Genomic DNA, 55,364 nt, shown 5'->3' with positions numbered 1-55,364 from the left:
TGGAGCACGCCAGACAAAGGTCATGAACCTCCTGAAAGAGATCTGGGCTCGTCCCCATGCGGGCGAGCTGCTCACCGACGCCGACCTCTATGACGAAGAGGGCTTCCCGAAGTGATGGTGGTCGACGCGTCGGCGCTCGTGACCATCCTGCTGCGCGAGCCCGAATGGGACCGCTTCCTGGACGCCCTTCTCACGGCGGGCGGCGGCGTCATCTCTCCGGTTAACGCTTGGGAGACCTGTGTCCGGACCGCCCATCTTCGCGACGACGCGGGGCGTTCCGACGCTGAACGCCTGATGACCGAACTGGGCGTCGAGATCGCCCCCATCGACGCCGAGCAAACCCAGATCGCCATCGAGGCCCGACTTCGGTTCGGACGAGGAATCCTGAACCTGGGCGACTGCTTCGCCTACGCCCTGGCCAAGACCCACGGCGGCGGCGTCCTGCTCTACAAGGGCGACGACTTTACGCGCACCGACATCAGAAGCGCCGTCGCCGCCTCCGCCGCCTGACGGAACCTGCACCGCCGCCACGCCTTCTATTCGGCAAGGGACGCCTACCCGGATTGACGGCCCGTCTGGGGGCCGGACGTTGATCCGTTCGTCGGAACGGAGAGCTATCATGACCTCGAGAACCACCGTGTGGCTGATGGCCTCGGCCCTCGCCCTGAGCACGGCCGCGCCGGCGCTCGCCCAGTCGGCCGACGCGGCCTACCAACAGCGCCTCGAAAGCTACGGCGACCAGCGCGCCGTCTATGACGCCCAGAGCGCCGACTACCAGCAGCAGCAGCGCGACTACGACCGCGACCGGGCCAAGTACCTGAGGGACAAGGCCGACTATGACCGCCGCTACGGCGCGGGCGCCTACGACCGGCGCTATCCGCAGTACGCCACGCGCTTCGACGACGCCCGCTATTCCGACAGCTCGGACTATTACGCCGAGCAGACGGCCTTCGACCACGATCGCCAGATCTATGAGGACACCCGGCGCGACTACGACCGCCGCTACGGCTATGGCGCCTACGACCGCCGCTATCCCGACCAGGCCCGTCGCTTCGGCACGAGCGGCCAGGTCTATGGCGCCGACAGCAGCGACTATCTGAGCCAGCGCGCCCAGTACGACCGCGACCGGGCCGACTATGAGCGGGCCCGCGCCGACTACGACCGCCGCTACGGCTCGGGCGCCTATGACCGCCGCTATCCCGACTACGCCAACCGCTATGGCGCGCCCTATGCCGGCCGCTACGGCGACGACGTCTCGTACAACGCGCCGTGCCGGATCGACGCCAAGAAGAACGCCACGGCCGGCGGGGTGATCGGGGCCCTGGTCGGCGCGGTGGCCGGCTCCAACCTGGCGGCCCGCAACGCCAAGCCGGAAGGCACTGTGCTGGGGGCCCTGGTCGGTGCCGGCGTCGGGGCCAGCATCGGCAACGCCTCAACCAAGAACCGCTGCGACGCCGACGGCCAGTACTGGACCTATGACGAGACGGTCCCCTATCGCGAAAGCAGCCGCTATCGCGCCAGCTCCAGCACGGCCTACAGCAACTACAGCCGCCGATGCCGCCTGGCCCCGGCCGACACCGACTACAACGGCCGTGTCGAGACTCGCTACGTCCGCGTCTGTCCCGACAGCGAAGGGCGCTATCGCATCCAGGGCTAGCGTCTGGACGAGGATGAACGGCGTGGTCGGCGCCGCTTCATCCCCCGTTCAGGTCGTATTTCCGACAATGATCGAACTCAATTGAAGCTTGGGCGTTGAATGCGCTCAAGGGACTGAAACAGAAAAAGGGAGCCCGCCATGCGCGCTCAGATCAAGACTCTCGCCGTCGTCGTCGCTCTCGGCTTCACGGCCTCCACCGTCGCGGTCACCGCGGCCGACGCTCAGACCCGCACGCACAAGGTCTGGGTGTGCAAGAGCACCAAGAGCGCTCGCAACAAGGGCACCGTGGTCGGCGCCCTCGGCGGCGGCACGCTGGGCGCCGTCGTCGCCGGCCATGGCAACAAGACCGAAGGCGCCCTGCTCGGCGGCGCGCTGGGCGCGGTCGCCGGCAACCAGATCGCCAAGAAGAACTCCAAGAAGAAGAACTGCCACTACGAGTACCGCCGCTACTAAGCGGCCGCTCCAGGCAGGTCGGATGAAGGGGACGGGAAACCGTCCCCTTTTTCGCGCACCCTATCCCGGAGGAGAGGCTAGTTCACCTCGGTCTTCTTCGGCGCGGCCGGCGGCAGCGGCGCGACCTTGACGCCATCCTCGATCAGCGCCTTGACCTCCTTGGGCGAGGCCTCGCCGTAGATGCCGCGTTCCTCGGACTTGCCCTCGTGGATGTCGCGGGCCTCCTTGGCGAAGCGGTCGCCGACATAGTCGAAGTTCTCCTCGACCTTGCGGCGGACCTCGCCCATGGCGGTCATCATCATCTCGCGCATGGCGGCGGTGGGCTCGGGCGCGGCCTTCTGGGCCTTGGTGCCGGCCACGGCGGGGGCCATGATCTGCTTGCGAACCGCCTTGGAGCCGCACAGCGGGCATTCCAGCAGCCCGCGCGCGGCCTGGTCGTCATAGTCGGACGACGAGCCGAACCAGCCCTCGAAGGCATGGTCGTGATCGCAGCTGAGCGCGTACTTGATCATCTTCAGTATATGGGGTCAGGGACCCGTGAATTCACGGGCGTTCTTGAGGGCCGGGATCGCCGCGCGGACCTTGTCGACGGCCGCGAGGTCGAGATCGGCGATCAACACCCCCGGCTCGTCGTGGTCAAGTTTTCCGATCACCTCGCCCCACGGGCCGATGGCGATCGAGCGGCCCCACGTGCCGCGGCCGTCCTCGTGGAAGCCGCCCTGGGCCGCGGCGATCACGAACGAGCCGGTCTCGATGGCCCGGGCCCGCAGCAGGATGTCCCAGTGCGCCTCGCCCGTGGGCCGGGTGAAGGCGGCGGGGACGGTCAGGACCTGGGCCCCGCCCAGCGCCAGGGCCCGATGCAGGGCCGGGAAGCGCATGTCGTAGCAGATGGTCAGGCCGAAGGTCGCCAGCGGGGTCTCGACCACGGCTGCGCGGTCGCCAGGCTCGTAGGTTGCCGATTCCCGCGCTGTCTCGCCCTTCTTGCCGTCTCTTGGCGGCAGGTCGACGTCGAACATGTGCAGCTTGTCGTAGGTGGCCACGATCGCGCCCGTCGGGTCGATCACCGCCTGGCGATTGGCGGCTTTTCCGTCCTCACGCTTCACCAGGGCCGAGCCGACGTCGATCCAGACGTCCAGCTCGCGCGCCAGGTCGCGCAGGCCCTGCACCACCGGATCGTCGTCCAGCGAGACCAGGGTCGGCAGAAGCTTGGCGCGGTCTTTCTGCAGCACGTTGACGCCCTCGGGCGTCAGGACGAACCGGGCGCCCTGCGCCGCCGCCTGGCGCACCAGCGGCGCGACATGCGCCAGCGCCGCCGCGTGGGTGGCGGGCGTGCGGGTCTGGACCAGGCCGACCCGGAGAGGCGCGGACGAGCTCATGCGGCCAGCAGCGGGTCCAGCTTGCCCTCGCGCTCCAGCGCCATCATGTCGTCGCAGCCGCCGATATGCTGGTCGCCGACGAAGATCTGCGGGAAGGTGGCGCGGCCCGAGCGGTCCATCATCTCCTTGCGCAGCGCAGGGTCCATGCCCGCCTCGATCTCGGTGAAGTCGGCGCCCTTGTCGTTGAGCAGCTTCAAGGCCCGGGCGCAGTAGCCGCAGAACGGGCGGGTGTAGATGGTGACCTTGGCCATGGGGAATCCGTAACAGAGATCGTGCTCGTCCTCATATAGGACGCGCTTGCATTTCTGTAACGCGTGCGACGACGGCGAGCATCACCTCGGTTGCGCCGGCCGCCAGCAGGGCCCGGGCGCAGCCCTCGGCGGTGGCTCCGGTGGTCAGGACGTCGTCGATCAGCAGCACCTTGCGGCCGATCACCCGATGGCGGCGCGGTTCGGGCACGGCGAAGGCGGCGGCGACGTTGCGGCGCCGGCCGTCGGCCGACTTGCCGCCCTGGCTGTCGGTGTCGCGCTTGCGGACCAGGGTGTCGGGCAGGTAGGGCCGCGCGGCCGTGGCGCACAGCGGCCGGGCGATCTCGGCGGCCTGGTTGTAGCGGCGTCTCAGCAGGCGCGAGCGGTGCATCGGCACGGGGACCACCGCGTCGGCCTCCTCCAGCAGATCGGCGGCGCAGCGCGACAGCCAGCGGGCGAACAGGCCCGACAGGTCGGTGCGATCGGCGTGCTTGAGCTTGAGGATCAGGTCCCGCGAGTATTCGTCATAGAGACAGGCGGCCCGCGCCCGGGCGAAGGCGCGGGGCTTGGCCTGACACAGGGCGCAGCGGATCTCGCCGGCGTCATAGGCGAACGGCGCGCCGCAGCCGTCGCAGACCGGCCCGTCCAGGAAGGTGATCCGGCTCCAGGCCGCGGCCGACAGGCCCGAAGTCAGGGCCGCGCCGCCGTCGAAGGCGCGCGGCGGCAGGATCAGGTCCAGCAGCCCATGGGCGAAGATCGTGACGCGGGCCGGCGGCTTCGCAAAAGGTTTCCATGGCGCGCCGGAAGGCCCATCTTGTACGGACATGACCGACGCCCCCCTGCTCTTCGACCGCGCCCTGCTGCGCGTCCGCCTCGACCGCGCCGCCCCCGGCTTCGACGCCGCCGGCTTCCTGAAGGCCCGCGCCGCCGAGGACGCCGTGCTGCGCCTGGAAGCGATCCTGCGGGAGTTTCCGGTGGCCGTCGATCTCGGAAGCCGAAACGGCGCTTTCTCACAGGCCCTGAGGGACAGCGACGCCCGCGCCAAGATCGGCCTGCTGATCGAGACCGACCTGTCGGCGCGGATGCTGGCGGGCCGGGAAGGGACGCGGCTCGTCGCCGACGAGGAGCGCCTGCCGTTCGGCGACGCGACGATCGACCTGCTGGTCTCGACCCTGGCCCTGCACTGGACCAACGACCTGGTCGGGGCCCTGATCCAGATCCGCCGCGCCCTGAAGCCCGACGGCCTGTTCGTCGGCGCCCTGTTCGGCGGGGCCACCCTGACCGAGCTGCGCCAGGCCCTGCTGGCCGCCGAGGACGAGATCACCGGCGGCGCCTTCCCGCGCGTCTCGCCGTTCGCCGACACGGTCGACGCCGCGGGCCTGCTGCAGCGCGCCGGCTTCGCCCTGCCCGTCGCCGACAAGGACCGGGTCAAGGTGCGCTACCCCCACCCGATCGCCCTGCTCAGGGACCTGCGGGCCATGGGCGAGACCAGCGTGCTGCTGGACCGCTCACGCAAGCCGCTGGGCCGGGCGGTGCTGCTGCGGGCGATGGAGATCTACCAACAGCGCTTCGCCGAGCCCGACGGCCGCGTGCCCGCCACGTTCGAGATCATCACCGTCACCGGCTGGGCGCCGCACGAGCGCCAGCAGAAGCCCCTGCGCCCCGGCTCGGCCAAGATGCGCCTGGCCGACGCGCTAGGATCGGTGGAGCAGTCGGCGGGCGACAAGGCCGGCGGTTAGGGTCGGTTCACAGCAGATCGCGCAGCCAGGCGATCAGCGGCAGGTCGGCCGGCGGCATCGGATAGTCGGCCAGCTGGTCGGGCTTCACCCATTTCAGCGCCTCGTGCTCCTTGGCGGTCACCTGGCCTTCCCAGCGGCGCAGCAGGTAGAGCGGCATCAGCAGGTGAAAGGTCTCGTAGGTGTGCGAGGCGAAGACGAACGGCGCCAGGCAGGCCTGGGCGACCTTGATGTCCAGTTCCTCGTGCAGCTCGCGGATCAGGCACTGCTCGGGCGTCTCGCCGGGCTCGACCTTGCCGCCGGGAAACTCCCACAGCCCGGCCAACTGCTTGCCCTTCGGCCGCTGGCAGATCAGCATCCGGCCATCCACATCGATCAGGGCGGCGGCGGCGACGAGGACGGTGGGCTTGGGGGCGGAGGCTTCGGTCATGCTGAGGTTAGTCGGACGCGCAGCGCCGATTGGCAATCTTTAAAGCCGCTGCATCGGCTGGGGACAGGCACATGTGCCTGTCCCCAATCGTGGTCACCCCACCTTCGCCGCGTACGCCCGCTCGACATAGCCGAACCCGTCGAAGTCCGCCGGCAACCCCGTCCCTGAGGTGTCCTGGCAGGCCATGCCGACGAAGGCGCCGGTGAAGGCCGGCGCGCCGGGGGCGGTGGCCTCGTCCGACAAGATCGAGGCGTCGAACATCTCGGGCAGCCAGGTCCAGGCCTCGCCGTCCAGGCTGAAGGCGAAGCGCAGGCGCTCGTAATCGACCTCGACCCGCAGGTGGACCAGGCCGTCGTCGGGCAGCGGGATCGGGGCGGTGAAGGCGTCGGCCTGGGGGCTGTCGGGCAAGGCCGACATCACCCGCAGATGCCGTCCATGCTCGTCGTCGCGCGAGACGAACAGGTAGTGGAACTTGCTGGCCCCGTAGTAGCAGACCAGCCCCGCCGCCTGCTGGAAGTGCGCCGGCGCGAAGTCCATCACGGTGCGGGCGCTGTAGCAGAACGCCTGCTGGCGGCGTGCCACCAGGGCCTGGCGGAACGTGCTGCCGATGCTCTCGCGGCCGAACAGGCGCAGCCAGCCAGGGCGGGCCACCAGGCTGAACAGCTCGTCGGGGAACGGCGAACGCAGCCATTGGAAGTCGATCGGCAGGTCGAGGCCGTCGAAGTCCTCCCATTCGAGCCCGGCGGGCCAGGGCGCGGGCTGCAGGCCCGGCGAAGGCGGGGCCAGCTCCGGATCCCCGGAGCCGTCGCGGGTGCGCAGCCAGCCGTCCTCGCCCCACGCCATCGGCTGGATCGCGGTCTCGCGGCCCAGCACGCAACGCCCGCGGTTGGGCAAGGGCCGACCGCACAGATAGGCCATCCAGGTCCGGCCGTCGGGCGTCTCGACCAGGTCGGCGTGGCCGGCCCGTTGCAGCGCCGCGTGGGGCCGGTCGCGGGCGGTCAGCACCGGACCGTCGGGGTGCGGTTCGTAGGGGCCTTCCAGCGTCCGCGAGCGGGCCATGGTCACCGCGTGACCGAACCCCGTACCGCCCTCGGCGGTGATCAGATGGTACCAGCCGTCCCGCTTGTAGAGGTGCGGCGCCTCGGTCAGGCCCAGGGCCGTGCCGGGGAAGATGTTCCGGCGCTCGCCGACCAGCGCCTGGGCGGCGGGGTCGTACTGCTGGGCCACGATGCCGGCGAAGCGGTTGCGGCCCGGCCGATGGTCCCACAGCTGGTTCAGCAGCCACTTGCGGCCGTCGTCGTCATGGAACAGCGAGGGGTCGAAGCCGCTGCTATTGAGATGCACCGGGTCCGACCACGGTCCCTCGATGGCGTCGGCGGTGACCAGGTAGTTGTGGAAGTCGCGCAGGGACGCCCCGGACGCTCCGCCCACCGTGGTGCGGCCATAGCGCTTGACGTCGGTATAGATCAGCCAGAACCGGTCGTTGGCATGGGTCAGGCACGGGGCCCAGACCCCGCAGCCGTCCGGCGCGCCCAGCATGTTCAGCTGGCTGGGCCGGGTCAGGGGCCGGGTCAGCAGCCGCCAGTTCACCAGGTCGCGCGACTGGTGGATCTGCACGCCGGGGAACCACTCGAAGGTCGAGGTGGCGATGTAGTAGTCGTCGCCGACGCGGACGATCGACGGATCGGGATTGAAGCCCCGCAGGATCGGGTTCGGGATCGTGTCTTGCGGCATGGCTTTACGGCGTCGGAACGGTGACGGGCCTGGCGGTCGGCGGCCCAGGCGAGGTGATGGCGGGATCGCGGACCAGGGTCCAGAGCAGGACGGCGCCGGCCAGGTCCAACACGCCCAGGGCGACGAAGAACGGATCATAGCCGACGCTGGCCACCAGGCCGCCGATCAGCAGCGAGAAGGCCAGCACTCCCAGATTGGCGAAGAACCCGGCCATGCCGGCCACCGTCGCCACCTCGTTCTTGCGGAACAGGTCCGACGACAGGGTGATCACCGTCACCGACAGGGTCTGGTGGGCGAAGCCGCCCAGGCACAGCAGGGCGATGGCGACATAGGGGCTCTCGACCCGGCCGACGAACATCATGCCGGTCATCAGCGCCGCCCCCAGGGTGAAGGCCCCGCGCCGGGCGTTGACCAGGCTGACCCCGCGCCGCTGCAGGAACAGCACCACCGCCGGCCCGAACAGGCAGCCGATGTCGGCGGCCACGAACGGCAGCCAGGCGAACAGGGCGATCTGCTTCAGGTCGAAATGCCGGACCGTGGTCAGGTACAGCGGGATCCAGAACGACAGCGTGCCCCAGGTGGGGTCGGCCAGGAACCTGGGCAGGGCGATGCCCCAGAAGTTGCGCCGGGCCAGCAGGCTGAGTATCGAGGGCCGGGTCCCGGCGTCCTCCAGGTGGGCCTCCTGGCCCGCGGCGATCAGGTCGCGCTCGGCGTCGGACAGCGCCTTGTGCCTGTCGGGCGACTGATAGGCGAAGAGCCACAGCGCCACCCAGGCCAGGCCCAGCGCCCCGGCCACCACGAAGGCCGCCCGCCAGTTCCAGACCAGGATCGACCAGGCCACCAGCGGCGGGGCCAGCACCGAGCCCATCGAGGCGCCGATGTTGAAGGCCCCGCCGGCCAGGCCGCGCTCGCGGGCCGGAAACCAGGTCGCCACCGCCTTCATGCCGGCCGGCTGGGCGCAGCCCTCGGCCACGCCCAGGGCCCCGCGCAGGCCCAGCAGCGCCTGCCAGTTCCCGGCCAGGCCGTGGGCCATGGTGATCAGCGACCAGGCGGTGGCGAACAGGGCGAACCCCAGCTTCAGCCCGACGGAGTCCAACACATAGCCGCACAGCGGCTGCAGCATGACCCCCAGCTGGAAGGCGCCGGTGATCCAGGAATATTCCTTGGGCCCGATCTGCAGGTCGGCCAGCACGGTCGGGGCCGCGACGCCCAGGGTGCTGCGGGTCAGGTAGTTGAGCACCGCGCCCAGCATCACCAGGCCGATCATCCACCAGCGCAAGGCCCGGATCTTGCCGTTCATGCGTCTCTCCCCGGCTCCGCCCGCTTTTGCGGCGGCCTCACCGCGACGGTAGCGGTAACGGGCATAGATCGGCCTTTCCGCCGCCGCAAGGCGAGCGCCTGGCAAGACCGACCAAGGTCTAACCCGGGATCGATCCGCGCCGTGGCCGCGTTTGCTTGCGGACAGACCAAGGGAGACCCCGATGAGCCTCGATGATCGCCTGGAGAAGAGCGCCGCCCTGATCGGACTCAAGGTCAAGGACGCCGGCGGCCACAAGCTGGGCGTGATCCGCGAACTGTTCGTCGACCGCGACGCCGGCATCGTCCGCTACGTCGCCGTCGAGCCGGCCGGCCTGTTCGCGGCCGGCGGCAAATTCCGCCCCCTGCCCTGGCGGCTGCTGACCTGGGACGACAAGGACGAGGCCTATGTCGCCGACCTGACCAAGGGCCGCTTCAAGGACGTCCCGGCCTACGATCGCGACCAGCTGGGCAGCGCCACCTACGGCTGGGGCGCGCAGGTGGAGCGGTTTTTCGAGGCGCCCTGACTGGACGATCGGAAATCCGCTCTTCGGCGCGAATCTTTCGAAACCGCTTGCGTCAAAAGGGCTCTCGCCAGCTCCACCCTTGACTTCGCACCTGCAATAAACGACATAGGCCTCACGCCATCCGGCGTTATCGGCCGCTCCAGCCGCGTGAGGGACCTTTCCGGTCCAGCCTGTCGAGCGCCCTGAAAGCTTCTCATCAGACCGCCCGTGTCACGCGGGGCGCTCCCCACCGACCCGCCGCCAGGCGAGCCGTGCGAGGACCGCATGCGCCGCCTCGCGGCTGCACGAAAGCGTACGACTTGACTCAATTTTCCGACCTCGGCCTCGCCAAGCCCCTGCTGAAGGCGCTGGCCGACAAGGGCTACACCCAGCCCACCCCGATCCAGGCGCAAGCCATCCCGACCGTGCTGTCGGGCCGCGACCTGCTGGGCATCGCCCAGACCGGCACCGGCAAGACCGCCGCCTTCGCCCTGCCGATCCTGCACCGCCTGGCCGAGGACCGTAGGCCGGCCCCGCGCCGCGGCTTCCGCTGCCTGGTCCTCTCCCCGACCCGCGAGCTCGCGACGCAAATCGCAGACAACTTCAAGGCCTATGGCGCCCATCTGGGCCTGACCGTCGCCACCATCTTCGGCGGCGTGAAGTACGGCCCGCAGATGAAGGCCCTGGCGGCCGGCGTCGACGTGGTCGTGGCCACCCCGGGCCGCCTGATGGACCACCTGGGCGAAAAGAGCGCCCACCTGAACGGCGTCGAGATCTTCGTGCTCGACGAGGCCGACCAGATGCTGGACCTGGGCTTCGTGGTGCCGATCCGCAAGATCGCCAGCCAGCTGCCCAAGGACCGCCAGAACCTGTTCTTCTCGGCCACCATGCCCAGCGAGATCGGCAAGCTGGCTGGCGAGCTGCTGAAGAACCCGGCCCAGGTGTCGATCACCCCGCAGGCCACCACGGTCGAGCGCATCGACCAGTCGCTGATCTTCATCGAGGCCCAGCGCAAGCGTCCCCTGCTGGCCGAACTCCTGGCCGACCGCGGCGTCGAGCGCGCCATCGTCTTCACCCGCACCAAGCGCGGCGCCGACCGGGTGGCCAAGTACCTGACCGCCAGCGGCATCGAGAGCGCCTCGATCCACGGCGACAAGACCCAGGGCCAGCGCGAGCGCGCCCTGGCGGCGTTCAAGGCCGGCCAGGTCAAGGCGCTGATCGCCACCGACATCGCCGCGCGCGGCATCGACGTCAACGACGTCAGCCACGTGTTCAACTACGAGCTGCCCAACGTGCCGGAGGCCTATGTCCACCGGATCGGCCGCACCGCCCGCAAGGGCAAGGACGGCGTGGCCATCAGCTTCTGCGCCGATGACGAGCGTCCGCTGCTGAGGGACATCCAGAAGGCCACCCGCCAGACGATCCCGTCCTTCGACCGCCGCAACGACAAGGGCCTGGCGGCCGCCGCGGCCGTGGCCGACAAGCTGGCCCCGCCGGAAAAGTACGTCGATCCGCGCCGCGCCGACCCGCGCAACAACGTCCCGTCCGAACTGCGCCGCCAGCGCAACCGCCCGAACAAGGGCGGCGGCAATGGCCAGGGCCAAGGTCACGGCAAGCCGGGCGGCCAGCAGGGTCGCGGCCGCAACGGCGCCGGCCAGGGTCAGCAAGCCCAGGGCCAGGCCCGCTCGGGCGGCGGCGACTTCCGCGGCCCCAAGCGCGCGGCCGCCCCGTCGGAACGCTGGAACCCGATCGACTAAGACGGGCCGGGGACACGCCCGCCCTGGTCTCCCGGGGCGGGCGTTTCTGTAATCACCAAGCGCTCAGCCCTTAAACCAGCGCCCCGTGGCAGTGCTTGAACTTCTTGCCCGAGCCGCAGGGGCAGGCGCCGTTGCGGGCGGTGTATTCCCAGCCTTCCGGCAGGACCGACACCGGCAGGGCCTGGCGCTGTTCCGGCGACAGGCCTTCCGGCAAGGCTCCGGCCGTGGCGACGTTCTCGCCGCTCAGCGGGTCCAGGTGCACCGGGATCAGGCCTTCGGGCGTGTGCAGCGGCTCGGGCTCGGCATAGGCGATCTCGACCGTCATCAGCCAGCGGGTAGTGTTGGTCCGCAGGTCGCCCAGCAGCTTCTCGAACAGCGAGAAGGCCTCGGTCTTGTATTCGTTCAGCGGGTCGCGCTGGCCGTAGCCGCGCAGGCCGATGACGTTGCGCAGATGGTCCAGGTGCATCAGGTGCTCGCGCCACTGCAGGTCGATCATCTGCAGCAGGAAGTTCTTCTCCACCGAGCGCATCTGCTCGGGGGTGATGATCACCTCGCGCTCGGCGGCGTAGGCGTCGGCGGCCTTGGTCAGGCGCTCGCGCATCTCCTCGTCGCCGAAGCCCTCTTCGGCGGCCCAGTCCTTCAGCGGCAGGGTCAGGCCCAGCACCGCCTGGACGCGCTCGTCCAGGCCCTCGATGTCCCACTGCTCGGCATAGGCCTTGGGCGGCATGTAGCGGGCGACCAGGTCGTCGATCACGTCGTGGCGCATCTCGACGATGATTTCCGAGAGGTCGGTCGCCTCCATGAACTCCTGGCGCTGCTCGAACACGGCCTTGCGCTGGTCGTTGACGACGTCGTCGTACTTCAGGAGGTTCTTGCGGATCTCGTAGTTGCGCTGTTCGACGCGCTTCTGGGCGGTGGCGATGGCGTTGTTCAGCCACTTGTGGGTGATGGCCTCGCCTTCCTGGACGCCGAAGGTGCGCATGATCGCGTCCAGGCGCTCGCCGGCGAAGATGCGCAGCAGGTCGTCCTCGCACGACAGGAAGAACTTGCTGCGGCCCGGGTCGCCCTGGCGGCCGGTGCGGCCACGCAGCTGGTTGTCGATGCGGCGGCTTTCGTGGCGCTCGGTGCCCAGCACGAACAGGCCGCCGGCGGCCAGGGCCTTGGCCTTGGCTTCGCTGATCTCGGCTTCCAGCGCGGCCTTCTGGGCCAGCTCGTCCTCGTGGGTCGGGGTGATCCCCAGGCCCTTCTGCTGCTGCTTCCAGCTGGCCAGGCGCATGTCGAGGTTGCCGCCCAGCTGGATGTCGGTGCCGCGGCCGGCCATGTTGGTGGCGATGGTCACCGCGCCGGGCACGCCCGCGTCGGCGACGATGCCGGCTTCCTGCTCGTGGAAGCGGGCGTTCAGCACCTGGTGCGGAATGCCCTTGTGCTTCTTGCCTTCCCATTCCCAGGCATAGGTCGACAGCAGCTTGGACAGCTCTTCCGACTTCTCGATCGACACCGTGCCGACCAGGATCGGCTGGCCGCGGGCGTGGCAGTCGGCGATCTGCTTGAGGATCGACTGGTTCTTCTCGGCTTCGGTGCGATAGACCTCGTCGTCGTCGTCGATGCGCTGGACCGGACGGTTGGTCGGAATCTCGCTGACGCCCATCTTGTAGATGTCGTCGAACTCCTGGGCCTCGGTCGCCGCCGTGCCGGTCATGCCCGACAGCTTCTTGTAGAGGCGGAAGTAGTTCTGGATGGTCACCGAGGCCAGGGTCTGGTTCTCGGGCTGGATCGTGGCGCCTTCCTTGGCTTCGATGGCCTGGTGCAGGCCCTCGGACAGCCGGCGGCCGGTCATCATGCGGCCGGTGAACTCGTCGATCAGGATCACCTCGCCGTCCTTGACGATGTAGTCCTTGTCGAGCGTGTACAGCACGTTGGCGCGCAGGGCCTGGTTGACGTGGTGCACGACCGAGATGTTGGCGGCGTCGTAGAGCCCCGCGGTGTCCTCGGCCAGGTGGCCGCCCGCCATCAGGATCTCTTCCATCCGCTCCTGGCCGTCCTCGGTGAGGATGACCTGCTTCTGCTTCTCGTCGTGGTCGTAGTTGGTCTTGTCCTTGATGAGCTCCTTCACCAGGACGTCGATGGTCTTGTAGAACTCGCTGCGGTCCTCGGTCGGGCCCGAGATGATCAGCGGCGTGCGGGCCTCGTCGATCAGGATCGAGTCGACTTCGTCGACGATCACGTAGTGGTGGCCGCGCTGGACCATTTCCTCGACGCTGTAGACGAGGTTGTCGCGCAGGTAGTCGAAGCCGAACTCGTTGTTGGTGCCGTAGGTGATGTCGCTGCGATAGGCGCGCTGGCGCTCGCCCTGGCTCAGGCCGTTGACGATCACGCCGTACGACAGGCCCAGGAAGTTGTGGATCTGGCCCATCCACTCGGCGTCGCGCTTGGCCAGGTAGTCGTTCACGGTGATGACGTGGACGCCCTTGCCTTCCAGAGCATTGAGATAGGTGGGCAGGGTGGCGACCAGGGTCTTGCCCTCGCCGGTGCGCATTTCCGAGATGCCGCCGCCGTGCAGGACCATGCCGCCGACCATCTGGACGTCGAAGTGGCGCATGCCCAGCACGCGCTTGCTGGCCTCGCGCACGGTGGCGAAGGCCTCGACCAGCAGGCTGTCCAGCGTCTCGCCCTTGACCAGGCGGGCCTTGAACTCGTCGGTCTTGGCGCGCAGCGCGTCGTCGGACAGGGCGGCGTATTCCGGCTCCAGGGCGTTGATCTTCGCCACCTGGGCGGACATCGCCTTGACCTTGCGTTCGTTGGAAGAGCCGAAGAGCTTTTTGGCGAAGCCGAGCATGAAGAGAGGGTTCCGGAGCGGGTGTCTGTGAGGCCGGCGCTAGGGCTTGAAGGCCTTCACTACGGTAAATTCGAGGCGTCGAAGCGCGCGGAATTTCCACGTCTTGTACGCGCGCGGAGACTTAAGCACCGGTCCAGCGGGTGTCAACGCGAGCACTGATAGTCAAGAGCTTTGCGACGGCGGGGCGAGACCACCCGGCGCCTAAATCGTCGCCACAAAAACGGGTTCACAAGGTCATCTTCTTATTCACCGTCATTCCGGGCCTTGGGCCCGGAACCCCTTTGTCCGCCGCAGGTGCGCGTGTGTGGCGCGCCAGCGCGCCAAGGCGTCTCACCGTCGGCTGAACGAGGAGTTACGCCCTCGACGATTTCACTGAGCGCCCTGCCGGCTCGCCGGCTGATTCAGAACCCCCTCATCCTCCCACCGCTGCGCGGCGGGCCCCTCCTTCCCCCCATGGGAGAAGGTGAACACGGGCGCCTTGTCGCCGCTCCTGACGACGACCCCCAGCATCGCCGCGATCTCGGCGGCCGGCTTGGGGCGGCTGATGAAGTAGCCCTGGATCTCGCCGCAGCCCTGGCGGCGCAGCTCGTCCAGCTGTTCGGCCGACTCCACGCCCTCGGCGGTGGTGGTGATGCCCAGGCTGGCGCCCAGGTCGAGCACGGCCTTGATGATCGCCAGGGCGTCGGCGTCGTCGAGGATGTCGCGCACGAAGGTCTGGTCGATCTTGATCTTGTCGAACGGGAAGCTGCGCAGATAGCTCAGGCTGGAATAGCCGGTGCCGAAGTCGTCCATCGAGATCCGCACGCCCAGAGCCTTCAGGTCGTGCAGGATCGACATGTTGCCGGCGGTGTCCTGCAGCAGCACCGACTCGGTGATCTCCAGCTCCAGCCGCTGGGCGGCCAGGCTCGAGGCCGCCAGGGCCGAGACCACGGTGGTCACCAGGTGCCTGTCGCGGAACTGGGCCGGCGACAGGTTGACCGCCAGCCGCACGTGCGAAGGCCAGCCGGCCGCCTCGCGGCAGGCCTCGCGCAGCACCCACTCGCCCAGGGCGTTGATCAGGCCGATCTCCTCGGCCAGCGGGATGAAGTCGGCCGGCGAGACCATGCCGCGCGCGGGATGGCGCCAGCGCAGCAGGGCCTCGCAGCCCATCACCTTGTCGGCGCCCAAACTGTAGAGGGGCTGGTAGTGCAGCTCGAACTGACCCTCGGCCAGAGCCAGGCGCAGGTCCAGCTCCAGGGCCCGCCGGGCCTGCAGGGCCTCGTCCATGGCCTGCTCGAAGAAGTGGAACGCGCCCTTGCCGTCGGCCTTGGCGCGGTAGAGGGCCATGTCGGCCTTCTTCAGCAGTTCATCGCAGTCGGCCCCGTCGTTGGGTGACACCGCCACCCCGACGCTGCCGCCGATCATCACCTGCTGGCCCTGCAGCTCGAAGGTTTCGGCCAGGGCCTCGACGATACGTCCGGCCAGACGGGTGGCGCCGGAAAGGTCGGTCAGGCCGCACTGGACCACCGCGAACTCGTCGCCCCCCCAGTCGCGCGACCGTGTCGCCCTCGCGCACGCAGGTCCGCAGACGTTCGGCGGCGATCTTCAGCAGGGCGTCCCCGACCGGATGGCCCAGGGTGTCGTTGACGGTCTTGAAGCGGTCGAGGTCAATGCAATGCACCGCCACCAGGTCCTCGCGCCGCGCTGCCCGGCTGAGGGCCGCCGCCAGGTCCTTCTGGAACAGCAGGCGGTTGGGAAGGTCCGTCAGCGGGTCATAGTGGGCCAGGCGGGCGATCTGGGCCTCGGCCCGCTTGCGCTCGGCGATGTCCTCGGAGACGCCCAGCAGATATTCGGCCGCGCCGTCCGGTCCAAGGATGGCGATCTTCTTGGTGCGCAGCAGGGCCACCGAGCCGTCCTTGCGCGGCACGTGGTCCTCCTCGATCACCCGCACCTCGCCCGACGAGATCACCTCGGCGTCGCGCTCCCGGTAGATCGCCGCCTGGTCGGCCGGGTAGAAGTCGGCGTCGGTGCGGCCGATCATGTCGGCGCGGGCGTGGCCCAGGATCTTCTCGCCGGCGCGATTGAGCAGCACGTAGGCATGGTCGTCGGCCCGCTTGACGAACACCATCGACGGGATGGCCTCGACCACCGCGGTCATGAAGGTGCGGGCCCGCTCCTCGTCGGCCTTGGCCGCGGCCAGGGCCTCGACGCCGCGGCGGTTGGTCTCGTTGGCGGCCTGCAGCAGGCCCAGCACCGTGCCGACCCCGATATAGCGCCCGCCGTCGGTGACGATGAAGCCGCGCAGCAGGTCGCTGGCCCGGTACGACAGGCTGTCGCTGGTGAAGGCCGCCAGCTCGACGTCGGCCTCGACCACCAGGGGGTCATTGTCCATCAGCACCGAGATCGGCCGCAGGGCGTAGAGGGCCCGGCCGTACTCGGCGGCCATGCGCAGGAAAAAGGCGTTGCGCTCGACCAGGCCGATGGGGCGGTCGTCGCCGTCCAGCACCGGCACGATCAGGGTGTCCGGCTCCTCGCGGAACCGCTCATACAGCGTCTTGCCCAGGGTGTCGGCGCGGGCCGGAACCAGGGAGGACACGGTGTCTCGCAGGGTGAACATGGCAAGCCCCTTTACTCGGGGCTGGAGGGACCATTTCTCGCCTAACGACTGGCTAATCGGCCGGCCGAAGCGCTGCTATTTCACGAAAACTTCGTGGCGGCGTCACAGTGTTTGCCGGGGCGTTTACCGTGCGTGGAGACCCCCTCCGTCGGCTTCGCCGCCACCTCCCCCAGAGGGGGAGGATCTGATCGTGCAAGATGCTCCCCCTCTGGGGGAGCTGTCGCGAAGCGACTGAGGGGGTTCTCCGGAACCCACTCAATGCACCGACACGCCCAGCCGGTTCCACAGGTTGATCATCGCGATCACCGTGGTCAGGGCGCTGGCCTCGACGTCGGTGAAGTGCTCGCGCAACGCCGCGCGCAGCGGGCCGAGATCGGCGTGGGTGGGCAGCTGGGTCAGGGCCTCGGTCCAGGCCAGGGCGGCCTTCTCCTTGGCGGTGAAGTCCGACACGTGGCTCCAGACCACCAAGCGGTCCAGCCGCTCGTTGGTCTCGCCGTCGTCGCGGGCTTCCTTGGAATGCATCTTCACGCAGAAGGCGCAGCCATTGATCTGCGAGACGCGCAGCTTGATCAGGTGCAGCAGATGCTTGTCGACGCCCGACGCCACCACGGCGCTCTCGGCGGCGATGAAGGCCTTGTAGATCTCGGGAACGTTCAGGTCGTGGCGGAACGGGGCGGTTTCGGCGGTCATCGTCTTGGTCCTCTTGGCGGCCCCATCGCGGGGCTTCGAGGACAGGACGAGGCGGCGGGAGCCGGCGTGACACGAACTTCAAAATATTCCGCTCATCCCGACAAAAGTCGGGACCCAAGCTGAATATCAGAGAGGCCACGGCAGAACGCGCCGCCGTGACCAAGCAGCCAAGTCGGCTTGGGTCCCGGCTTCCGCCGGGATGAGCGGAGTTTTGGCGAGCTACTGCAGCCCCTCGCGCCCGATCGCGTAGAAGCGTTCGGCCCGCTGCGTCTTCAGCTCGGCGGGCGACAGCCGCATCAGCTTCCTCAGCTCGTCCTCGACCGCGTCGCCGACCGCCTGAATGGCTCCGGCCGGATCGGAATGGGCCCCGCCGGCCGGCTCGTCGACGATGCGGTCGACGATCTTCAGCTGGATCAGGTCCTGGGCGGTGATCTTCATGTTGGTGGCCGCGTCCTTGGCCCGGGCGCCGTCGCGCCACAGGATCGAGGCCGCGCCTTCCGGCGAGATCACCGAATAGATCGAGTGCTCGAGGATCAGCACCTTGTTGGCCCCGGCCAGGGCGATGGCCCCGCCGCTGCCGCCCTCGCCGACGATGGTGGCCACCATCGGCGTCTCCAGCACCAGGCCACGCTCGGTCGAGCGGGCGATGGCCTCGGCCTGGCCGCGCTCCTCGGCCCCCAGGCCCGGATAGGCGCCGGCGGTGTCGACAAAGGTGATGACCGGCAGGTTGAAGCGCTCGGCCATGTCCATCAGCCGCACGGCCTTTCGGTAGCCCTCGGGGCGGGCCATGCCGAAATTGTGCTTCAGGCGGGTGGTGGTGTCGTGGCCCTTCTCATGGCCCATGACCACCACCGGGACGCCGCGGAACCGGCCCAGGCCGCCGACGATCGCCTGGTCGTCGGCGAACTTGCGGTCGCCCCGCAGCTCGACGAACTCGTCGATCAGGCCGGCCACGTAGTCCTTCAGGTGCGGACGCTCGGGATGGCGGGCGACCATGGTCTTCTGCCAGGCGTCGAGGCCGGCGTAGGCTTCCTTGCGCAGCTGCTGGGCGCGGTCGCGCAGGGCCTGGATCTCGCTTTCGAACGCGCCGGGTCCGGCCGTCTCGGAAAGCCGGGACAGCTCTTCGATCTTGCTTTCCAGATCGGCGATGGGTCGCTCGAAGTCGAGATAGTGCGCGGCCATGAGTCTCTTAACGTCGCCGTTGCGGAAAGGTGGCGAACCTAGAGCGCGATAGCCGAAAACGAAACCGGTTTTGGCGCCCCCGGCCGCGAAATCGGCCCAGAAGGGCCCTACGCGTGGGCCGCCCCTGCGACTCGTCGTCGCAGCGACACCTTGGCCGTGTGGGAACCCCTTTTACGTCCCAGGGATTCGTCCCCAGGAGAGTCTCGTCTGAAAACCGATGGTTACTGGTTAATCGCCAGGTTGTCGCCTATATGCTTTCTGGTCGGCTTAGAACCAAAGCCGACGCCCGCGGCCCCGCCCATCGAATATGGACCCGGTCCCGCCTGATGCGAACGGATGTTCCCATGCAGGTGTTCACCTTCTTCTGTGTCGAGCCGGATGGTTCGGTGCCGCGTTTCGACGTCACGTCCTGCCCCGACGACCAGGCCGCGCGCCGCCGCGCCGAAGAGCTGGTCGGCGTCCATCGCGGCTGCGACACCGTCGAGGTGTGGCGCGGCGCCACCCAGCTGTTCGCCGTGACCTCGGCCCAGCCGGTCGCCGCCTGACCTTATGAAGGTGCAAGCGTCGCGTTTGACGCCCGCTATAGTCGCGACTCGCTTGCCGGAGTCCGCCTGATGATCGTCGCCCCCGCCCGCCCTTCCGCCATCGCCGACGACAGCGGCCACGGCGGGGTCCAGATCCTGGTCACCGCCGGCCCCAGCCGCTTCGCGGCCGACCTGGGGCCCGTGGACGGCGGGCTGGACATCGGTCCCAATCCCCACGACCTGGTCGCCGCCGGCCTGGCGGCCTGCACCACCCAGACCCTGCGGGTCTACGCCCGGCGCAAGGGGTGGCCGCTGGGCGCGGTGCATGTGGAAGTGACCTGGCGGCGCGAGCCGGCCGCCGCGCCGGCCGACCTGTTCGAGCGGACGATCACCCTCTCCGGCGACCTGGACGAGGCCCAGCGCGCCCGGCTGATGGAGATCGCCGAGGCCTGTCCGGTGCACAAGATGCTGGTGGCGGGGTCGCGGGTGGAGACGACGGTGGGGTAGGCGCGACGAACGCTTGCCCCCACCTGACCGCTTCGCGGTCTGTCCGCCCCCATAGGGGGCGGAGCTGCGCGGCGCTGATTTGAGCTCCGCCCCCTATGGGGGCGGACAGGCGACGCAGTCGCCAGGTGGGGGCAAGTGGCGAGCCGCCGGATACTCAGAACCCATACAGCCCCGCATACTCTGCGTCCTTCGCCGCGATCAGCCGGGCGCAGTCGACCATGACCTTGGCCTGTTTCCAGGTGGCGTCGTCCTGCATCTTGCCGTCCAGCATGGCCACGCCCGATCCGTCGGGCATGGCCTCCAGGATGCGCCGGGCGAAGGCCACCTCTTCGGGGGCCGGCGAGAACACGCGCTTGGCGATCTCGATCTGGCTGGGGTGCAGGCTCCAGGCCCCGGCGCAGCCCATCAGGAAGGCGTTGCGGAACTGCTGCTCGCAGGCCACCGGGTCGTCGATGGCCCCGAACGGACCGTAGAACGGCTTGATGCCGTGGGCGGCGCAGGCGTCGACCATCTTGGCGAAGGTATAGTGCCACAGGTCCTGCTGCACCGAGCCGCGCGGGCCGCCGTCCGCCTGCGGATCCTCGATCACCCGATAGCCGGGATGGCCGCCGCCCACCCGGGTGGTCTTCATGGCGCGACTGGCGGCCAGGTCGGCCGGGCCCAGGCTGATCCCCTGCATGCGCGGGCTGGCGCCGGCGATATGCTCGACGTTCATCACGCCCTCCGCGGTCTCAAGGATGGCGTGCAGCAGGATCGGGCGGGTGACGCCATGCTTGGCCTCCAGCGAGGCCAGCAGCTGGTCCATGTAGAAGATGTCCCACGGTCCCTCGACCTTGGGGACCATGATCACGTCGATCCTGTCGCCGGCCTTCTCGACCAGGGTCGCCACCTCGTCCAGGTGCCAGGGCGAGTTGATGCCGTTGATCCGCACCCACAGGCCCACGCCCAGGGCCCTGAAGTCGATCTCGCGCGACATCGCCACCGTCCCGGCCAGGGCCGCGCCCTTGGCGTCGGCCGGGATGGCGTCCTCCAGGTTGGCCAGGATCACGTCGACGGTCGGGGCGATCTCCGGGATCTTGGCCCGCACCTTGTCCAGGTGCGGCGGCACGAAGTGGATCATCCGCTCCACCCGGGCCGGCGGCTCGCGCCATGGCGTCGGCGCGCCGATCGCCAGGGGTCTGAAAAAGCCTCGGGGGGTCTTCATTGGCGGGCTCCCGGCGTCGTTTCTTATTTCGCAGTTGCGAGAAGATTGCGGCGACGCGGTAGCGGCGTCAAGTGATCAACGTTCAGGCTTCGGCGGCCCCTGGATCGGCTGGGGCGGCTCCTCGGGATCCTCGCGCGTCAGGTCCTCGGCCGCGTCGTTGCTGGATGCGGGGGCGGCGGCCTTGGCCCTGGCGCGGCGGCTGGCGCGGGGCTCCAGGCGCAGGGCGGCCCGGGCGTCGTCGCCCTCCTCGCCCAGCACGCCGCGCAGGCGCAGGTCGCGCTGCGGATAGGGGATCTCGATCCCGGCCGCGCGCAGGGCGTCGTCGATGGCCCAGGTATAGGCCGCGAAGATCGCCGCCGGCCGGCGCACCGAGTCGATGGTCGGCCAGACCACCAGCTCGAACTTCAGCGCCGAATCCCCGTAGCCGACCAGCCAGACCTGGGTCTTGCGCACGGCGTCGTCCGGCGAGGTGAACGGCACCGAGTGGGCGGCCTTCAGCACCGCGGCCCGCACCGCCTCCTTGTCGGCGCCGAAGGCGGTGACGAACGGCACGCGGATGCGACGGTTGGAGTGGTGCAGGGTCCAGTTGATCACCTGGTCGTTCACCAGCACCGAGTTGGGCACGATGATGTCGGTGCTGTCGTTGGTGCGGATGCGGGTGGCGCGCGGCCCGATCTCGTGGACCACGCCGCGGGCGCCGTTCGACAGCTCGACGAAGTCGCCCACCGCCACCAGCCGCTCGAAGACCAGCGAGATGCCGGAGGCGAAGTCCTTGATCACCCCCTGCAGGCCCAGGCCCACGCCGACGCCCAGGGCGCCGGCGAATACGGCCAGCGAGGTAAGGTCGATGCCCATGGTCGACAGGGCGGCCAGCAGGCCGATCGCCACCAGGCCGTAGGTCGCCAGCTTTTCGACGACGTACAGCGACGAGGCGTTGTCGACCGCCCGGGCCCGCAGGCGGCGCAGGCCGGCGGCGGCAAGGCGGGCCGCCAGCATGGCCGCGGCCACGATCACGATCGCCGCGCCCAGTCCCCCGAGGGTGATGGTGCTCTTGCCCATCTTGACCAGTTCGAGGGCGTCGAGGCGCTGCAGCGGATTGTCGACCATGACGGTCAGTGTGGGGGCGCCGGGGCGCAACCAGCAAGACCCCTGTTCCAGGAGGAAGGTCCGCAGCCGAGGCTGGGGACAGGCCCATGGGCCTGTCCCCAAAAACGGGAGCGCGCGATCAGCGCCCGACCATCGCCAGGCCGGCCTCGCTGTAGCGCGCGCCCTCGACCGCGGTCTCGGGGACGGCCGCGGCGATCCGGGCCAGGTCGTCGGCCGACAGGACCACGTCCACGGCCCCGAGGTTCTCCTCCAGGCGGCTGATCTTGGTGGTGCCGGGGATCGGGGCGATATGCTCGCCCTGGGCCAGGATCCAGGCCAGGGCCAGCTGGGCCGGGGTGACGCCCTTGTCGGCGGCGATCTGCGTCAGGGCCTCGACCAGCGACAGGTTCTTGGCCAGGGCCTCGCCCTGGAAGCGCGGCAGGCCCCGGCGGAAGTCGTCCTTGGCCAAGGGCGCGTCGGCCTTGATCGCCCCGGTCAGGAAGCCCCGGCCCAGCGGGCTGTACGGCACCAGGCCGATTCCGAGTTCACGGATCACCGGCAGGGTGGTCTGCTCCAGGTCGCGGAACCACAGCGAATACTCGCTCTGCAGGGCGGCGACCGGCTGCACCGCATGCGCCCTGCGGATGGTCTCGGGACCGGCTTCCGACAGACCGAAGTGCTTGACCTTGCCCTCGGCGATCAGGTCCCTGACCGTCCCGGCCACGTCCTCGATCGGCACCTTGGGATCGACGCGGTGCTGGTAGAACAGGTCGATCACCTCGACGCCCAGCCGCTTCAGCGAGGCTTCGGCCACGGCGCGGATGTGGTCGGGGCGGCTGTCGGTTCCACGCATCCGCGCATAGCCCTCGCCCGCGCTCTCCGGCGCGATGTCGAAGCCGAACTTGGTGGCGATCACCAGCTTGTCGCGGAACGGCTTGAGGCCTTCGCCGACCAGCACCTCGTTGGTGTAGGGGCCGTAGACCTCGGCGGTGTCGAAGAAGGTCACGCCCAGCTCAACCGCCCGGGCCAGCACCTTGAAGGCGTCGGCCTTGTCCAGCGCCGTGCCATAGACCTGGCCCATGCCCATGCAGCCCAGGCCGATGGCCGAGACTTCCAGCCCGTCGCCGAGTTTGCGCGTCTTCATGGTGAACTCCTGATGTTCGGATGCCGCCGGAAGGCCTGGCCTCCGACGATGGGAAGATGGGCGCCGGACCACGCGACGATAAGCGCTTGAAGTCTCAACGGACTGCTGAGAAATACTCAGCAATGGAAGCCCGCCCCCTGCCCGACCTCGCCGTCTTCGCCCTGGTGGCCCAGCATCGCAGCTTCCGCGCCGCCGCCCAGGTGCTGGGCGTTTCGGCCTCGGCCCTGAGCCACACGATGCGCAACCTGGAGGCCCGGCTGGACGTGCGGCTGCTGCACCGCACGACCCGCAGCGTCGCGCCCACCGAGGCCGGCGAGCGGCTGCTGACCCGGCTGGCCCCCGCCCTGGCCGACATCGACGCGGCCCTGTCGGAAGTGGCGGCCTTCCGCGACCGGCCCTCGGGGCGGGTGCGGATCAACATCGCCCGCTCGGCGGCCCGCTGGCTGGTCGGTCCGCGGATCGGCGGCTTCCTGAACGCCTATCCGGACGTGCGGGTCGAGCTCGTCTGCGATGACGGCCTCTCCGACATCGTGGCCGGCGGCTTCGACTGCGGGGTGCGACTGGGCGAGAGCCTGCAGGCCGACATGATCGCCGCCCCGCTCGGCCGCGAGCTGAGCCAGGCCCTGGTCTGCGCGCCGTCCTATGTCGCGGCCCACGGCGCGCCGACAAGGCCCGAGGACGTGCTGAACCACCGCTGCCTGCTGTTCCGGCGGGGCAACGGCCAGCCCTGGCCGTGGGAGTTCGAGCGTCAGGGCCGCGAGGTGGTGGTCAATCCGCCCGGCGTGCTGGTCAGCGACGAGAACGAAGTCATCCGTCGCGCCTGTCTGGACGGCGCGGGCCTGGCCTTCCTGCTGCGCGACCTAGTGGCGCCCGACATCGAGGCCGGTCGCCTGGTCTCGCTGCTGGACGACTGGTGCGAGCCGTTCCCCGGCTTCTTCCTCTATTATCCCAGCCGCCGCCAGCTCTCGCCGGCCCTGCGGGCGTTCATCGACTGGATGCGGGCCTAATCGAACGGCGCGGCCTGGAAGGCCGGCGTGGCTTCCGCCCGCGCGGTCAGGGCCGCCAGGCTGGGATAGGCGCCCGCCTCCACCGACTCCGGCAAGGTGCGGACCGCGAAGGTCCAGGCCACCGCGCTGGTCAGCCACGCCTGCGAGCCCTCCAGCCAGGCCGGCGGCGAGGCCAGTTCCGCCTCCAACAGGCTCCAGGCCGCGCCGAGCTGGGTCCGCACCCGGTCGATCCAGGGGGCGTGATGCTTCTCCTGGGGGCGCAGGTTGAACTCGTAGACCAGCGACACGGTCTTCTCGCACGCGGCCAGGGCCAGGCCGACGATCCGCTGGGCGCGGGCGTGGTCGGCCAAGGGTCCGGGGCCCAGGCGCCGCCCGGCCAGCCGCTCCAGGTGCTCGATGATCACGCTGGAGTCCATCAGCACCACGCCGTCGTCAGTCACCAGGGTCGGCGCCTTGACCACCGGATTGATCGCCGCGAAGGCGTCGTAGTGGCGAAACACCGACACCGGCTCGTGCGCGAACGGCAGGTCCAGCAGCCGCAGGGTCACCGCCACGCGCCGCACATAGGGTGAATCCAGCATTCCGATCAGTCGCATCGCGCACTCCCTTGTCGACGAGGCGGAATAGCCGACCCGCGAGCGCGAGGGCATGGCCATTCATCGGTCAAAGTGCGATAATTCCGATGAATTCAAGGCGAGAACCGTACATGCCCCTCCCCGACGGTCTCGACGCCAAGGACGTCGCCATCCTCGAAGCGCTGCAGGTCGATGGCCGGATCTCGCTGTCGGAGCTGGGCCGTCAGGTCGGCCTGTCGCAGCCGGCGATGTCGGAGCGGGTCAAGCGTCTGGAAGAACGCGGAATCATCACCGGTTACGGCGCCCGGATCGACCCGCGGGCCCTGGGCCTGTCGCTCGGCGCCGTCATCCGCCTGAAGACCACCCACGAACACATGCGCGCCTGCCTGGAGACATTCGAAAGACTGCCCTACCTGGTCGAGATCCATCGGGTGACGGGCGACGACTGCTTCGTGCTCAAGGCGCTGGTTCCCTCGGCCGGCGACCTGGCGACGATCGTCGACGCCATCGGCCGCTTCGGCCCGGTGACCACCTCGGTGGTGTTGCAGAGCCAGCCGCCGAGGCCGATCGGCAAGGCGCTGCTGGCGGCGCGGCGTTAGGGCGGATTGCGCCAGCTCTGGGGCCTGAAAACCTCGTCCTTCGACAAGCTCAGGATGAGGTTTTCTACTGATTAGGCCTATCCATGGTCCTCATCCTGAGCCTGTCGAAGGACGAGGACCACTAGGCCGCCATTCGCGCCGCGAACCACGGGGTGATCCGCCGCAGGGCTTCTTCCACCTCCGCCGTCGAGACCGCGAAGCTGAAGCGGATGAACCGGCGGCCGTCGACCGGGTCGAAGTCGACGCCGGGGGCGGTGGCCACGCCGGTGTCGCGCAGCAGGGCCTCGCAGAAGGCCAGGCTGTCGTCGGTCAGGTGGCCGATGTCGGCATAGATGTAGAAGGCTCCGTCCGGCGGGGCGATCGAGGCCAGGCCCAGGGCCGGCAGGGCGTCCAGCAGCAGGGCGCGGTTGGCGCGGTAGACGGCGACATGGCCTTCCAGCTCGTCCAGGCAGTCCATGGCGACCAGGCCGGCGTGCTGGCTCAGCGACGGCGGGGTCAGGAACAGGTTGCCCATGAAGGCCCGCGCCCGCGGAACCTGGTCGGCCGGAACGACCACCCAGCCCAGCCGCCAGGCGGCCATGCTGAAGTATTTGGAGAAGCTGTTGACGACCAGGGCGTCGGGCGCGAAGGCCAGCATCGAGCGGGCCGGCTGGCCATAGCTGAGGCCGTGATAGATCTCGTCGGAGACGATGCGGATCCCGCGGTCGCGGCAGACGCCGGCTATGGCCTCCAGCTCGGCGGCGGGAATGATCGTGCCGGTCGGATTGGCCGGGCTGGCGATGATCGCTCCAGCCGGCGCGGGGTCCAGGGCGGCCAGGTGGGCGGCGGTCAGCTGGAAGCGGCTTTCGGCCCCGCAGCCGATCTCGATCGGGACCAGGTTCAGGGCTTTCAGCGTGTTGCGATAGGCCACGTAGCCCGGCCTCGCCAGAGCCACCCGGTCGCCCGGCTGGAAGTTCGAGGCCAGGGCCAGCACCAGGGCCGGCGAGGCGCCGCAGGTCAGGATGATCCGCTCGGGATCGACCTCGACCCCGTCCAGCTCGGCGTAGCGCCGGGCGATCGCCGCCTTCAGCAGGGGGCTCTCCCAATAGCCCATGCCGTCGGTGTCCAGCACGTGATGCGCCGTGGCGATCGCCGCCTTGGGCGCGCCGGTCGAGGGCTGGCCGAACTCCATGTGGATGATCGACTTCCCCTCGGCCTTCATCTGGTGGGCCAGGCGGCTGATGGCGATGGCGTGGAAGGGTTCGATCTCGGAGGCGGACATGACAGCGTAACTAGTCCGCGGCGGCGGGAGCGGCAACGGCGGCGTTGGGGACCCGCCGGTGGGTCCATCAAAATCGTGCACCGATGTCGGACCTGGCGCATCCTGATCGTCCTTCGCTCGACACCCGCGCCAACGGAGGACGCCCCATGTCCAAGATCACCCCCTTCCTGTGGTTCGACACCCAGGCCGAGGAAGCCGCCAACTACTACGTTTCGCTGTTTCCCAATTCGAGGATCACCAGCGTCGCCTACTATCCCAGTGACGCCCAGCCGCCCGCCGGGCCGCCCGGGCGGGTGATGACCGTCGGGTTCGAGCTGGACGGCCAGCCCTACACCGCCCTGAACGGCGGCCCCCTGTTCCCCTTCACCGAGGCGGTGTCGTTCGTCGTCCATTGCGCCGACCAGGCCGAGGTCGACCGCTACTGGGACGCCCTGATCGCCGACGGCGGCCGGGAAAGCCAGTGCGGCTGGCTGAAAGACAAGTACGGCCTGTCCTGGCAGATCACGCCCCAGGAGCTGCTCGACCTCTATTCCAGCCCCGACAAGGCCGCCGTCAGCCGGATGTTCGCGGCCATGATGCAGATGGTGAAGCTGGACATGCCCAAGCTGAAGGCGGCGTTCGAGGGGACCGCCTGAAGTCGCCATCGAGGTCGATCGGGGACAGGCGCATGCGCCTGTCCCCGGCCGCGCATAGCTTTGCCTGAGCCTCTACGCCTTCTTGACGAACTCGGTCCGCAGCACCAGGCCACGCACCTTGTCGACATTGGCCTCGATCTCGTCGGGGTCGCCGGTCAGGCGGATCTTCCGGACCAGGGTCCCGCGCTTCAGCGTCACGCCGCCCGAGCCCTTGACCTTCAGGTCCTTGATCAGGGTGACGTTGTCGCCGTCGGCCAGGATCGCGCCGTTGCTGTCGCGGGTTTCGTCGGACATGCCATTCTCCTTGAAAAGAGGGCTCCGGAAAGGTGGCGCTTCCTATCGGGCGGACCGCCCGTTGTCACCCGTCCTCACCCCTTTCTCGCCAGCGGGTGCTTGGACTTGACCACCTGCGCCAGGTGATCCCCCGCCACGTGGGTGTAGATCTGGGTGGTGGCGATGTCGGCGTGGCCCAGCAGGGTCTGGATGACCCGCAGGTCGGCGCCGCCCTCCAGCAGGTGGGTGGCGAAGGCGTGGCGCAGGACGTGGGGGCTGACGGCCTCGCGGTCCAGGCCGGCGGCGATGGCGGCGTCCTCCAGCAGCTGCGACACCCGCCGGCCGGTCAGCCGCCCGCTCTTGGCCCGCGACGGGAACAGCCACGGGCTGTCCCTGACGCCCTTTGGCAGGAATTGCGGCCTTGCCTCCAGATAGGCCTTGACCGCCGCGCGGGCCGCGTCGTTCAGCGGCGCCAGCCGCTCCTTGCCGCCCTTGCCCTTGACCATCAGGAAGGCTGGGTCGCGCGCCACGGCGGCCAGGGGCAGGTTCAGCAGTTCGGAGATCCGCAGGCCCGAGGCGTAGAGCAGCTCGATCATGCAGGCCAGCCGCAGGCCCTGGGCCCCGTCCCTGGCGGCGGCGGCCGCGATCAGCCGCACGACGGCGTCACGCGACAGCACCTTGGGCAGGGGTCGGCCGGCCTTGGGGGCCGCGACCCGGCGCGAGGGATCATCGTCCCGCCAGCCCTCGCCCAGCACGAAGCGGTAGAACTGGCGCAGGGCCGAGCGGCGGCGGGCGGCGGTGGCCGGCGACAGGCCGCGCGCGCCCAGGTCGGCGAAATAGGCCTCGACGGCCTCGGCCGAGGCGCCGTCCAGGTCGCCGCGCGAGGCCAGGAACAGCCGGGCGTCGGCCAGGTCCTTCTCGTAGGCGGTCAGGGTGTTGCGGGCGGCGGCCCGCTCGACGGCCATCATCTCGAGGAAGGCGTCGATCCAGCTGACGGCCTTCATGCGCTTTCAGCCCCCTCCAGGGCCGTCATCCCGGGCCTTGTGCCCGGGACCCCTGTTTCAGCCTGCGCGTGAAGTGCAAGCGGTTCGCCAGCGAACCGCCCCTTCCGCACCTGCGGCGGACAGAGGGGTCCCGGGCACAAGGCCCGGGATGACGATGAAAAGAAAAAGGGTGAAATGACCGCTCCAGGCGTCATCGTCATTTGACCTGCAGCGCCAGCAGCCCCTCCACGGCGAAGGCGCGGGCGTCGGCTTCCAGGCCAGCCTTCAGCAGGGCGCGGACCAGCCTGGCGCGGTCGACGGGGCCGGGGCCCGCCGGACCGGCGTCGGCGGCGATCGACAGGGCCAGCAGGGCCGCCTCCCCCTGGCGGCCGGCGGCGGCCGCGTCGTCCAGCACGATCAGCCGTCCGGCGGGGGCGGCCGACTTGCCGGGATCGAAGGTCGCCAACGACGCGCGGGCGTCGGGACCCAGGGCGCCGCCGAGCGACGCCAGGATCAGGGCGGCCGGCTGGGCGGGGGACTTGGCGCCGCCTTGGGCGCCGCGCTCGATCAGGCCGTCGAGGACCTGGCTGTCCGCCTTGCCCCCGGCGGCGGCCAGGGTCGCGTCCAGCAAGGCGAGGTCGGCGGCGGTGGCGCCGGCGGGCAGGGTGTCGCTGGTCAGCTTGCCCCGGATCGCCTGGGCCGTGGCCGGGTCGCCGGCGGCCAGGGCGGCGCGGGCCAGCAGCATCGGGTCCTCCAGCGGCGCGTCGGCCCGCGCCAGGGCGGCGACGGCCGGCTGGGCGGCCCTGGCGGCTTCGGTGAAGGCGGCCAGGCCCTTGGCGCCGCGCAGGCCCGCGACCGCCGAGGCCTGGGCGGCGGTCAGGTCGGTCGGCGAGGCCGCGTCGGCGGGCTTGATCGCCGCCTTCAGGGCCGGCGAGGCGGTGGCGACGGCGGCGGCCGACGACACGTCCAGCCCCAGCTTGCGCGACAGGGCGTAGTTGATCCCGTTCTTCAGGTTGGCCGCCCCGGCCGGCGTGCCGGACAGCAGGGCGTTCATCAGCCGGGCGTAGTCGGCGTCCTTGGTCTGCTGGGCGGCCAGGGTGAAGGTCAGCTGGGCGGCGTCGTGCTGGCCGCCGACCGCCTGGCAGAAGGCCCGCAACCGCAGCCAGTACGGCGCGCCGCGCTCGACGCTCAGCGCCTCGCCGATCCTGCAGGCCTTGTCGTCGGCCCCGGTGATCAGGGCCGCCTCGGCCGCGGCCAGCGACAGCGGGGCGCTGGCCGCCACGCCAGGGACGCGGTCGAGCACGGCGTCGGCCCCCTTGGCCTCGCCCAGGGCGATCAGGGCCATGGCCCGGCTGGCGCCCAGCTCGGGATTGTCGCCGATCCCGGCCGGGGCGTTGGCGCCGGTGGACAGCACCCGCCGCGCCAGGGCGGCGGCGGCGGGCGACAGCGGCTTGGCGGCCAGCTTGGGCAGGGCTTCCCTGGCGACGCCCGGCGAGGCGTCCTTCCACAGGTCGCCCGACAGCCCCGTCTGGCCGGCCGGCGGCGAGAACAGGTCCGGCGCGGCCAGGGACTGGACCTGCACCTGGGCCCAGGCGGGCGCCACGGAGAGCAGCGCCGCCAGGACCAGCGCCGAACAGGAGGTGAGTCGCTTGGAAGAAGCCATGGTTCAACTATGCCGCAGGACCGAGGTTGGCGAAACGTTTCGCCCTTTCGGACACCCTGGACGCGGCTTTGGTCCAAACCTTGGCGGGAGGCCCCGCCCTCGTGTAAACCGCGCCCAGGCATGACCGACGACACCGCCCTTTCCAGCCCCGACCCGAGGGCCGCCCTGCGCCGCAAGACCATCGTCCTGGTCGGGCTGATGGGGGTGGGCAAGTCCAGCGTCGGCCGCCGCCTGGCCGCGGCCCTGGACCTGCCGTTCCGCGACGCCGACAACGAGGTCGAGGCCGCCGCCGGCCGCTCGATCCCCGAGATCTTCGCCGAGATGGGCGAGCCGGCCTTCCGCGACGGCGAGCGGCGGGTGATCGCCCGGCTGCTGGACGAGCCGCCCCACGTGCTGGCCACCGGCGGCGGGGCCTTCGTCAACGCCGAGACCCGCGCCCTGATCAAGTCCAAGGCCATCGCCGTCTGGCTGAAGGCCGACCTGGAGCTGCTGGCTCGCCGAGTCAGCCGCAAGGACGGCCGGCCGCTGCTGAAGGGCCGCGACCCGATGGACGTGCTGCGCGAGCACGCCCGCCTGCGCTATCCCGCCTATGGCGAGGCCCACCTGACCGTCGAGACCGGCGACACCCCGCACGCTGTGGCGGTCGACGCCGTGATCCAGGCCCTCAAAGGCCACCTGCAGAAGTCCGAAAGCGAGCTCAAGTGATCACCACCATTCCCGTGGGCCTGGGCGCGCGCGCCTATGACGTGGTCGTCGGCACGGGCCTGATCGACCGGGCGGGCGAGCACATCGCGCCCCTGCTCAAGCGCAAGCGGGTGGCGGTGGTCACCGACACCCATGTCGGCGAGCACCACGGCGAACGGCTGGCCAACGCTCTGGAGCACGCGGGGGTCGCGACCGACGTGATCCTGGTCCCGCCCGGCGAGGAGACCAAGAGCTTCGAGGGCCTGGCCGAGCTGTCGGACCGGCTGCTGGCCCTGAACCTCGAGCGCGGCGACATGGTCGTGGCGTTCGGCGGCGGGGTGGTCGGCGACCTGACCGGCTTCGCGGCGGCGATCTACAAGCGCGGCATCGACTTCATCCAGATCCCGACCACCCTGCTGGCCCAGGTGGATTCGTCCGTGGGCGGAAAGACCGCCATCGACACCCCGCGCGGCAAGAACCTGATCGGCGCCTTCCACCAGCCGCGCCTGGTGCTGGCCGACCTCGACATCCTGGCCACCCTGCCCGCCCGCGAGCTGGCCTGCGGCTATGCGGAGATCATCAAGTACGGCCTGCTGGGCGACTTCGCCTTCTTCGAGTGGCTGGAGACCCATGTGAAGGCGGTGCTGGAGCGCGACACCGCCGCCCTGGTCCGCGCCGTCGGCCGCTCGGTGGAGATGAAGGCCGAGATCGTCGCCGAGGACGAGAAGGAAGCCGGCCGCCGGGCCCTGCTGAACCTGGGCCACACCTTCGGCCACGCCGTCGAGGGCGAGATGGGCTTCGGCGACGCGCTCAAGCACGGCGAGGCCGTGGGGCTGGGCATGGCCCAGGCCTTCCGCTTCTCGGTCCGCCAGGGCCTGTGCTCGGCCCAGGACGCCGTCCGCGCCGAGGCGGCGATCAAGGCCGCTGGCCTGCCGACCCGTCTGTCGGACGTCCGCCCCGAGCCGTTCAGCGCCGACGCCCTGATCGCCCACAGCGCCCAGGACAAGAAGGCCGAGGGCGGCGCCCTGACCTTCATCCTGGTCCGCGGCATCGGCGACGCCTTCGTGGCCAAGGACGTCGACCGGGCGGCGCTGCGGGCGTTCCTGATCGAGGAAGGGGCGGTTTAGGGCGGCCGCAGTATTCAAGAAGTCGCGCCCCAAACGTTCGTCATCCCGGGCCTCGTGCTATGGCCCCTAGTCCGCCGCCAGCCGCCGGTCCAGGCCGGCCAGGAAATCCTCCAGCCTGCAAGGCCCCTGGCCGGGCGTCTGGCACGTCAGCGTCAGTGCGCGCCGAGCCGGCGGATTGGCCAGCGACAAGGGCGTGAGGCTCCGGAGCTGGTCGGGGGTCTGGGCCTCGTAATAGGCGGCGACGAACCGGCGGCCCTGGGCGTCGATGAGGACCTGCAGCTCCAGGGCGCCGCCGATCGGCGGGTCGTCCTGGCCGTAGCCGTCCATCTTGAAGTGGGCGCCGATCAGGCTGGCCAGGGCGGCGATGTTGTTGTCGTGGCCGACGAAGATGTTGACGGCCGGCGCGTCCTTGGCCGCCAGGATGCCGGAGATCCGCCGCGCCATCGGCCCGCCGATCCGCCGGGCCATGTAGCGCGGCCGGGCGTGGATGTCGAACAGCAGGGCGTGCAGGCGCGAGACGTCTTCCAGCGTCCGCGGCGTCGCGCGGCCCCAGCCCACCTGGCCGAGCGGAAGGCCTTCGGCATATTGCAGCATGAACACCTGGGCCGTGCCCGACAGGACGGAGATCGGCCCGTCCAGCACAAGGCCGCCGCCGTCGGCGCTGGGCTCCAGGCCCGTCCGGGCCGAGGCGATGTCGCACGGCGGTTGGGCGCGGTCGCAGCCCAGCACGCGCTCCATCTCGCGGATCTCGCCGGCGTAGGGGGCGACCAGGGCGGCCGGACCGCCGGTCTCGGCGGTGATCGCGGCGACGGCGTCGGCGGCCTTGAATTCGACCGCCTTGGCCTCGAGGGGGTGGAACAGCGGATCCTCGGTGTCGCGCGGCTGGTGGCCCACGGCCAGGCCGCAGCCCGGCGCGAAACCCTCGGCGAACGCCTCGCCGCTGGCGATGGTGCGCTGGGCGGTGTTGGTCCAGATGGCGACGGCGCCGGACGTGGGACAGCCCTTCGGCGCGGTCAGGCCCAGGCTGGACAGGCGCTGGCGATCATAGGCGCCCATCAGCCGCGCGGCCTCGCGACCGTGCGACGTCAGCAGGCTGGGCGGCGTGCTCCAGACCGGCCAGGGCGGATGGGCGTAGGCGTCGACCGCCGCCTCGCCCGGCAGCGGGGCGCGGACGCCGTGGCGATACAGCATCACCGTCCGCTCGACCTTGAGCGGACCGGACGGGCCAGGGTCCTGGGCCGCCGCGACGCCGCCGAGGGCCAGCACCGCCGCGCAGGCGAAGATCGAAAGGAAGGGCTTCATCAGGCGCGCCTGTCGGTGAGGGTCGGCGCGACGTCCGCGCCCTGGGGCGGGTCCCGGCCACGGGCGGCCGGGACCCGTCGGGGTCAGTAGGCGTATTTCAGGGTCAGCAGGCTGGTGCGGCCCGAGTCCACCACGTCGGAAAGCGCCAGGCTGTGCTGGCCGATATGCGACCAGTAGCTTTCGTCCTTCAGCAGGTTGGCCACCGACAGGTCCAGCTTGACGCCGTTGTCGAAGGCGTAGCCGACGTGCAGGTCGACGTTGCGCTGCGGCCGGACCCACAGATTGTCCCACTCGCCCGGCTGGTCCAGCACGTCGTAGTCGGCCACATAGGCGCCGGTATAGTGGTAGATCACGTCGAAGCTGAAGCCGCCCCTCTGGTAGAACAGCTGGGCGTCGGCCAGCCAGTCCGGCGCGTTCTGGATGCGGTTGTCGACGCCGTCGCCCAGGTCGACGCTGGTCCACTGGCGGGTGACGTTCAGCCCCGCGCCCAGGCCGCCGAGCAGGCCCGGCAGGTCCGAGAACTTCTGCCGCAGCTGCAGCTCCACGCCGTAGACGTCGCCGTCGCCGCCGTTGGTGGGCTGGCTGGTGGTGACCTTGCCCTCGGTCAGGGTGTCGGAATTCACCGGGCTGGAGCCGTTGTCGTACAGATAGTCCGACAGGTGCTTGTAGAAGCCGCCGACCATGGCGTAGCCGCCCTTGGCGTTGCTCCACTCGCCCGACAGATCCAGGTTGATCGCCTTGATCGGCTTGAGGTCGGGATTGCCCTTGGTGATCGAGACGTTGCCGTCGTCGCTGACCTGGCGGCGCTCGCCCCCGGCCAGCTGGATGAAGGCTGGGCGGGTGTAGGAGGTCCAGACCGAGCCGCGATAGACCGCCGCCCCGCTGGGCCGCCAGGTCAGGAACAGGCTGGGCAGGACCTCGTCATAGGTGGTGTCGCTCTTGGCCCAGTTCCCGGTCTGCTGACCGGCGCTGGTGGTCGGGATCACCCAGTAGGTGTTGTCGATCTTGGTGTGCTCGTAGCGCAGGCCCGGCATGACCTCGACATCGCCGAACTGGTAGTCCGCCGTGGCGTAGAGCGAGGCCACCGCCTCGTCGCCCTTCTGGGTGTTGCAATTGTAGTTGTTGACGGCGTTCGAGCCGCAGGTGTCGAAGCTGGCGTCGGTCTTGTACTTGTAGAAGTACTCGAACAGCTTGTCCTGGCTGACCTTCGGGACCCGCCACTCATACTCGCCCGGATAGATGTGGTCGTAATAGCCGGTGGTCAGGCCCAGGCTGTCCCAGGTCAGGCCGCCCTGGCCGATCAGGTTGGCGAAGTGGTCGTTGGTCCAGTCGCGGTTGGTGACCCGGCGGTGGCTGTCGACATATTTGCCGCCCAGCTTGACCCACTGCAGGGCGCCGCCCTCGAAGACCCGCTTGGCGTCGAACTTGAAGCCATACTTCTGCTGGCCGCTGTACTGCTCGGTCAGCTGGCCGGCCCGGCGGGCCAGCAGGGCGGAGCCGGCGTTGTTCAGGTCGTTGTAGATGTCGGGGGTGAGCAGCGGTCGGGGCAGGTCGTCGGTATAGCCCATCGACAGGCCGCCCAGCGGCCGGTTCGAGCCGCTGTTGAAGCGGTCGCTCTGGTTGATGCGGGCCGAGGCCTCGATGTGGTTGGGGCGGTCGTTGTCGCCCTCGCTGTAGAACAGCTGCGGCGACAGGGTCCAGGCCCCCAGGGTCTTGTCGCCGCCCAGCTGCAGCGTGCCCAGGTCGGCCTTCTCGGGGTTGGTCTCGTACCAGACGCGGGTGGAGATCGCGTCGACGCTGAGGGCGTAGCGCCCGGAGCCGGCGACGGCCTCCTTGTAGCTCTTGGCGGCGCTGACATACTGGCTCAGCGTCGAGTTCTGCTGGGTCTTGGCGTTGGCGTAGGAGCCGCGCAGATAGACGTCCAGCGTATCGTCCGGGCGCCAGTCCAGCGTGAAATTGCCGCCCCAGCGCGCGGTGTAGCCGTTGGAGACGCCGAAGTTGGCGCCGGTCTGGGTGATGTTCTGCTCCGGATCCAGGCCGGGATAGCTGGCGCCGTCCTTGTCCTTGACCAGGAAGCCCCAGCCGCCGTCATTGCGGGCGGCCATGACCCCGGCCATCTCGCTGTTGGCGTAGTTGCGCTTGTCGTAGAAGGCGCTGGCATAGACGCCGAACGTCCGGTTCGCCCCAAACTGGTGGGCCCACTCGCCCGAAAGCCCGCCGCCCAGGCCCTTGTCACCATAGTCGCGAGCCCGGCTCTCGACGCGGCCGGAGGCGGTGATCGAACCATGGTAGTCGTCGTGGTAGTCGAAGGCCGAAGGCGTGCGGAAATCGACCGTGCCGCCGATGGCGTCGCCGTCCATGTCGGCGGTCGAGGTCTTGTTGAGCACGATGGTGTGCAGGCCCGAGGGCGGCAGCAGGCTCAGCTGGACCTGGCGGCTGTAGGGCATGCCCTGGGCCACGGTCACGCCGTTGATCATGTTGACGTTGAACTCGGCGTTCAGGCCGCGGATCGACACGAACATGCCCTCGCCGCGCGAGGCGCCGTCGATGCCGCCGAAGAAGGACGAGCCGGTGTTCATCACATTGACGCTGGGCATCATGCCCAGGGCCTCGGCGACGTTGTGGACCGCGGTGTGCTCCAGGTCCTCGGCCGACAGGATCGCCACCGGGGTCAGGGCGTTCATCTGGGCCTTGGCGGCGTCGTTGCGCTTGGCGACGATGACCAGCGAGTCGACCGTCGTGGGGTCGCCGGCGTCCGCCGCGGGTTCCGCCGCCCGGGCCTGGCCGGCCATCAGGGCCGCCGTGGCCAGGGCGCTGGCCATCAGCGCGCGTCTACGAAGTCCAGCCCGGCGCGCGTGCGTCGACGCCGCGCCTGTATCGATGATCCGGTGCATGAGCCCCTCCTGCGAATGAAGTCGGGGGAGCCCATGGCATGGCTATGTGACAGTTTTCTCGCAAACCCACAAAATTACCACCAAACCTCCAAATAAATCCGTCGCATGAGGAGCATATCCACAAAAAATCCGCAACTTACACGAACCTTGTTGAAGACCGTCACCCCGGGCGAGCACGCGGCGCGAAGATCCGGGACCAGGGCGCAAACCCCGGGCGATAGCCCTCCCCCTCGCCGCGCGCGCGGCGTACAACCGTTCCATGATCCTGACCGCCATTCTCGGCCTCGCGCCGATCATCATCGGCCTGCTGGCCCTCTCGGCGTTGTTCTCGGCCGCCGAGACTTCGCTGACCGCCGCCTCGCGGGCCCGCATGCACCAGCTGGAACGCGAGGGAGACCGGCCGGCCCAGCGGGTCAACACGCTGCTGTCCGACCAGGAGACGATGATCGGGGCGGTGCTGCTGGGCAACAACCTGATCAACATCCTGGCCTCGGCCCTGACCACCCAGGTGCTGACCGCCGCCATCCCGGGCCCCTGGGGCGTGGCGGCGGCGACCGGGGCGATGACCGTGCTGGTCCTGGTGTTCGCCGAGGTGCTGCCCAAGACCCTGGCGATCCTGAAGTCGGACGACGTGGCCCGCTTCCTGTCGGGGCCCACCCTGCTGGTGGTGCGCCTGTTCGGCCCGATCATCTACGCCATCCAGTGGGTGGTGCGCCGTACACTGCGCCTGTTCGGCGTCAAGCTGACCATGGAGGTCGACGTGCTGGCCGCCCATGAGGAGATCCGCGGCGCGGTCGAGTACCACCACTCCGAAGGCGGGGTCGAAAGCGGCGACCGGCGGATGCTGGGCGGGGTGCTGGACCTGTCGGACATGGACGTCTCTGAGATCATGGTCCACCGCAAGTCGATCACCCTGATCGACGCCGACCTGCCGATCCGCGAGCTGGTGGCCGAGGCGCTGGAGGCCCAGCACACCCGCATCCCGCTCTATCGCGAGAACCCCGACAACATCGTGGGCGTGCTGCACGCCCGCGACCTGCTGCGCGCCCTGGCCGCCGCCAACGGCGCGATCGACGACATCGACGTGGCCGCCATCCAGCGCGAGCCGTGGTTCATCCCCGACACCACCAACCTGAAGGACCAGTTGAACGCCTTCCTCAAGCGGCGCAGCCACTTCGCCCTGGTGGTCGACGAGTACGGCGCCCTGCAGGGGCTGGTGACCCTGGAGGACATCCTCGAGGAGATCGTCGGCGAGATCGAGGACGAGCACGACACCAAGGTCGAGGGCCTGCGTCCGCAGCCCGACGGCTCGGTGCATGTCGACGGCCACGTCACGGTCCGCGACCTCAACCGGGCGATGGACTGGCGGCTTCCCGAGGGCGAGGCGGTGACCATCGCCGGCCTGGTGATCCACGAGGCCCAGACCATCCCCGAGCCGGGCCAGATCTTCATTTTCCACCACCACCGCTTCCAGGTGCTGCGCCGCCAGCGCAACCAGGTCACCGGCCTGCGGATCAGCGGACGGCTGGACGAGAGCGCCCGCTGATCGCCTTGCGTCGCATACCCGACGCAGCGGCTTGATTTCCGGCGATTTGTTCGAAGATTCGACGCGCGGGCGGGTTGAGGGCGCCTGCTTCCCAGCGCAGTATGGCCGCCTGTGGAACCATCACCGTGGCGACGCGTTGGTGGTCGCGCTCGAAGCATAACGAGCGCCGGGCGAGTGGGGGTGAGGAGCTTGGCCAAGGCGACCAGTCTCGCCGAGAAGGGTGGGGTCGAAGACCTGGCCGCGCGCCTCGCCGCCGCCGAGGAAGCCCTGGCCGAGGAGGTGCGTCGCTCGCGCGCCCTCAACCGCATCGCCGAGGCCATCGGGGCCGGCCACGACGCCGAAACCCTGGTCCAGACGGTGGTCGACGGCGGGGTCGAGCTGACCGGCGCCCAGTTCGGCGCGTTCTTCTACAAGGTTGTCGACCAGGCCGGCGAAAGCCTGATGCTCTACAGCCTGTCGGGCGCGCCGCGCTCGGCCTTCGAAGCCTTTCCGACGCCGCGCGGCACCGCCGTCTTCGCCCCCACCTTCAGGGGCGAGGGCGTGGTGCGGTCGGACGACATCACCCGCGATCCGCGCTACGGCCGCACTTCGCCCCACTACGGCATGCCCGAGGGTCACCTGCCCGTCCGCAGCTATCTGGCCGTGCCGGTGGTCACCCGCGCGGGCGCCGTGCTGGGCGGGCTGTTCTTCGGCCATCCGCAGCCGGGACGATTCGGGCCGCGCGCCGAGAGCCTGGCGGTCGGCCTGGCCGGCCAGGCGGCGGTGGCGATCGAGTCCGCGCGGACCCAAGAGGCCGCCCAGGCCGAGCTGACCCAGCGCCGCGACGCCGAGGAGCGCCTGAAGTTCGCCCTGGAGGCCGGCCGCCTGGGCTCGTGGGAACTGGACGTCGAGACCCGCGCCTATCTGGCCTCGGACATCTGCAAGGCCAATTACGGCCGCGCCCCGGGCGACGATTTCGGGTTCGCCGACCTGGTCGCCTCGGTGCATCCGGACGACCGCCCGCGGATGATCGCCGCCATCGAGGACGCCATCCGCCACGGGGCCGACTACGACATCGAGTACCGCGTCCGCAGGCCCGACGGCGAGGTCCGCTGGGTGCACGCCCGCGGCCGCGCCGCCCAGACCGCCGATCATGGCGGGGCCCGGCGGATGGCCGGCGTGTCGCTGGACGTCACCGAGCGCAAGCGCGCCGAGGAGCGCCAGAAGCTGCTGGTCAACGAGCTGAACCACAGGGTGAAGAACACCCTGGTCTCGGTGCAGTCGATCGCCAGCCAGACCCTGCGCACGACCGACTCGCCCGAGGCGTTCCGCGACGCCTTCGAAGGCCGGATCATGGCCCTGTCGCACACCCACGACCTGCTGACCCAGCAGAACTGGCAAGGCGCCAGCCTGCGCGAGATCTTCGATTTCGAGCTGGAGGCCTTCGCCGCCCGCGACCGCATCGCCTTCGACTACGCCCGCGACGTCCAGCTGAGCCCCAAGGCGACGGTGGCCCTGGGCATGGCGGTCCATGAACTGGCGACCAACGCCCTGAAGTACGGCGCGCTGTCGGTTCCCGGCGGCGGCGTGCGAGTGACCTGGGAGCCGGAGCCCGACGACTCGGGCGCGCTGCGCCTGACCTGGGCCGAACACGGCGGCCCGCCGGTCGTGCCGCCCCGCCGCCACGGGTTTGGCGCGCGCCTGCTGGAAAAGGGCCTGGCGGGAGAACTGTCCGCACAAGTCGCACTGGCCTATGATAGCCTGGGCCTCGTATGCACCATGAAGTTGCCGACCCGCGCCCTGGAGCCCTGAACCATGAAGACCCTCGCCGCCCTTAAGGTCTTGGTCGTCGAAGACGAGGCGCTGGTCTCCATGCTGGTGGAGGACATGCTCAGCGACCTCGGCTGCGTGATCGTCGGCCCCGCCGCCGAGCTGGACGAGGCCCTGCGTCTGGCGGCCGCCGCCGACATCGACGCCGCCCTGCTGGACGTCAACCTGGGCGGTCGCCCGATCTTCCCGGTCGCCGACGCCCTGAAGGAACGCGGCGTGCCGTTCGCCTTCGCCAGCGGCTATGGCGAGGCCGGCCTGTCGGAAGGCCACAAGGGCGCGACCGTGCTGCAGAAACCGTTCCGCGAAGCCGACCTGCGCAAGGTGCTGGAGGGATTGGCGGCGCAGAGCGTCTGAGGACGACGGCTTACGGCCGCCCAAAGAAAAAGAGCGGCGGGACAGCTCCCGCCGCTCTTTTTTGTCTATAGATCGCCTTGATCCGCGCCGCCGGGGAACCGGCGGCGCGGAACTCAGGTGCTACCAGCGCTTGGTGACTTCGAACATCACCCTGCGACCGCGCAGATCGTAGGCGTTCAGCGCCGAGGTGCCGATCCGGAACTGGCCCGCCGACTGCGCCGGGGGCAGTTCGTCGAACAGGTTCAGCACGCCGGCCTGCAGGGTCAGCTTGTCGAATTTCTTGCGCACGGTCAGCGAGTGGTAGGCCGTGAACTCGGTGTATTGCTTGGAATAGAGCGTCTTGTTGTACCGGGTGCTGAAGCGGGTGTCGCCGTCGACCAGCAGTTCGGTGTCCGAAGCCTTGCCGTACATGTCGACCGCCCAGTTGACGGTCCAGTCGTCGTGATCGAAGCGCGCATTGATCACGCCGGTGAAGTCCGGCTCGGTGGTCTCGCCATTGTGGTCGTCGGGGATGCCGCCTTCCAGCAGATTGGTGACGTCCTTGAACTGCCAGGTGAACTGGCCGTCGATCGTCAGCTTGCCCGCCGTGAACTCGTGCTGGTAGCGCGTGTTCAGGTCCAGGCCGCGGTTCACCTGCTGGGCGACGTTCAGGTAGTTGTCGTTGATGACCGTGATGTCGTGAGTGGTCGGGTCGCGATTGAACAGCGTGCAGAAGTCGTTCGGGAACGTGGTGCCGCCGTAGCACGAGGCCAGGATGTTGCTGGCCCCGAACACCGCGACTTCGTTGCTGACCTTGATGTCGAAGTAGTCGAGCGCCACGCTCAGGTCCATGAAGCTCGGCGTCCAGATGACGCCGAAGGTCGTGGCCTTGGAGGTTTCGGCCTTCAGGCGGCCCAGGCCGCCGCCGGTGCTGACCTGCGGGGTGGACGGGGCGGTGTAGTCGTCCGGGATGCCCGCCGCCGCGCAGTTAGTCTGGACGCGGGGGTTGTTCGCCTGGGTGGTGCCCCAACGCTCGCAGGGGTCCACGCCGTTGAAGAACGAGGTCTGGTCGGCCAGGTACAGTTCGTACAGCGCCGGGGCGCGGAACGAGGTGCCGTAGGCCGAACGGATCCGGAAGGCCGACGACAGCTGCCAGTTCAGGCCGATCTTGTAGGTCTCGTCCGAACCGTAGCTCTTGTAGTCGGTGTAACGGCCCGACAGGCTCAGATCCAGCTTCTCGACCATCGGCAGGTCCTTGAAGATCGGGATCGCCAGTTCGCCGTAGACTTCCTTGACGTCGTCGCTGCCCTTCGTGCGGCCCGCGGTGCTGTAGCCCCAGTAGTTGGCGTGCTGGGCGTTGAAGCCGGGGATGTCGTCCAGCTTGTCCTTGCGGTAGGTCGCGCCGAACGCCGCGCCCACAGGGCCGGCCGGCAGGGTGAACAGGTCGCCGCTGATCGTGCCTTCGACCGAATACTGAGTGTACTTGGTCGTGCCGGTTTCCTCGCCGATCAGGAAGGCGCGCTGCTGGGGCGTCAGGTTGCCGGCCAGGATGTCCTTGCCGAAATAGTCGATGGTCATGCACGAGCCGCCCGAGATGGTGATCTCGCTCGGGTCGCAGGCCAGGCCGCTGCCGCCGGTCGTCGCGAAGACGCGGTCCTGGTAGATGAAGTCGCTGGTGTATTTGGCGTCGGACTTGCCGTACTGGCCGTAGACGTCCCAGTCCCAGTTGTTCAGGAAGCCGCCGCCCGTGATCGTGCCCTTCAGACCGCCGACGATGCGGCCGTAGTCGATGGTTTCCGACTGCTTGTGCGGCAGCAGGATCAGCGGAATCGCGTCGCCCGAAGCGCCGCCGGCTTGCAGGCCCGCGGCCACCGAGTTGGCGGGGTTGTCGCCCGACACCGTCTCGAACAGGTACATGATGCTGGTGCCCGACGACTTGCGGCGGTTCAACAGCAGTTCGGTATAGGCCTCGACGTTGGGCGTGATGTCGTAGCTGCCGGTCAGATAGACCGTACCGCGCTTGATCGGCGAGATCGCGTCGGCGTTCTGGTAGGCCGGGCTATCGTAGTTGGCGTAGGGATAGGTCGCGGGCTGGCCGGCGCGGGCCGCGCGCACCCAGTTGGGCAGGAACGCGCGGGTCGTCAGGCCGGCCGCCGGATAGCCGCCGGGAGGGGCGTTGGCCAGGGTCGGATCCCACTGGAACATGCCGCCGAAGAGGTCGGCCGCCTGCCAGCCGTTGTTGATGGCGTTGTAGCACTTGTAGTGGCCGGTCTTCGGATCGATGAAGTCGACCCGCTCGCCGGTCGTGGCGTCGAAACGGTAGTCTTCGGCGCAGGAGGTGTACTTGCGGTCCTTGACCTTCAGAGCCTTCTGCTCATTGTAGTCAAACGTCAGGTTCAGATAGCCCTTGTCGAACACTTTTCCCGCAGTGCCCGAGACACGGTACGTCTCGCCCTCGCCCCGCGTCGGGATCGCGCCGTAGACGTTCATTTCGACGCCGTCGAAATCCTTCTTGGTCATGATGTTGACGACGCCGGCCACGGCGTCCGAGCCGTAGATCGACGAGGCGCCGTCCTTGAGGATTTCGGTGCGGTCGATGATCGACGACGGCAGGACGTTCAGGTCGACCGGGCCGACCGTGCCGCCCTGGCCGGCCGGCGCCAGGCGGCGGCCGTTCAGCAGGACCAGGGTGCGGTTGGCGCCCAGGCCGCGCAGCGAGACGCTGCTGATGTTCTCGCCGCCCGTGATGACATAGCCGGTCAGCAGGTTGTTCGACTGGAACGAGCCGCTGGCCGCCGACGACTTCTGCAGGATGTCGCCGGTGTCGACGAGGCCCTGCAGCGTGGACTGCTCGGAGGTGATCACCTGAATCGGCGAGGCGCTGGTGTACTCGGTGCGCTTGATGCGCGACCCGGTCACGACCAGGGCCTCGACCTCGGTGTCGGCCGGCTTGGCCGTCGTCGCGGCGTCCTGGGCGAGGGCGGCCACGGGCGCGACGGCAAGGGCGACGACGCCCGCCAGGATTGAAGTGGTGAGCAAAAGCTTGCGGTCGAGCATATGGTCCCCTGCCAATTAACTACGGCGGGGCACGACAAAAAATTGCGCCGCCCCCGTTTACGACGAACGCTATTCACCTTCGGAAGCCGGCTCAACGATAAGAAGCACGTCCGGAAACTTATGGCGACCAGCGTTACAATCTGGTCACAGTGTGGCCACGAAGGCCTCACGGCGCCGCTTTCACCGGCGTCCCGGATGCGCGCGACGGGTTGGAGTCATCCGCAATCTGGATAGATTGCGGGCTTGAGCGTCTTGAAACCGGTCGTCGAGCGTGTCGAAAATGGGGCTGGCAGTTAGTAAGCACGCTCTTACAAATAGCAATCTTTATCCAGCGCGGGGACCTGAAGTAACGATGCTCTTACGCAATCTTGGATTGTTCGCCGGCGCCGCCCTCACATTGATGGCCGCTCCGGCTCTTGCCCGGGCGCCCGCGTCTCCGCCAGCCGCCCGCGACTTCGCCCGCAACGCCCAGATCGACAACGTCACCCTCTCGCCAGACGGCCAGCACATCGCCGGTCTGGTCTCGCAGGACGGCGTGACCAAGGTCATCGCCATCTGGGAAACCGCCAATCCCGACAAGGCGCCGACCATCCTGGGCGCCTCCAAGATGCAACTGATGAGAGTGGATTTCGTCAAGGACGACCGCCTGACCGTGGTGGCCCAGCAGCTGTGGACCTATGGCGCGACCAAGGCTCACCTGCAAAAGGTCTATATCACCGACCTGCAGGGTTCGAAATGGACCTCGGCCCTGCCGGAGAACCGGGGCAAGAGCGACTACGAGGAGCTGATGCAGGCCGTCAGCAATCCCTCGATCTTGAGCCGGCTGCCCAACGATCCCAAGCACATCCTGGTGCTCAACACCGGCGCCAACGGCGCGGGGGACGTCTACAAGGTCGATCTCTACGACGGCGGCGCCGAACGCGTGACCCGCGGCTCGGAGCGCTTTGGCGGCCTGGAGGCGGATCATAATGGAGACCTACGCGCCCGCCAGAAGGTCGATTTCGACAACGGCAAGGTCTATGTCGGCCAGCAGATCCGCGACCCGCGGACCGGTGACTGGGTCGAACACTTCCGTTCGTACGCCAAGGACCGCAACCTCATGACCGTGGTCGGCTTCAGCGACGACCCGAACATCGTTTATGTCAATGTCCGCCAGAACGGGGCAGACAAGACCGGCATCTACGAGTACGACATCAAGCAGCGAAAGATCACCGAGCCGGCCTTCGAGATCAAGCTGTTCGACGCCGGCGCGCCGATCCTCGACGACGACGGCAAGGTGCTGGGCTTCGGCTACGCCGCCGACACCAGCCGGGACTACTGGGTCGATCCGGTCCTGGCGGCCGCGGCCAAAAGCCTGCCCACCGCCCTGGGGATCACGAACACCACCCTGCAGTGGACCGATCCGGGCGGCGACGCCCCCCCGACCAAGTTCAGCTATCCGAACGGCGCGGGCGTCCAGATCACCGGCTGGTCCAAGGACAAGAAGTACATCCTGGTTCGCAAGTCCGGCCCGAACCTGCCGCCGGAATATTACCTGCTGACCGACGGGAGCAAGCTGACCCTGCTGGGCAAGTCGCGGCCGCAGATCGATCCCGCCACCCTGGGCGAGTCGCGCCTGGTGCAGTACGCCGCCCGCGACGGCCTGATGATTCCCGCCTTCCTGCACACGCCGCCCAAGGACGTCTACGGCCCGGGTCCCTACCCGGCCATCGTCCTGCCCCACGGCGGCCCCTCGGCCCGCGACGAGCTGGACTGGGACGTGTCGGGTTGGACCAAGTACTTCACCGCGCGCGGCTATGTGGTGATCCAACCGCAGTTCCGCGGCTCCGAGGGCTGGGGCTCCAAGCTGGCCCGGGCCGGCGACGCCCAATGGGGCCTGGCCATGCAGGACGACAACGACGACGCGGCCAAGTACCTGATCGACCAAAAGCTGGCCGCGCCGGATCGTATCGCCCTGTTCGGCTATTCCTACGGCGGCTACGCGGCCTTTGCCGCCGCCATCCGCCCCAACGGCCTGTACCAGTGCTCGATCGCCGGGGCCGGTGTGGCCGAGATCAAGCGTTTCCAGGGTGAGACCTACAACGACCGCTTCCTGCGCGAATACCAGCGGCCGACCATCGACGGCCTGGATCCCCAGCCCAACGCCAAGAACGTGTCAATTCCGATCTTCGTCTATCATGGCGACCGGGACCAGACCGTCGAAGTCGAGGAGTCCCGCCGTTTCGTCGCCGCCTTGAAGGCCGCCGGCAAGACGTACAAGTACCTGGAAATCAAGGATATGGGCCACCAGTACATCTTCATGACCCCGGAGATGCTGGAAACCCAGCTGGTCGAGATCGAGAAGTACCTGAAGACCGATTGCGGCCCAGGCGGCCTCTGATCAGCCTTTTGGGGACCGGGGGCGGCTTTCGAGCTTCCCCCTTTTTCATCGCCCTATCCCAAATCCCGCGGCCCGAACGACTCGGGCAGCAGGCTCCAGAACGGCGTGCGGCGCGTGGCCTTGCCGTCCTGGACCGAGACGATCTCGCAGGCGTCGGCGGCGAACTCGGCGATGCGCTGGCGGCAGGCGCCGCAGGGCTGGACCACGCCGTTGGAGCCGGAAGCGATCAGCACCTTGGCGATGCCGCGGCCGCCGGCCGTGACCATCGCCCCGATCGCCGTCTGCTCGGCGCAGGTGCCCGACGGATAGGCGGCGTTCTCGACATTGACCCCAAGGTGGGCCCGGCCGTCGGCGTCGATCACCGCGGCGGCCACGGTGAAGTTCGAATAGCGGGCGTAGGACCGCGCCAGCAGGGCCGGCAGCGCCGCCGCCAGGGCGGCCTCGCTGTCCTCGTCCAGAAAGGTCGGAATCGTGGGGGATGTCTCGGTTGCGCTCATGCCGGCCTCTTCGCCGGCGGAAATCCGCGTCGTTGCGGGGTCGCGCCGGGCGGAGAGGCAATCAGTCGCGGGCCGCCCTGGCAAGCCCGTTTTCGCAACGCACGGTCAAGCTTCGCCCGGGGCCTTGGCGACGATCGACAGGGCGTGCACCGGCCCCGCCATCTCCTCGGCCAGGGCCTGGAAGATCAGCCGCTGGCGGGCCACCCGGGCCTTGCCCGCAAAGGCCTGAGCCTCGATCAGCAGGTTGAAGTGGCTCTCCCCGCCCTCGCGATGTCCGGCATGGCCGTGATGGCGATGGCTGTCGTCGACGATCTCCAGCCGGGTCGGCGAAAAGGCGGTGGTCAGTTTGGCGGCGATGGCGTCGGCGATAGCGCCCATGACGGGTTCCTTGCTTGTCAATCCTTGAACGGAAATAGCGTCGGCTTACTCTAAGCGCCATGAGCGCCGACTTCGAATATCGCCCCAAGTTTTTCGACATCCGTGTCCGCCCCCCGAAATCGCCGGAGGAGGCGGCCCGGGAGAACGACGTCTACGCCCTGAAACCGGGCGAGGTGCGCTGCGACCATCCCGAGTGCCGCTCGGCCGCCACGGCCAAGGCGCCCAAGTCGCGCGACATGCCGGGCGTCTACTACAATTTCTGCCAGCGCCACGCGGCCGAGTACAACAAGAACTGGAACTTCTACGCCGGCATGAGCGAGGGCCAGATCCGCGCCGCGCAGGAAAAGGAGAAGATGACCGGCGGCCGTCCGACCTGGTCCATGAAGGCCGACGCCAATTCGCGCGAGGCCGCCGCCGCCGCCGCCCGCGACGCCCGCCACCTGAACGACCCGTTCGGCCTGTTCCGCGCCCAGCAGCGCAGGGCCGAATCGGCCGCCGCCGGCCGACAGCTGGGCAAGCTGGAGCGCCAGGCCCTGGCCGACCTGGACCTGGAGGCCGACGCCGACGGCGCGGCGATCCGCGCCAGGTACAAGGACCTGCTCAAGCGCTGCCACCCGGACATGAACGGCGGCGACCGCAGCGCCGAGCACAAGCTCCAGCGGGTGATCAAGGCCTATAAGACCCTGCAGAAGTCGGGATTGGCGAAGTAGGCGCTGGACTCAACCGAAAGCTCACCTAACGAGTGGAGGTTTGGGAAACCGCCGCTCCCACGCCCAGGCCGCCACCCAGCAGGCCATGGCCCAGGCCGCGCCCAGGCTCCAGCCGGCCAGGACGTCGCTGGTCCAGTGGACGCCCAGATAGATCCGCGAGGCGCCGACCAGCAGGCTCAGCAGCACCGCCGCGCCCAGGGCCAGGGCCTTGACCCGCCGGCGAGGCGCGAACCGGGCCGCCAGGGCGCCGAGCGTCAGGAACACCACGGCCGACAGCATGGCATGGCCGGACGGGAAGCTGGGATTGGCCGCCTCGACCGCGCGGTAGACCAGGTCGGGCCGCTCGCGCCCGAACAGGTGCTTGAGGCCCTGGCTGATCGCCACCCCGCCGCCCGCGCCGACCAGCACCACCAGGGCCTCGCTCCAGCGCCGCAGGCTCAGCATCAGGGCCAGGGCCAGGACCACCACCAGGCCCAGCACGGTGATCGAGCCCAGGGCGGTGACGTCGGCCGCCGCCACGTGCAGCCATTTGGGGCCGACCAGGGCGTTGGGGTCGCCCGGCAGCCGCAGGGCCCGGAGCACCGCCAGGTCGAAGGCGGCCGTGTCGCCCTCGGCCACGTCGTCCGACAGCTCCAGAAACGCCAGGGCGCCGCCGGCCAGCACCAGCAGGGCCGCCACCGCGCCCAGCTCGTTTCGCGCCGCGGTCAGCAACCGCGGCAAATCCCGGCGAGGTTGAAAGAAGGAAAGACGCAGCATCGCTGATGAACGCGTAAAACTCGATTTCGCGCCAAGCTAGTATTCCACAGGTTCGCGCAAATGTTTCGCCGCCGAAACATGATGAACCATTCCTGACCCGCGCCGTTCATGTCCAGTCCAAACCCCGTTCGCTAGTGTCGGACTATCGAAGAGGTTCGGCGGTGTCGGACCGCCACCAACTAGGAAAGGACCTCGCCATGAAGCGTCTGATCATCACCACCCTGGCGGCGAGCCTGCTGGCGGGCACGGCCCTGTCGGGCACGGCCATGGCCGCCGGCCAGCGCTATGACGACCGCGGCCGCTACGACCAGCGTCACGACGACCGCTACGATCGCCATGACCGCCGCGACTACGGCCACAGCCGCCGCGAAGCCGCCCACGAGCGCCGCGACTACCGTCGCTGGGAACGCGGCCAGCGCCTGGACGCCCGCTATCGCGACGACCGCTACTATGTCCGCGACTGGCGCCGCCACGGCCTGCGCGCCCCGCCCCGCGGCTATCGCTGGCAGCGCGTGGACGACCGCTACATCCTGGCCGCCGTGGCCACCGGCCTGATCGCCTCGGTGATCATCGCCAACAACTAGGGCCCTTCCCTCCCCCGAAGGACCCCATCGCGCCCCGGACGGCCCCGCCGCCCGGGGCGTCGTGCGTCCGGCGTGGCGTTTTTTCCATGCGGGACTGGCCTTCGCCCTTCCCCTCCCCCACGTCAAAGCGGTAAGCGGGAGGCATCATGCCCGACCTGACCGACAGCCACGCCGCCGATCCCCTGATCACCCTGGCCCCCGACAAGTGGGTCACGCTTCGCGACGCGTTCGGCGTCGACAGCGACATGAAGGTCCCCGCCTTCAGCCACAAGGACAGCCACGTCCCCGAGATCGACGCGGCCTACCGGTTCGACCCGCAGACGACCAAGGCCATCTGCGCCGGCTTCGCCAACGATCGCCGGGTGATGGTCCAGGGCTATCACGGCACCGGCAAGTCGACCCACATCGAGCAGATCGCCGCCCGGCTGAATTGGCCGCTGGTGCGGGTCAACCTCGACAGCCACGTCAGCCGCATCGACCTGGTCGGCAAGGACGCCATCGTCCTGAAGGACGGCAAGCAGGTCACCGAGTTCCGCGAAGGCATCCTGCCCTGGGCGCTGCAGCGCCCGATCGCCCTGGTGTTCGACGAATACGACGCCGGCCGGCCGGACGTGATGTTCGTCATCCAGCGCGTACTGGAGGCCGGCGGCAAGCTGACCCTGCTGGACCAGAACCGGGTGATCCGCGCCAATCCCTATTTCCGGTTGTTCTCGACGACCAACACCATCGGCCTGGGCGACACGACGGGGCTCTATCACGGCACCCAGCAGATCAACCAGGGCCAGATGGACCGCTGGAGCATCGTCACCACGCTGAACTACCTCGACCACGACGTCGAGGCCGGCATCGTCCTGGCCAAGAACCCGGCCTACGACACGCCCGAGGGCAAGCGCACGATCGCCGCCATGGTCCGCGTCGCCGACATGACCCGCAACGCCTTCATGAACGGCGACATCTCGACCGTCATGAGCCCGCGCACGGTGATCACCTGGGCCCAGAACGCCGAGATCTTCGACAAGGACATCGGCCTGGCGTTCAGGCTGACCTTCCTGAACAAGTGCGACGAACTGGAGCGCCCGACCGTGGCCGAGTTCTTCCAGCGGGCGTTCGGGACGGATCTCCCGGAGAGCGCGGCGCGGGTGAAGGTGGCTTAGGGGGCCACCTTATCCTGCTTCCTTTGTTATTGAAGGTCTGGGTATAGTTGGCCTGGGCCGCACTTCGCGTTTGACCGTGCGATCAGAAATGCCGAGCTCAACCGCACGATCAACCACGTGCATGAGAAAACCCATCGCTCGGTCCTGCATTTCATCAAGGAAGGGCCCTCTTCGTAAAGCTTCCGCAGCTTCGAAGAATTGCTTCTGGGATCGCCTCACGGCGTCAGCTTTACCCGTAACTACGTCGTTATAGACTCGATTAGCTGCCTCATATACCCAGGGATAATCCTCCCTAAATACACTCGCTCCAAGCATTATAGCCCCCGGATAATCCCCCCTATCAGCTACCCTATGGAAGAAGTCATCCATCACCATCATCTTGTGATGAAACGACTTTGACCTTCTCGCCCCTCTCCCTTCTTGCATGTCCTCTCGATACCGAAGATCCAAATTTCGGACGCTGGAGACCAGTTCCTCAAGTATATCAGCTTGAGGCCTATGCGGCTTTATGGGGATAGAAACACTTTGTATTTCGCCAATGGCTTGCTCCATCTGCCCCCACAGCGCCTCGAAAAGCTGCGATTGCCGATCATCCGGAATTGGATTGGACCAAATACGATTTATTGCGAAAACTATGTCTTTTATACCTTGCTTCTCAACTTTCTTCGCTTGAAATTGCGAAAGAGGTCCAGATATATCACTGAAGTCCAAATCCAACAAAAGAGGAACAACTCGTCCCTCTTCCATGGATTTCGCAAGAGCTCCCGCCTCAAAAAGAATCCACGGCGAGCTAATATTTTTCCCGCGTGACACACGTTATTCCAAATGTGCAGGCCGACAGCTCTTTTGCGACTTCGACACTCCAACGCTCTCCAGCGTCAATATCGGATTGAGAAAGCCAAGGCTCAACATAGTGCAGCACCAAAGGCAGCCATCCGTGGATTGCTTGCGCCAGCGCCTTGCTACGGTCGCCACTCCAGCTAATGAAAACTTTCAATTTTCCCCCTCCACCCCGCACAAGCATGGCGAAGCAACCTTGGCGAACGCAACCATTGAGCGGAAGACCTGCTTCTCGCCGCCCGCGCGGCGCATCCAGCCATTCATCTCTCGGAGGCAAGCGTGCCGGTCTGGACAGGTCAGTCAAGGACGGCGCTCCGCGCCGCCGCGTCGCGGCCGGCCTCCGGCCGGTCCTTGAGTGACCTGTCCAGACCGGCGATCGTCTCGCCGTGAGATGAAAGGCTGGCTCCCTTCTCGGAGCGAGAAGGTGGGCGCCGACATCTCCTACATCCGTCATTCCGGGCCTTGTGCCCGGAACCCCTGACGCAGCCGACGGTGAAGAACAGCGGCGCGCGGCGCGCCACACCCTCGCATCTGCGGCGGACAGAGGGTTTCCGGGCACAAGGCCCAGGATGACGGTTGAGAAGCCGAGCGAAGGATCACGGCTCATCCCTTCAAGACTCCGCGCTTGGAACCGCGCCAATCCAGGCGCAGTTTCTCGTACGAGCCTTCAAACGGAGCCGCAGCCCATGACCGACATCACCTACACCATCGTCGAGCACGACGGCGGCTGGGCCTACAAGGTGGGCGACGTGTTCTCCGAGACCTTCCGCACCCACGACGCGGCCCTGCACGCCGCCCAGCGCGCGGCCGGCGAGCAGCGGGTGGCCGGCGAGGACACCGGCATCTCCTACGAGGACGAGCGCGGCCGCTGGCGCGACGAACTCTCCGCCGGCGACGACCGCCCGACGACGCACGTGGTCGACGGCGGGAAGTAGGGTGGGGACGCGCACGCCGGGGGACTTATCCTTGGGGCGTCGGGAACGAACCCCAGCGATTTCAACGCCCTGAACTTTCTCGACCCCAATCCATCCTCACCCCTTCAAACCACCCCTATCCTGATCTCACCTCGTCGCAGGGAAAGGGCGCATGGCCAGCGACCGATGCGGCGGCGGGGGGCGATCGAGCGGGGCTCGTCGGATGCGCGTGAGTTTGCAGCCGAGGCGCTTAAACAGAGGGCGAGGGACGTAAGCTCGCCCATCGGGATCTTCATGCTGGGAAGGTCCCGCCCGTCGTGGGGTTCGCTCCGGTCCTCTTAAAACGGCTCACTCCCGCCTCTGATACATGCGGTGCACAGATCCAGAGGAACCACCGGGTGGGGTGAAGGGCGGAAAAGGCCCGCGCGCCCCGGCCTTGCGGATAACGGTCGCGCGGAGCGTCTGGCTTCGTCGAAACGGTACACTTAACTCAAACCCTCCGGACGTCGTCCGGCGCTCCGCGACCCTTTCCATCCACTCAGCGAGTGATCGCGTGAGATCGCGCCCACTTGCCCCCACCTGGCGGCTTCGCGGTCTGTCCGCCCCCATAGGGGGCGGAGCCTTCGCACGGCGCCTACGACAGCGCTCTTCCCCCTCTGGGGGAAGACGACCGCGCAGCGGTCCGTAGGGGGCAAGTGATCGCCGCTCGGCCTACGTCCAACAGGACTTCCCCCCCGATCCATGCTAAGCGCGCGCCAACGAAATTCACCGAGAGTTCCATGGCCCTGAAAGTCGCCATCGTCGGCCTGCCCAATGTCGGCAAGTCCACCCTGTTCAACGCCTTGACCCAGACGGCCGCGGCCCAGGCGGCCAACTATCCGTTCTGCACGATCGAGCCCAACACCGGCGACGTGGCCGTGCCCGAGCCGCGCCTGGAGGCCCTGGCCAGGATCGCCGGCTCCAAGGAGATCATCCCGGCCCGGATCACCTTCGTCGACATCGCCGGCCTGGTGCGCGGCGCGTCGAAGGGCGAGGGCCTGGGCAACCAGTTCCTGGCCAATATCCGCGACTGCGACGCCGTGGCCTTCGTGGCCCGCTGCTTCGAGGACGACGACATCACCCACGTCGAGGGCCGCATCGACCCCCTCAGCGACCTCGAGATCATCGAGATGGAGCTGATGCTGGCCGACCTGGAGAGCCTGGAAAAGCGCCTGCCGGCCATCGAGAAGAAGGCCAAGTCGGGCGGCGACAAGGAAGCGGCCAACACCCTGCGCCTGATCAACCTGGCCCTGGCCCAGCTGCGCGAGGGCCGCCCGGCCCGCGCCGCGGCCGTGGACAAGGAGGACGAGAAGGCCTGGCATATGCTGCAGCTGCTGACCTCGCTGCCGGCCCTCTATGTCTGCAACGTCGAGGAAGCCAGCGCCGACAAGGGCAACAAATATAGCGACCTGGTCGCCGAACGCGCCGCCAGGGACAACGCCAAGGCCGTGGTCATCTCGGCCCAGATCGAGAGCGAGATCGCCCTGCTCGACGCCGACGAGCGCGCCGAGTTCCTTGAGACCCTGGGCCTGGCCGAGCCGGGCCTGAACCGCCTGATCCGCGAGGCCTACAACCTCCTGGGGCTGCAGACCTATTTCACGGTCGGCCCCAAGGAGGCCCGCGCCTGGACCATCCATGTGGGCGACACCGGCCCGCAGGCGGCCGGGGTGATCCACACCGACTTCGAGAAGGGCTACATCCGCGCCGAGACCATCGCCTTCGACGACTTCGTCAAGCTGGGCGGCGAGGCCGGCGCCAAGGAAGCCGGCAAGATGCGGGCCGAGGGCAAGGACTACGTCGTCAAGGACGGCGACGTGATGCACTTCCGGTTCAACGTGTAACGAGACGCGACGGGGGGCGGGGCGAGCATGGTCGAAGACGGTGGGCCGCCCCTGGTCGTCAAAGCGTCGCGCGCCGTGAACTGGGTCAGGCTGGGCGTAACGACGGCGATGGCGCTGGTGGTCTCGCTGGTCGGCTTCGCGAACGGACCTGGCCCGTTTCTTCTCACCACGATCTTCGCGGCGGTCTGCCTGATCTCCGCCCTGTGGCCGTTCACCGACCGTGAGCCGCGATTGATTGTTGAGGACCACGGCCTGCGATGGCGCGATTGGCCGTCGAGGCAATTGAGCTTCACGGCCTGGTCCAGGTTTACGGCGGCCCGGATCATCGAGCCCCGCGACCGCATGGACCTTTTCTGGCTCCGCCTGGAGCTGACCGAAGAGCGCGATCGCCGTTACGTCCAGGTGAAACTTGAAGGAACGGACGTCGACGAGGACGACCTGAAGCTGGCCATCCATCGACGCGCGCCGCACCTGTTTCCCGAACTCGCCAAGGACGGTCGATGATGCGTCGCCGCGCGGTCATGGCCATGCTAGGCGTCGTCGGCCTGGCCCTGGCTGGGTGCAGCGCGCCGTCCACCGCCTCTCCGCGCTCGGAGCGCGCCGAGGGCATGCTGGCCGACCGCATCGTCGTCGAGAAGGCCGCCCATCGCATGACCCTGTTCGCCGGCGAACGGAAGCTGGCGACCTATCGTGTCTCGCTGGGGCGCGGCGGCCTGGCGCCCAAGGTCCGGCAAGGCGACCGCCGCACGCCCGAGGGCGACTACCGCATCACGGGCCGTAATCCCCGCAGCGCCTATCACCTGTCGCTGCGGATCGGCTATCCGACCCCGGCTCAGAGCGCCCAGGCCCGGGCGGGCGGCGTCGATCCCGGCGGCGACATCATGATCCACGGCCTGCCCAACGGGCGCGGCGGGATGGCGGCGCTCTACCGAGGCCAGGACTGGACCGACGGCTGCATCGCCGTCACCGACGCCGAGATGGACGAGATCTGGCGACTGACGCGCGACGGCGCGGCGGTAAGGATTCTGCCCTGAACCACGCCGGTGGCTTGACCTCGCGGGACGGAACCGTTTCGATCCGGCCGCTGCCTGGGACCTTTCATGACCGAGACCGTCACCCTGACCTCCGCCCTCGACGGCTTCGCGTTCACCGCCCTGCACGCCCAGCCCCAGGGCGCGCGCAAGGGCGGGATCGTGGTGGTGCAGGAGATCTTCGGCCTCGACCAATATGTCCAGGCCGACGTGGCGCGCTGGTCGGCCCTGGGCTTCGAGGTGCTGGCCCCGTCGATCTTCGACCGCCGGGTTCCCGGCTATGTCGGCGGCCGCGAGCCGCAGGACTTCGCGACCGGCGTCGCCCACGTCAACGCCATCGGCCTGGACGCCATGCTGTCCGACATCCAGGCCTGCATCGACCACCTGGCGCCGCGCGGCCCGGTGTTCGCGGTCGGCTACTGCCTGGGCGGCTCGCTGGTCTGGCTGGCGGCGGGCAAGCTGAAGGGGCTGGCGGCGGGCTCGGCCTATTACGGCAGCATGATCGCGGCCAACGCCGAGCTGGTGCTGAACGCGCCGGTGATCGTCCACCTGGGCCGCAAGGACGCCCACATCCCGGCCGACGCGGTCAAGGCCAGGCTCGCCGAGGCCCATCCGGACGTTCCGGTCCACGTCTACGAGAACAGCGGCCACGGTTTCAACAACGACGGCCGTCCGGAGTCCGACCCGGACGACGCCAGGCTGGCGCGCGAACGGACCCTGGCGCTGTTCCAGGCCCGCGGGGCGGCGTAGCGGCCATGGGCGAGCGCATCACCCTGACGACCGCCGACGGCTCCCCCGTCGCCGCCTATCACGCCCCGCCCGGCGAGGCCCGGCGGGGCGGGCTGGTGATCCTGCACGCCATCTGGGGCGTCACCCCGCACATCCGCGAGCTCTCCGACACCCTGGCCGGGCAAGGCTACGAGGTGATCGCCCCCAGCCTGCTGGACGAGGCCGACGCGCCGTTCCCGGCCGTCGACCTGGATCCCCCGAACCTGGACGCCCGCATGGCCCTGGGCCTGGCCAGCGGCTGGGGCGCGGCGGCCCTGCCGCGCGTCCAGGCGGCGATCGACCGGCTGGCCGGCGGCGGCAAGGTCTTCGCCATGGGCTTCTGCTTCGGCGGCACCACCGCCTGGCTGGCCGCGGCCCGCTGCACAGGGCTGACGGCGGTGTCCTGCTTCTACGGCGGCGACATCGCCGGCTATGCCGACGATCAGCCCAAGGTCCCGACCATCCTGCATTTCGGCCGCACCGACCCCCTGATCCCGCTCGGCGACGTGGACAGGATCGTCGCCGCCCATCCCGACCTGCCCGTCTGGCTCTACGACGCCGGCCACGCCTTCGTCGCCCCCAGCGGCCATCATGCCGACAGCGCCAGCCTGGCCATGCTGCGGACGCTGCAGCTGTTCCAGCGGGCCGGCGGCTCGCGCGGCGAAGCCTAGAGCCTGTTGAGATTAGGCGGCGTAGCCTGAGTTTCTGAGATAGTTGGCGCATTCTTCTGGTGGGAAGGCGTTGAGGAGCAAGCCGGTGGCC

53 protein-coding genes and 1 pseudogene (1 of these 54 running past the window's edge) are annotated in these 55,364 nt (G+C 68.8%); 27 read left to right on the top strand and 27 right to left on the bottom strand.

The window, feature by feature from the left end:
- From EV278_RS16965 to EV278_RS16950, 4 genes are all read left to right on the top strand, one after another.
- Positions 1-115: the 3' end of a type II toxin-antitoxin system VapB family antitoxin gene (locus EV278_RS16965; protein WP_243692234.1), read on the top strand. Its footprint begins 155 nt before the window's first position; 115 of the gene's 270 nt are visible here — the last part of the coding sequence; the start codon falls outside the window, past its left edge; its stop codon occupies positions 113-115.
- Positions 115-510 carry a type II toxin-antitoxin system VapC family toxin gene (locus EV278_RS16960; protein WP_132094048.1) on the top strand — a complete coding sequence of 132 codons (396 nt, stop codon included), beginning with the start codon at positions 115-117 and terminating at the stop codon, positions 508-510. The genes EV278_RS16965 and EV278_RS16960 overlap by 1 nt, the downstream gene beginning before the upstream one ends.
- Positions 511-619: 109 nt before the next feature.
- Positions 620-1,657: a glycine zipper 2TM domain-containing protein gene (locus EV278_RS16955; protein WP_132094045.1), complete on the top strand. Its 1,038-nt coding sequence runs from the start codon at positions 620-622 to the stop codon at positions 1,655-1,657.
- A 138-nt stretch (positions 1,658-1,795) separates the two neighbouring features.
- The gene (locus EV278_RS16950; RefSeq protein ID WP_132094042.1) at positions 1,796-2,110 is read left to right on the top strand and encodes a glycine zipper 2TM domain-containing protein; all 315 of its coding nucleotides are present in this window, start codon (positions 1,796-1,798) and stop codon (positions 2,108-2,110) included.
- 77 nt (positions 2,111-2,187) lie between these two features.
- Here EV278_RS16950 and EV278_RS16945 read toward each other — a convergent pair whose 3' ends face one another.
- Genes EV278_RS16945 through EV278_RS16930 form a run of 4 tightly spaced genes read right to left on the bottom strand, consistent with a single transcriptional unit; the run spans position 2,188 to position 4,560 of the window.
- Positions 2,188-2,622: a DUF1178 family protein gene (locus EV278_RS16945; protein ID WP_132094039.1), complete on the bottom strand. Its 435-nt coding sequence runs from the start codon at positions 2,620-2,622 to the stop codon at positions 2,188-2,190.
- 15 nt (positions 2,623-2,637) lie between these two features.
- The gene (locus EV278_RS16940; protein WP_132094036.1) at positions 2,638-3,486 is read right to left on the bottom strand and encodes a carbon-nitrogen hydrolase family protein; all 849 of its coding nucleotides are present in this window, start codon (positions 3,484-3,486) and stop codon (positions 2,638-2,640) included.
- Entirely contained in the window at positions 3,483-3,737 is a 255-nt protein-coding gene (gene grxC, locus EV278_RS16935; RefSeq protein WP_056753479.1) for a glutaredoxin 3, read from the bottom strand. Before grxC ends, EV278_RS16940 begins: the two co-directional genes overlap by 4 nt.
- 31 nt (positions 3,738-3,768) lie before the next feature.
- A complete protein-coding gene (locus tag EV278_RS16930; protein WP_243692233.1) occupies positions 3,769-4,560 on the bottom strand; it encodes a ComF family protein in 792 nt (263 codons plus the stop codon).
- On the opposite strand from EV278_RS16930, the gene EV278_RS16925 reads away from it, so the two are divergent.
- Complete coding sequence (locus EV278_RS16925) at positions 4,559-5,473, top strand: methyltransferase domain-containing protein (RefSeq protein WP_132094033.1); 915 nt, start codon at positions 4,559-4,561, stop codon at positions 5,471-5,473. The genes EV278_RS16930 and EV278_RS16925 overlap by 2 nt on opposite strands.
- A gap of 7 nt (positions 5,474-5,480) precedes the next feature.
- Here EV278_RS16925 and mutT read toward each other — a convergent pair whose 3' ends face one another.
- The 3 genes from mutT to EV278_RS16910 form a co-directional block, all read right to left on the bottom strand.
- The gene (mutT, locus tag EV278_RS16920; protein WP_132094030.1) at positions 5,481-5,900 is read right to left on the bottom strand and encodes an 8-oxo-dGTP diphosphatase MutT; all 420 of its coding nucleotides are present in this window, start codon (positions 5,898-5,900) and stop codon (positions 5,481-5,483) included.
- 93 nt (positions 5,901-5,993) lie between these two features.
- A complete protein-coding gene (locus EV278_RS16915; RefSeq protein ID WP_132094026.1) occupies positions 5,994-7,634 on the bottom strand; it encodes a glycoside hydrolase family 43 protein in 1,641 nt (546 codons plus the stop codon).
- 4 nt (positions 7,635-7,638) lie between these two features.
- Positions 7,639-8,934, bottom strand: a complete 1,296-nt coding sequence (locus EV278_RS16910) for an MFS transporter (RefSeq protein WP_132094023.1) — start codon at positions 8,932-8,934, stop codon at positions 7,639-7,641.
- A 181-nt stretch (positions 8,935-9,115) separates the two neighbouring features.
- On the opposite strand from EV278_RS16910, the gene EV278_RS16905 reads away from it, so the two are divergent.
- Entirely contained in the window at positions 9,116-9,457 is a 342-nt protein-coding gene (locus EV278_RS16905; protein WP_132094020.1) for a PRC-barrel domain-containing protein, read from the top strand.
- 299 nt (positions 9,458-9,756) lie between these two features.
- Positions 9,757-11,193 carry a DEAD/DEAH box helicase gene (locus tag EV278_RS16900; RefSeq protein ID WP_132094017.1) on the top strand — a complete coding sequence of 479 codons (1,437 nt, stop codon included), beginning with the start codon at positions 9,757-9,759 and terminating at the stop codon, positions 11,191-11,193.
- A gap of 70 nt (positions 11,194-11,263) precedes the next feature.
- On the opposite strand, the gene secA is transcribed toward EV278_RS16900, so the two are convergent.
- From secA to EV278_RS16880, 4 genes and pseudogenes are all read right to left on the bottom strand, one after another.
- Positions 11,264-14,029: a preprotein translocase subunit SecA gene (gene secA / locus EV278_RS16895; protein ID WP_132094014.1), complete on the bottom strand. Its 2,766-nt coding sequence runs from the start codon at positions 14,027-14,029 to the stop codon at positions 11,264-11,266.
- 369 nt (positions 14,030-14,398) lie between these two features.
- A pseudogene (locus EV278_RS16890) lies at positions 14,399-16,625 on the bottom strand (EAL domain-containing protein).
- A gap of 255 nt (positions 16,626-16,880) precedes the next feature.
- Positions 16,881-17,315, bottom strand: coding sequence for a carboxymuconolactone decarboxylase family protein (locus EV278_RS16885; protein WP_132094012.1), 435 nt, complete (start codon positions 17,313-17,315; stop codon positions 16,881-16,883).
- 219 nt (positions 17,316-17,534) lie between these two features.
- Positions 17,535-18,497, bottom strand: coding sequence for an acetyl-CoA carboxylase carboxyltransferase subunit alpha (locus tag EV278_RS16880; RefSeq protein WP_132094009.1), 963 nt, complete (start codon positions 18,495-18,497; stop codon positions 17,535-17,537).
- A gap of 344 nt (positions 18,498-18,841) precedes the next feature.
- Between EV278_RS16880 and EV278_RS16875 the strand changes: the two genes are divergently transcribed.
- Positions 18,842-19,042, top strand: coding sequence for a hypothetical protein (locus tag EV278_RS16875; protein ID WP_132094006.1), 201 nt, complete (start codon positions 18,842-18,844; stop codon positions 19,040-19,042).
- Between the two features lie 69 nt (positions 19,043-19,111).
- Entirely contained in the window at positions 19,112-19,528 is a 417-nt protein-coding gene (locus EV278_RS16870; protein ID WP_132094003.1) for an OsmC family protein, read from the top strand.
- 154 nt (positions 19,529-19,682) lie between these two features.
- Here the strand turns inward: EV278_RS16870 and EV278_RS16865 are convergent, their stop codons facing one another.
- From EV278_RS16865 to EV278_RS16855, 3 genes are all read right to left on the bottom strand, one after another.
- Positions 19,683-20,732, bottom strand: a complete 1,050-nt coding sequence (locus EV278_RS16865; RefSeq protein WP_132094000.1) for a CoA ester lyase — start codon at positions 20,730-20,732, stop codon at positions 19,683-19,685.
- 75 nt (positions 20,733-20,807) lie between these two features.
- Positions 20,808-21,839 carry a mechanosensitive ion channel domain-containing protein gene (locus tag EV278_RS16860; RefSeq protein ID WP_132094244.1) on the bottom strand — a complete coding sequence of 344 codons (1,032 nt, stop codon included), beginning with the start codon at positions 21,837-21,839 and terminating at the stop codon, positions 20,808-20,810.
- 118 nt (positions 21,840-21,957) lie between these two features.
- Positions 21,958-22,962 carry an aldo/keto reductase gene (locus EV278_RS16855; protein ID WP_132093997.1) on the bottom strand — a complete coding sequence of 335 codons (1,005 nt, stop codon included), beginning with the start codon at positions 22,960-22,962 and terminating at the stop codon, positions 21,958-21,960.
- Positions 22,963-23,084: 122 nt separating this feature from the next.
- Between EV278_RS16855 and EV278_RS16850 the strand changes: the two genes are divergently transcribed.
- On the top strand, positions 23,085-23,969 hold the full coding sequence (locus tag EV278_RS16850) for a LysR family transcriptional regulator (RefSeq protein ID WP_132093994.1): 885 nt from the start codon (positions 23,085-23,087) through the stop codon (positions 23,967-23,969).
- On the opposite strand, the gene EV278_RS16845 is transcribed toward EV278_RS16850, so the two are convergent.
- Positions 23,966-24,565 carry a glutathione S-transferase family protein gene (locus EV278_RS16845; protein ID WP_132093991.1) on the bottom strand — a complete coding sequence of 200 codons (600 nt, stop codon included), beginning with the start codon at positions 24,563-24,565 and terminating at the stop codon, positions 23,966-23,968. The genes EV278_RS16850 and EV278_RS16845 overlap by 4 nt on opposite strands.
- Before the next feature lie 110 nt (positions 24,566-24,675).
- Here EV278_RS16845 and EV278_RS16840 point away from each other — a divergent pair, with 110 nt between their 5' ends.
- On the top strand, positions 24,676-25,143 hold the full coding sequence (locus tag EV278_RS16840; RefSeq protein ID WP_132093988.1) for an Lrp/AsnC family transcriptional regulator: 468 nt from the start codon (positions 24,676-24,678) through the stop codon (positions 25,141-25,143).
- Positions 25,144-25,264: 121 nt separating this feature from the next.
- Here the strand turns inward: EV278_RS16840 and EV278_RS16835 are convergent, their stop codons facing one another.
- Positions 25,265-26,404 (bottom strand): aminotransferase class I/II-fold pyridoxal phosphate-dependent enzyme, encoded by a 1,140-nt coding sequence (locus EV278_RS16835; RefSeq protein ID WP_132093985.1) that lies wholly within the window; start codon positions 26,402-26,404, stop codon positions 25,265-25,267.
- Positions 26,405-26,550: 146 nt separating this feature from the next.
- Between EV278_RS16835 and EV278_RS16830 the strand changes: the two genes are divergently transcribed.
- On the top strand, positions 26,551-27,039 hold the full coding sequence (locus EV278_RS16830; protein ID WP_132093982.1) for a VOC family protein: 489 nt from the start codon (positions 26,551-26,553) through the stop codon (positions 27,037-27,039).
- A 72-nt stretch (positions 27,040-27,111) separates the two neighbouring features.
- On the opposite strand, the gene EV278_RS16825 is transcribed toward EV278_RS16830, so the two are convergent.
- From EV278_RS16825 to EV278_RS16815, 3 genes are all read right to left on the bottom strand, one after another.
- Positions 27,112-27,333: an alkylphosphonate utilization protein gene (locus EV278_RS16825; RefSeq protein ID WP_132093978.1), complete on the bottom strand. Its 222-nt coding sequence runs from the start codon at positions 27,331-27,333 to the stop codon at positions 27,112-27,114.
- Positions 27,334-27,407: 74 nt separating this feature from the next.
- Positions 27,408-28,316 (bottom strand): tyrosine recombinase, encoded by a 909-nt coding sequence (locus tag EV278_RS16820; RefSeq protein ID WP_132093975.1) that lies wholly within the window; start codon positions 28,314-28,316, stop codon positions 27,408-27,410.
- A 196-nt stretch (positions 28,317-28,512) separates the two neighbouring features.
- Entirely contained in the window at positions 28,513-29,958 is a 1,446-nt protein-coding gene (locus EV278_RS16815; RefSeq protein WP_132093972.1) for a hypothetical protein, read from the bottom strand.
- A 120-nt stretch (positions 29,959-30,078) separates the two neighbouring features.
- Here EV278_RS16815 and EV278_RS16810 point away from each other — a divergent pair, with 120 nt between their 5' ends.
- Positions 30,079-30,663, top strand: a complete 585-nt coding sequence (locus tag EV278_RS16810; RefSeq protein WP_132093969.1) for a shikimate kinase — start codon at positions 30,079-30,081, stop codon at positions 30,661-30,663.
- Positions 30,660-31,769, top strand: coding sequence for a 3-dehydroquinate synthase (aroB, locus tag EV278_RS16805; protein ID WP_132093966.1), 1,110 nt, complete (start codon positions 30,660-30,662; stop codon positions 31,767-31,769). Before EV278_RS16810 ends, aroB begins: the two co-directional genes overlap by 4 nt.
- Before the next feature lie 66 nt (positions 31,770-31,835).
- Here the strand turns inward: aroB and EV278_RS16800 are convergent, their stop codons facing one another.
- Both EV278_RS16800 and EV278_RS16795 read right to left on the bottom strand, forming a co-directional pair.
- Positions 31,836-33,071 carry a histidine-type phosphatase gene (locus EV278_RS16800; protein WP_132093963.1) on the bottom strand — a complete coding sequence of 412 codons (1,236 nt, stop codon included), beginning with the start codon at positions 33,069-33,071 and terminating at the stop codon, positions 31,836-31,838.
- Between the two features lie 83 nt (positions 33,072-33,154).
- Complete coding sequence (locus tag EV278_RS16795) at positions 33,155-35,893, bottom strand: TonB-dependent receptor (RefSeq protein ID WP_132093960.1); 2,739 nt, start codon at positions 35,891-35,893, stop codon at positions 33,155-33,157.
- A gap of 334 nt (positions 35,894-36,227) precedes the next feature.
- On the opposite strand from EV278_RS16795, the gene EV278_RS16790 reads away from it, so the two are divergent.
- From EV278_RS16790 to EV278_RS16780, 3 genes are all read left to right on the top strand, one after another.
- A complete protein-coding gene (locus EV278_RS16790) occupies positions 36,228-37,511 on the top strand; it encodes an HlyC/CorC family transporter (protein WP_132094241.1) in 1,284 nt (427 codons plus the stop codon).
- A gap of 189 nt (positions 37,512-37,700) precedes the next feature.
- The gene (locus tag EV278_RS16785) at positions 37,701-39,302 is read left to right on the top strand and encodes an HWE histidine kinase domain-containing protein (protein ID WP_132093957.1); all 1,602 of its coding nucleotides are present in this window, start codon (positions 37,701-37,703) and stop codon (positions 39,300-39,302) included.
- Between the two features lie 3 nt (positions 39,303-39,305).
- A complete protein-coding gene (locus EV278_RS16780; protein WP_132093954.1) occupies positions 39,306-39,674 on the top strand; it encodes a response regulator in 369 nt (122 codons plus the stop codon).
- Between the two features lie 120 nt (positions 39,675-39,794).
- On the opposite strand, the gene EV278_RS16775 is transcribed toward EV278_RS16780, so the two are convergent.
- Positions 39,795-42,710: a TonB-dependent receptor gene (locus tag EV278_RS16775; RefSeq protein ID WP_132093951.1), complete on the bottom strand. Its 2,916-nt coding sequence runs from the start codon at positions 42,708-42,710 to the stop codon at positions 39,795-39,797.
- Between the two features lie 352 nt (positions 42,711-43,062).
- Between EV278_RS16775 and EV278_RS16770 the strand changes: the two genes are divergently transcribed.
- Entirely contained in the window at positions 43,063-45,090 is a 2,028-nt protein-coding gene (locus tag EV278_RS16770) for an alpha/beta fold hydrolase (RefSeq protein ID WP_165916681.1), read from the top strand.
- A 53-nt stretch (positions 45,091-45,143) separates the two neighbouring features.
- Here the strand turns inward: EV278_RS16770 and cdd are convergent, their stop codons facing one another.
- On the bottom strand, positions 45,144-45,587 hold the full coding sequence (cdd, locus tag EV278_RS16765; protein WP_243692232.1) for a cytidine deaminase: 444 nt from the start codon (positions 45,585-45,587) through the stop codon (positions 45,144-45,146).
- A 105-nt stretch (positions 45,588-45,692) separates the two neighbouring features.
- Entirely contained in the window at positions 45,693-45,965 is a 273-nt protein-coding gene (locus EV278_RS16760; protein WP_132093945.1) for a BolA family protein, read from the bottom strand.
- A gap of 59 nt (positions 45,966-46,024) precedes the next feature.
- Here EV278_RS16760 and EV278_RS16755 point away from each other — a divergent pair, with 59 nt between their 5' ends.
- A complete protein-coding gene (locus EV278_RS16755; RefSeq protein ID WP_132093943.1) occupies positions 46,025-46,675 on the top strand; it encodes a J domain-containing protein in 651 nt (216 codons plus the stop codon).
- Between the two features lie 21 nt (positions 46,676-46,696).
- On the opposite strand, the gene EV278_RS16750 is transcribed toward EV278_RS16755, so the two are convergent.
- On the bottom strand, positions 46,697-47,431 hold the full coding sequence (locus EV278_RS16750) for a phosphatase PAP2 family protein (protein ID WP_132093940.1): 735 nt from the start codon (positions 47,429-47,431) through the stop codon (positions 46,697-46,699).
- A gap of 197 nt (positions 47,432-47,628) precedes the next feature.
- Here EV278_RS16750 and EV278_RS16745 point away from each other — a divergent pair, with 197 nt between their 5' ends.
- Together EV278_RS16745 and cobS are read left to right on the top strand one after the other, a co-directional pair.
- Positions 47,629-48,015 carry an RcnB family protein gene (locus EV278_RS16745; protein WP_132093937.1) on the top strand — a complete coding sequence of 129 codons (387 nt, stop codon included), beginning with the start codon at positions 47,629-47,631 and terminating at the stop codon, positions 48,013-48,015.
- 146 nt (positions 48,016-48,161) lie between these two features.
- Positions 48,162-49,169, top strand: coding sequence for a cobaltochelatase subunit CobS (cobS, locus tag EV278_RS16740; protein WP_132093934.1), 1,008 nt, complete (start codon positions 48,162-48,164; stop codon positions 49,167-49,169).
- Positions 49,170-49,178: 9 nt separating this feature from the next.
- Here the strand turns inward: cobS and EV278_RS16735 are convergent, their stop codons facing one another.
- Both EV278_RS16735 and EV278_RS16730 read right to left on the bottom strand, forming a co-directional pair.
- Positions 49,179-49,982, bottom strand: coding sequence for a hypothetical protein (locus EV278_RS16735; protein ID WP_132093931.1), 804 nt, complete (start codon positions 49,980-49,982; stop codon positions 49,179-49,181).
- A complete protein-coding gene (locus EV278_RS16730) occupies positions 49,960-50,313 on the bottom strand; it encodes a TIR domain-containing protein (protein ID WP_132093928.1) in 354 nt (117 codons plus the stop codon). Before EV278_RS16730 ends, EV278_RS16735 begins: the two co-directional genes overlap by 23 nt.
- A 382-nt stretch (positions 50,314-50,695) precedes the next feature.
- Here EV278_RS16730 and EV278_RS16725 point away from each other — a divergent pair, with 382 nt between their 5' ends.
- From EV278_RS16725 to EV278_RS16700, 6 genes are all read left to right on the top strand, one after another.
- On the top strand, positions 50,696-50,944 hold the full coding sequence (locus EV278_RS16725; protein ID WP_132093925.1) for a DUF2188 domain-containing protein: 249 nt from the start codon (positions 50,696-50,698) through the stop codon (positions 50,942-50,944).
- Between the two features lie 758 nt (positions 50,945-51,702).
- A complete protein-coding gene (gene ychF / locus EV278_RS16720) occupies positions 51,703-52,803 on the top strand; it encodes a redox-regulated ATPase YchF (RefSeq protein WP_132093922.1) in 1,101 nt (366 codons plus the stop codon).
- Positions 52,804-52,830: 27 nt separating this feature from the next.
- Positions 52,831-53,307, top strand: a complete 477-nt coding sequence (locus tag EV278_RS16715) for a hypothetical protein (protein ID WP_132093919.1) — start codon at positions 52,831-52,833, stop codon at positions 53,305-53,307.
- Positions 53,304-53,837 (top strand): L,D-transpeptidase family protein, encoded by a 534-nt coding sequence (locus tag EV278_RS16710; protein ID WP_132093916.1) that lies wholly within the window; start codon positions 53,304-53,306, stop codon positions 53,835-53,837. The genes EV278_RS16715 and EV278_RS16710 overlap by 4 nt, the downstream gene beginning before the upstream one ends.
- A gap of 66 nt (positions 53,838-53,903) precedes the next feature.
- On the top strand, positions 53,904-54,584 hold the full coding sequence (locus tag EV278_RS16705) for a dienelactone hydrolase family protein (protein ID WP_132093914.1): 681 nt from the start codon (positions 53,904-53,906) through the stop codon (positions 54,582-54,584).
- 5 nt (positions 54,585-54,589) lie between these two features.
- A complete protein-coding gene (locus tag EV278_RS16700) occupies positions 54,590-55,273 on the top strand; it encodes a dienelactone hydrolase family protein (RefSeq protein ID WP_132093911.1) in 684 nt (227 codons plus the stop codon).
- Positions 55,274-55,364: the final 91 nt, after the last annotated feature.

The sequence above is a fragment of the Caulobacter sp. BK020 genome, assembly GCF_004342605.1.
Lineage (GTDB): Bacteria > Pseudomonadota > Alphaproteobacteria > Caulobacterales > Caulobacteraceae > Caulobacter.
Note: the sequence above shows the minus strand (reverse complement) of the source record. Positions and strands in the feature narration are given on the sequence as shown.

What these genes read in the sequence shown, in the direction of transcription:
- EV278_RS16960 (WP_132094048.1), top strand. Translation starts at nt 115, where the DNA reads ATGGTGGTCGACGCGTCGGCGCTCGTGACCATCCTGCTGCGCGAGCCC.
- EV278_RS16955 (WP_132094045.1), top strand. Translation starts at nt 620, where the DNA reads ATGACCTCGAGAACCACCGTGTGGCTGATGGCCTCGGCCCTCGCCCTG.
- EV278_RS16950 (WP_132094042.1), top strand. Translation starts at nt 1,796, where the DNA reads ATGCGCGCTCAGATCAAGACTCTCGCCGTCGTCGTCGCTCTCGGCTTC.
- EV278_RS16945 (WP_132094039.1), bottom strand. Translation starts at nt 2,622, where the DNA reads ATGATCAAGTACGCGCTCAGCTGCGATCACGACCATGCCTTCGAGGGC.
- EV278_RS16940 (WP_132094036.1), bottom strand. Translation starts at nt 3,486, where the DNA reads ATGAGCTCGTCCGCGCCTCTCCGGGTCGGCCTGGTCCAGACCCGCACG.
- grxC (WP_056753479.1), bottom strand. Translation starts at nt 3,737, where the DNA reads ATGGCCAAGGTCACCATCTACACCCGCCCGTTCTGCGGCTACTGCGCC.
- EV278_RS16925 (WP_132094033.1), top strand. Translation starts at nt 4,559, where the DNA reads ATGACCGACGCCCCCCTGCTCTTCGACCGCGCCCTGCTGCGCGTCCGC.
- EV278_RS16930 (WP_243692233.1), bottom strand. Translation starts at nt 4,560, where the DNA reads ATGTCCGTACAAGATGGGCCTTCCGGCGCGCCATGGAAACCTTTTGCG.
- mutT (WP_132094030.1), bottom strand. Translation starts at nt 5,900, where the DNA reads ATGACCGAAGCCTCCGCCCCCAAGCCCACCGTCCTCGTCGCCGCCGCC.
- EV278_RS16915 (WP_132094026.1), bottom strand. Translation starts at nt 7,634, where the DNA reads ATGCCGCAAGACACGATCCCGAACCCGATCCTGCGGGGCTTCAATCCC.
- EV278_RS16910 (WP_132094023.1), bottom strand. Translation starts at nt 8,934, where the DNA reads ATGAACGGCAAGATCCGGGCCTTGCGCTGGTGGATGATCGGCCTGGTG.
- EV278_RS16905 (WP_132094020.1), top strand. Translation starts at nt 9,116, where the DNA reads ATGAGCCTCGATGATCGCCTGGAGAAGAGCGCCGCCCTGATCGGACTC.
- secA (WP_132094014.1), bottom strand. Translation starts at nt 14,029, where the DNA reads ATGCTCGGCTTCGCCAAAAAGCTCTTCGGCTCTTCCAACGAACGCAAG.
- EV278_RS16885 (WP_132094012.1), bottom strand. Translation starts at nt 17,315, where the DNA reads ATGACCGCCGAAACCGCCCCGTTCCGCCACGACCTGAACGTTCCCGAG.
- EV278_RS16880 (WP_132094009.1), bottom strand. Translation starts at nt 18,497, where the DNA reads ATGGCCGCGCACTATCTCGACTTCGAGCGACCCATCGCCGATCTGGAA.
- EV278_RS16875 (WP_132094006.1), top strand. Translation starts at nt 18,842, where the DNA reads ATGCAGGTGTTCACCTTCTTCTGTGTCGAGCCGGATGGTTCGGTGCCG.
- EV278_RS16870 (WP_132094003.1), top strand. Translation starts at nt 19,112, where the DNA reads ATGATCGTCGCCCCCGCCCGCCCTTCCGCCATCGCCGACGACAGCGGC.
- EV278_RS16865 (WP_132094000.1), bottom strand. Translation starts at nt 20,732, where the DNA reads ATGAAGACCCCCCGAGGCTTTTTCAGACCCCTGGCGATCGGCGCGCCG.
- EV278_RS16860 (WP_132094244.1), bottom strand. Translation starts at nt 21,839, where the DNA reads ATGGTCGACAATCCGCTGCAGCGCCTCGACGCCCTCGAACTGGTCAAG.
- EV278_RS16855 (WP_132093997.1), bottom strand. Translation starts at nt 22,962, where the DNA reads ATGAAGACGCGCAAACTCGGCGACGGGCTGGAAGTCTCGGCCATCGGC.
- EV278_RS16850 (WP_132093994.1), top strand. Translation starts at nt 23,085, where the DNA reads ATGGAAGCCCGCCCCCTGCCCGACCTCGCCGTCTTCGCCCTGGTGGCC.
- EV278_RS16845 (WP_132093991.1), bottom strand. Translation starts at nt 24,565, where the DNA reads ATGCGACTGATCGGAATGCTGGATTCACCCTATGTGCGGCGCGTGGCG.
- EV278_RS16840 (WP_132093988.1), top strand. Translation starts at nt 24,676, where the DNA reads ATGCCCCTCCCCGACGGTCTCGACGCCAAGGACGTCGCCATCCTCGAA.
- EV278_RS16835 (WP_132093985.1), bottom strand. Translation starts at nt 26,404, where the DNA reads ATGTCCGCCTCCGAGATCGAACCCTTCCACGCCATCGCCATCAGCCGC.
- EV278_RS16830 (WP_132093982.1), top strand. Translation starts at nt 26,551, where the DNA reads ATGTCCAAGATCACCCCCTTCCTGTGGTTCGACACCCAGGCCGAGGAA.
- EV278_RS16825 (WP_132093978.1), bottom strand. Translation starts at nt 27,333, where the DNA reads ATGTCCGACGAAACCCGCGACAGCAACGGCGCGATCCTGGCCGACGGC.
- EV278_RS16820 (WP_132093975.1), bottom strand. Translation starts at nt 28,316, where the DNA reads ATGAAGGCCGTCAGCTGGATCGACGCCTTCCTCGAGATGATGGCCGTC.
- EV278_RS16815 (WP_132093972.1), bottom strand. Translation starts at nt 29,958, where the DNA reads ATGGCTTCTTCCAAGCGACTCACCTCCTGTTCGGCGCTGGTCCTGGCG.
- EV278_RS16810 (WP_132093969.1), top strand. Translation starts at nt 30,079, where the DNA reads ATGACCGACGACACCGCCCTTTCCAGCCCCGACCCGAGGGCCGCCCTG.
- EV278_RS16800 (WP_132093963.1), bottom strand. Translation starts at nt 33,071, where the DNA reads ATGAAGCCCTTCCTTTCGATCTTCGCCTGCGCGGCGGTGCTGGCCCTC.
- EV278_RS16795 (WP_132093960.1), bottom strand. Translation starts at nt 35,893, where the DNA reads ATGGCCAGCGCCCTGGCCACGGCGGCCCTGATGGCCGGCCAGGCCCGG.
- EV278_RS16780 (WP_132093954.1), top strand. Translation starts at nt 39,306, where the DNA reads ATGAAGACCCTCGCCGCCCTTAAGGTCTTGGTCGTCGAAGACGAGGCG.
- EV278_RS16775 (WP_132093951.1), bottom strand. Translation starts at nt 42,710, where the DNA reads ATGCTCGACCGCAAGCTTTTGCTCACCACTTCAATCCTGGCGGGCGTC.
- EV278_RS16770 (WP_165916681.1), top strand. Translation starts at nt 43,063, where the DNA reads ATGCTCTTACGCAATCTTGGATTGTTCGCCGGCGCCGCCCTCACATTG.
- cdd (WP_243692232.1), bottom strand. Translation starts at nt 45,587, where the DNA reads ATGAGCGCAACCGAGACATCCCCCACGATTCCGACCTTTCTGGACGAG.
- EV278_RS16760 (WP_132093945.1), bottom strand. Translation starts at nt 45,965, where the DNA reads ATGGGCGCTATCGCCGACGCCATCGCCGCCAAACTGACCACCGCCTTT.
- EV278_RS16755 (WP_132093943.1), top strand. Translation starts at nt 46,025, where the DNA reads ATGAGCGCCGACTTCGAATATCGCCCCAAGTTTTTCGACATCCGTGTC.
- EV278_RS16750 (WP_132093940.1), bottom strand. Translation starts at nt 47,431, where the DNA reads ATGCTGCGTCTTTCCTTCTTTCAACCTCGCCGGGATTTGCCGCGGTTG.
- EV278_RS16745 (WP_132093937.1), top strand. Translation starts at nt 47,629, where the DNA reads ATGAAGCGTCTGATCATCACCACCCTGGCGGCGAGCCTGCTGGCGGGC.
- cobS (WP_132093934.1), top strand. Translation starts at nt 48,162, where the DNA reads ATGCCCGACCTGACCGACAGCCACGCCGCCGATCCCCTGATCACCCTG.
- EV278_RS16725 (WP_132093925.1), top strand. Translation starts at nt 50,696, where the DNA reads ATGACCGACATCACCTACACCATCGTCGAGCACGACGGCGGCTGGGCC.
- ychF (WP_132093922.1), top strand. Translation starts at nt 51,703, where the DNA reads ATGGCCCTGAAAGTCGCCATCGTCGGCCTGCCCAATGTCGGCAAGTCC.
- EV278_RS16715 (WP_132093919.1), top strand. Translation starts at nt 52,831, where the DNA reads ATGGTCGAAGACGGTGGGCCGCCCCTGGTCGTCAAAGCGTCGCGCGCC.
- EV278_RS16710 (WP_132093916.1), top strand. Translation starts at nt 53,304, where the DNA reads ATGATGCGTCGCCGCGCGGTCATGGCCATGCTAGGCGTCGTCGGCCTG.
- EV278_RS16705 (WP_132093914.1), top strand. Translation starts at nt 53,904, where the DNA reads ATGACCGAGACCGTCACCCTGACCTCCGCCCTCGACGGCTTCGCGTTC.
- EV278_RS16700 (WP_132093911.1), top strand. Translation starts at nt 54,590, where the DNA reads ATGGGCGAGCGCATCACCCTGACGACCGCCGACGGCTCCCCCGTCGCC.